This window comes from Clostridium weizhouense, assembly GCF_019431045.1.
GTDB lineage: Bacteria > Bacillota > Clostridia > Clostridiales > Clostridiaceae > Clostridium > Clostridium weizhouense.
The window spans coordinates 288,358-346,028 of the sequence record NZ_JAHXPT010000001.1 but is presented as its reverse complement, the minus strand read 5'-3'; the positions used below and the strand labels follow the sequence as shown (position 1 = coordinate 346,028).

Genomic DNA, 57,671 nt, shown 5'->3' with positions numbered 1-57,671 from the left:
ATATTATACCATTTTAAAAAATTTCCATAGAATTTTTTTTCTGCTTCTTTTCTTGCCTTTACAGCATCTTCTTTATTTTTATGTGAACCTAAATTATAACGTTTCCTTTTAAAATTGATATAAGCTATCCATTTATTGGTTTTCTTGTGGAGATATACACCCCGCACACCACTTGTATTATGACTAAATATTTTATTACTTTTAATTATACCTATATTGGTGTTTTTTATAAAAACTTTAGTATTTCCACCATTATCTTTCCACTTACAAAGATTACAATGAGTAACACCATGATTTAATAAAAAATCTGATGGAACATAATATTCTTTATTACCACACTTACACTCACATAGCCATACAATTCCTCTTTTGTAGCGCTTATCTGTTTTTGCTATGACTGTAAGTTTTCCAAATTGCATTCCTTTTAAATCTAACATATTAACCTCTTATTGTTCTAAGTATTTTTGTTCTTTTATATTTTAATTATATCGTAAAGTAATAGTTTTTTAAAATTGTAAACATATAAATATTATTCAGAAAATGTATAGGAAATAAATTAAATGGAAATAATTTTAATAGGGGAAAATATTAAAAGGGGATAAATTTTATTTATGGTAGAAAGGGTGTATTAGAAAATGAGATTTAATTTAGAAACATCAAAATTATTGTATGAAGTGAGATATAGAAATTTAACTTCAAAAGAAAATTATACATATCAGCAACTATATAAAGATATAGATGGAAAGTATTTTATACATTTTATAGGTGGTAAATATAATGAATCTAATATTGGAAATTCTTATACGGGATTTGTTGGAAGAGAGGGAAACTACTTCATAAATGATAAAGAAATTAATTTATGGAAAAGGATTGCAAAACATATAAAAGAAGAGTGTCAAGATGAATGTTCAATAATAGATTGGGAAAAGGAAGAAAAAGAAGCTATAGAATGGGAGGAATATATACCATTAGAAGAATTACCATTCTAATAGAGAAATAAGGGCCATTAGAGCAAGAACTCTTAATGGTCCAATTAGCTAAATTATAAAATTATCACAATACTTTAAGAAAATAAATAAAACTTAAGGACAACCTCAGATCATATAATAATTCACATAAAATATACATTTTCTTAAAAGTGCGCAAAAAAATCGCAAATTCAATCTTTTGAGTAATGCTATTTTATAATCTGTTATTTGTTTTTATTGATTTATAATATAAGAAAATAATATCTTAAGATTTTATGTAATTTATAGTTAATGCACTAATGTTTGCAAAATCCTCATGCCAACCATCATCTTGAGCACCACAACAAAATGTATATTCTCCATTAGAAAGTTCTGATTTATGAAGATTAAAATCAACTTTATAATCATCATGCCAAAGATATTCTTTAACTTCAGCAACTTTTGGTTTTGTAATAATCGTATCACAATCATGCTTTAAATCGTCTTCAGATGTTCCAGTAAAAAGAATTTGTATTTTATCAAACGACTCATCTTCATATATATCCATAGTATCACATTTGAAAAACATTCTATCATTTCCTCTAGTACACTTAGCTATTCTTTCAATAATTTGAGTGGCATCTGTTGTATCAGCTTTACCTTCTGACTCTTTATTTTTGTTCTTTATAAAATCTAATACTATGTCAGTTCCAGGACAATTCCAATGTGTTACTAACTTAAATTCTTTTTTAGAATCTTCAATAATATTATTATTTTTTAATTTCTGTACTATAAAATTTGTAACCATATTACTCACTATCCTTTTAGATATATTTTTAATAAATTAAAATATTTATATCTTATAAGTATTTTACATACTTAATGTAATTATTCCTTTGCTTTATAATTACATTAAGATTTATTATTGTAATTATCGTATTATTCAATTTTCAAAGGATATTTTTCTAATTTATTATGTTAAATTTACAAATTATGAACATAAAAATACTGTACTAGTCTTATAGAACAGTACAGTATTTTGAATTTTTATCTAATTTTTAATAAATACAATCTTTATACAAATGATTTTCTTCTATATCTGGAATATTCCAATAAGCTCTACATTCTGGAATATGTACCATCCAATTCTTACCTATTTTTTTTGTATTAAGTAATCGTTCCTGTTGACAAGCTTGTTTAACTGCACTTTCTGTTAAACCTAAATTTTCTACTATATATTTTATTCCAACCATTTCATTAATCATAAAAAATGTTCTTTTAAGTTTATAATCATCTAATTCTTTTTCTTCTTCTGTAAACTTCTTTTGTGGCTCAAGTCCAAATCTTAAATCTTTAATAGTACTTTCTTTAATAGCAATTTCTAATTGCAATACTTCTTTATTTAAATAATCATTATTACAATACTTTATAATAGTAGATTTAAGATTATTTATTGCAATTAGGTAAGTACATGTTAATTTATTAGATGTAAGTATTCTTTCCATATCTCTATGTGTAGAACATTGCAAATTAGTATTTCTTTCTATCCAACGCATTGTTAGTATTTGCAATTTTACTAATTGTTTTATAATTTCTTTTTTATTCATAAAAACCACTCCTTTTAGTCGGTAACGACTATATATTTATATTATAGCCTATACCGACTAAAAATAAACATATAGAATTGATTATTTATAAAAAAATTTCTATATATAAACTATAGAATTACCACAATACTTTAACCAAATAAATAAAACTTAAGGACAAGCCTAAAGGCATGATTTTGGTTACCACTTGTGCATAACCTAAAATAAAAATATTCAAACTACTAGAGAGCTTTGACCTCTTGAATATTTATATTTTTAGGTGATATAATAGCTCACCAAAAGTATGCATTTTACTAAGTTATATTATATAATATTTAAAATATAAAAAAGACGCAAATTCGTTTTAGTATCATACTGTATTTCAAATTATTATAATAAAGTTTATTTTAGCAGTAATAATACGATTAATGTTAGAGGCATAAGAATATCAGGTATAATTATTATTACATTGCCAGGATTAAAGTTTCTTGATTTAAAAATTTCTTTAATATATAAAATAGCTGCTCCAAATAAAAAAGTGGCAAATGGAATAACTGTAGCTATCCAAAATCCATCTCTAATCCAATAACATAATATACCGGATAAGCCTATTCCTAATGAAACAATTCCAAGTTCAACTTGAAATCCATTTGAAACCCAACCTATTGTTTTAGCGACCTTTTCTCTTATAATAACATGTCCAACAAAATTAAATATACCAAAAAATCCTACTGTAAATACTAAGTGAATTAAACACGCATTGTAAATGAAACCTTGTGATGGATTCAACAGAGTATATATAATACTTAATAACCATCCTATTGCATAACTAATAATATAAATCATATTTCCTCCTATAGTTCTATATAGATACTAATTAGTTAATTATGTCCTAATTATATTACTTTTTAAATACCGCATTATTTATGTTTTAAATCTAAATTTCTTAATATTAATAAAATAGAAAATACTGTTAATAATATAAAACCTATAAATGATAATATACTACTTAAATAATACATTAATGCTCCTAATAGTGTACCACCATTAAATATTGCAGATCTAGAATAGGCAAATATATCATTGTTTAATAAAGCAAGTATAATACTTCCCAAAATACAATAAAGTAATTTAATATTTTTATCCACTATTATATCAACTCCTTATAATAATATAAATTTATTATAACATATATTGGAAAAAATATTATAAATCTAAAATCAAATGGGTGGGTAATAGCTCCTTATTTTGTCCTGTATCTATAAAATTTTCTTTTAGAAATGAAGTGCTAAAGGTAAATTTTATAGATTAAAGGGTAAATAAGGAGCGTTGGAACATCTAAGACATTCTTTAATCCTTAAAACTTTTATAGATTTCTTATTGGATGAAAGTCAATAGGTACTCTATGAAAGTTGAAGGATTAAGAATGGAGTAATTGTAGTAAATCTATACCTATTCTAAATATATAATCAAATTAAATAGGGTGGGAAAGCCATCTATATTTAAACTTCACAAAGTGAATGTTTTTAGATGAGTGTACATAAATTAAGAACATCTAATTTACTCTGAAATTAATATATTAAAACAAGATCCATATATTAGAGCATGTGACCCATCGGGTACCCTAATATAGGACTAGATTAATCCTTGTTAATTTCTTAGTAGATATGAGGTTGAAGCTTGCCGGAAAACTCATAGCTGCTTAGAAATGACAGGTAATATCCTGTACTATTTTGGGTGATGGATAAGGCACCAAAAGAAATAAAATTAAGTGCTAGAAACAGGAGTGTATTATAGATAATAGCAGATATAAAAGTAATACTTTATAAAATAATAATATAATTTTAAACAAAAAGTAAAATAAATAATAGATAGAATGTAAAAAGAGTAGATGTAGTAATAGTAGGTATAGCAGTAATAAATGTAAGTTTAATAGATCATTTAGGCTGATATAAAAATTTATAATTTAAAGAAAAAGATCTAAATACATGAGTGAAAAAGAGAACATTTGCTTGGGTGGGTAATAGCTCCTTATTTTGTCCTGTATATATAAAATTTTCTTTTAGAAAAGTGCTAAAGGTAAATTTTATAGATTAAAGGGTAAATAAGGAGCGTAGGAACATCTAAGTCATTCTTTAATCCTTAAAACTTTCATAGATTTCTTATTGGTTGTAAAGAAATAGGTACTCTATGAAATGTTGAAGGATTGAGAATGGCGTAATTGTAAAGACATCTATGCCTCTTCTAAATATATAATCAAACTACATAGGGTGGGCATTACATCTATAATAAACAATAAAATGATTAAAGATTCTAAATTTATATAATAAAAAAATAAAAGCAATAAACATTACCAATTTAATGTTTATTGCTTTTAATTATGCAACATTATTTTTATCATTAGATTTAGTATCAATAGCAACTCCAAGTTTAGCACTTATTATAGTGTTTAATTTATTAATTGAATTTGATAGATTATTTATTTGCTTTTCTAATCTTATAAGTAAATATGCACTTAATGCTACAGGAAAACCAACATTACCTATAAGACTTATTAATTCATTAATATCCATTAAAAGATCACCTCCTACATAAAGAATATATGTTTATAAGGTGATTATTATATTTATATTATGAATAATAATCTAAATATAAGAAAAAAACTTATTAAAATCATACATAAATTTAAATTACTAAATATATTACATACTTTTAATTCTTTATCTGTTTTATAATTAAGCTTACTATAGAGATAATATAATAAAATTCCTGGAATTATAAGCATAATGATTAAAGAAAATATTGAGTTATTATTTATTCCTAATAATGATGAATACTTAATATCATAAAATTTAATTTTAGCAATGATAAAGTTAAAAATAACAATTGATATATAGGATATATACATAAGCCTGTATTTTAGTTTTATATTAGATAAATCGCAACTTTTTATAAATGATTTCATATGCTCACCTCAGTTTAATTCTTGACATTGTCAAGCAATTTTAAACATAAATTATTGAAAGCCACCTTTATTTAATATGTGATTATGATAATAAGATATAGCAATATCAACGAGTGTGCTTACACATATATTTATATCTGGGTGTATGCTTTTAAGTTCATTTATTTTTCTAACAGTAGAATTGCGAAGAGTATAACTTCTTTTTATATTAGCATCTTCTCCATCAATTGGAGGGGCAGCTCCATTAGCTATAGGAGTTTTTCTATTATCAAATAAATTATTAATAGATGTATTATTATTTGAGTCACTAAAAAGCATTTTATTATTAATGTTTTCATTACTATTATCATTATTTAATAGTAGATTATCAGAACTATTATTAGATTTTGTTTGAGGTTCTGAATGTTTATTAGAATTATTATTAGCAGCTAAATTTGCTAAAGTATCATCAGTTTTATTAGAAGTATTATTGAGAGCTAAATCTACTGTGTTATTATCTTCTTCATTAGAATCAGATCCTGGATCATTATTAAATGAAAATAAAGTTATACAATCTTCACTAGGTGGTACATAGTCAGTAAAACAACATTCCTCTTCATCTTCTTGATATGCTAAATCATTTTTATCTATAATAAATTCCTTTTCTTTTTTTCTTTCCATAAATTCTCACCTCTTAATCAATTTTAAAAGATATATATGTTTGAGCTTCTAAAAATCTAAAATTCTAAAAAATAAAAGAATAAAAAAAGAAAAAAACTTTAGAAGTTTAGAATTTAAGAATTTGCTTGTATAATGCGATTTAACAAGATTTTTAATTTATAATTTCACTATTTTTTATGTAATTTTAAAAATAAAAACATATATCTTATTTGACAATTAAAAATAAAATTGTTAAATAAAATTTTAGGAGTGGATAGAAAAATGGTTAGTGATAAAATTAAAGTTTGTTCAGAAAATAGTGAGTGCTATGATAAAAAGCAAATAGCATTAGCAATAAGAAATGCAACATTTGAAGATAGCTTAAGTTGTTCTTTGCTTGAAGAACGTGTTATAAGAGATTGTGAAGGCTGTTCATTAAAATTTATATGTGATGGAATTGATGAGCTATCAAAAGATTATATTGATCATACTACTACAGTAGTAACTACATTTAAATTTGATTAGTTATCTTTAAATGTTATTAAGGTAGTATAAGGTTAGCATAAGTTAATTGGATAAAGATAAAATTTAAAGCAATTGGAAATCGAATATTTTATAAGATATAAAAAGGATTTTAAATATGATACTGAAATTTTGTATTGTATTTAAAATCCTTTTTTATTATAGAAAATAAATATTTTTATAAAAATTAATAGAGTAGTAAGTGTTAGTTTAAAGTGGGTAAATTATTTAGATGAAGTTTTATTTAAGGTTACTTTAGAGGTTTTAGTAAATGCAATTAAATAGGCAGTATAAATAAGCAAGTATATTATAAACAAATTATGAAATATAAAAAAAAGATAGTATAATAAATGTATATTTTAAAATTAATAGACAGAGGAGAAAATTATGGGAATAAGTTCTAATATAAATGAAAAAGCTAGTCTTATATGGGCTATAGCAGATAAATTAACAGGAGTATATAAGCCACATGAATATGGCGAAGTAATATTACCTTTGACAGTTATAAGACGTTTTGACTGTGTTTTAGCTGATACTAAGGAAGCAGTTTTAAAGAAAAATGAACAAGTAGGAAAGCTTCCAATGAAAGATGTTTTTCTATGTAAAGAATCAGGATATGATTTCTACAATGTAAGTAAATTTGATTTTCAAAAATTATTAAGTGATCCAGATGGAATAGAGGCTAATTTTAGAGCATATCTAAATGGATTTTCAGAGAATGTAAGAAATATAATAGAAAAGTTTAATTTTGATAATCAGATAACAAGACTAGCTGAAAAGAACCTTCTATATATAGTTATTCAAGAATTTGTAACACCTAATGCAGACTTACATCCAAGCAAGATATCTAACCTTGAAATGGGTTACATATTTGAAGAAATAATAAGAAAATTTTCAGAAGCACATAATGAAGATGCAGGACAACATTATACACCAAGAGAAGTTATAGAACTTATGGTAAACATATTATTTTATAATGATAGTGAACTACTAACAGGAGATATAGCAAAAACAATATATGACCCAGCTTGTGGAACTGGAGGTATGTTATCAGTAGCAGAAGATTATTTGAAAAAATTAAATAATAATGCAGAACTTATAGCTTTTGGACAGGAAATCAATGACCAGACTTATGCTATCTGTAAGGCAGATATGCTTATAAAAGGTGCTAATGCTAATAATATAAGGAATGGTAATACATTATCTGATGATAAGTTTACAGAAGATAAATTTGATTACATTTTATCAAATCCACCATTTGGACGTGAATGGAAAAATGATAAAAAAGCAGTTGAAAAAGAAGCAAAACTTGGATTTGCAGGACGTTTTGGAGCAGGAGTACCAGCAGTGGGTGATGGTCAAATGCTATTTTTAGAAACAGCTATAGCTAAAATGAAACCTCAAGGTTCAAGAATAGCAATAATACACAATGGTTCACCATTATTTACAGGAGATGCAGGAAGTGGTCCATCTGAAATAAGAAAATATATATTGGAACATGATTTATTAGAAGCGATAATAGCTCTTCCTAATGATATTTTTTATAATACGGGAATTGCTACTTATATATGGGTTTTATCAAATAAGAAGCCTGAATTAAGAAAAGGTAAGGTGCAGCTTATTAATGCTAATAACTTATATGAAAAAAGAAGAAAATCACTTGGTAATAAAAGAAATGACATTCCCAAAGAATATATAGATGAAATCACTAAATTATATGGTGAATTTAAGGAAAGTGAAATAAGTAAAATATTTGATAATAAAGATTTTGGATATTCAAAAATAGTAGTTGAAAGACCTAAGTTAAATGAAGAGGGTATACCTGAATTAAAGAAAGGTAAACCAGTTGCAGATACTTCACTTAGAGATACTGAAAATGTTCCATTAAAAGAGAATATACAAGAATATTTCAAAAGAGAAGTATTACCTTTTGCTCCTGATGCATGGATAGATGAAAAGAAAACTAAAGTAGGATATGAAATTCCATTTACAAGATATTTTTATAAATATGTATCACCAAAGCCAGCAAAAGAACTTGAGATGGAAATAAGAGAAATAGAAATGGAACTAGATGGTGTATTGGAGGAAATATTCAATGACTAGAAAAATGAAAGATAGTGGAGTTGAATGGATTGGAGAGATACCTGAGGGGTGGAGCATAAGGCGTTTAAGGTTTTTATGTTCAATAAATACAGGGAACAAAGATACTGTAAATGCAAAAACTGATGGGCAATATCCATTTTATGTACGCTCACCTAAAATAGAAAAAATAGATACATATACTTTTGATGGAGAGGCAGTATTGACAGCAGGAGATGGTGTTGGAGCAGGAAAAGTATTTCATTATATTAATGGAAAGTTTGACTATCATCAAAGGGTTTATAATTTACATTCTTTTGAAAATATTAAAGGAAAATATGTGTATTATTATTTAAAAGAAAATTTTATTAAAGAGATAGAAAAAAGTAATGCTAAATCAACAGTAGACTCTGTAAGATTACCTATGTTGTTAAATTTTCCAATTGTATTACCTAGTATAGATGAGCAGAGTAAAATAATAAGTTATTTAGATAACAAATGTAATAAAATAGACCAAACAATAGAAAAAGAAAAGCAAGTAATAGAAAAGCTAAAAGAATATAAACAAAGCATTATAACAGAAGCAGTTACTAAAGGATTAAATCATGATGTAAAGATCAAATATAGTGGAGTTGAGTGGATTGGAAAAATTCCTGAACATTGGGAAAATAGAAAATTAAAAAGTATTTTATCTGAAACTATGCAATATGGAGCTAACGAAAGTGGAGAACTATATAATAATAATGACCCAAGATATATAAGAATAACAGATATTACTTTAGATAATAAATTAAAAGATAATGGAAAATTATCATTACCAATTGATATAGCTAAACCATATTTATTGGATGAAGGAGATATTTTATTTGCTAGGAGTGGAGCAACTGTTGGAAAATCATTTATTTTCAAAGAAGAATTTGGTTTGTCTGCTTTTGCTGGGTATTTAATAAAAGCTAAGATAAATAAAAATAATGCAATTCCATTGTTTGTTTATTATTATACTTTAAGCAATAGTTATAATGAATGGAAAAATAGAATATTCATACAAGCCACAATTCAAAATATAGGTGCAGATAAATATTCTAATATGAATATAGCCATTCCACCTATAGTTGAACAACAAGAAATAGTAGATTATCTTGATAAGAAATGCTCAGCAATAGATAAATTAATCACAAATAAAGAAAAGGTAATAGAAAAACTAACAGAATACAAGAAGTCATTAATATATGAATGTGTAACTGGTAAGAGGGAGGTGTAATATATGGCTGAAGATATGGTAGTAGAAATAATGAATGAAGGAATTATGGAAGCTATTAAAAGCAAAGTAAAAGATAAAAATAAAGATATTGATATAGAAGAATTTTTTAAGAGTATTGATTATGATGGTTACTTCAGACATACATTAGATACTATAAGCAATCATACACTTGATTATTTTGAAAAGACAATGTATGAGATAGTTATGGAAAAAAGAAATGAAACAAATGAATTTTTAGCAAGGCAGGAACAAAAATGGGGTAAGTGTTTTGTAGTATCAGATGCGATGTATATAATGACATTAGAAGCTAGTGAAAAATATTGTGAATATGTTTCAGAGCTAGATAAGCAAGAAACGCAAAATAAAGATTATTTATTCCTATCATTAAGAGAGATTCATGCACGTGCATTACAACAATTTTTAGAAATAACTTGTTTAATGAAAAATGGATTTGCAGATGGTGCTTATGCAAGATGGCGTTCAATGTATGAATTGAGTATTATAGCAGATTTTATAAATCAGAATGGAGAAAATGTTGCTAAAGCATATTTTGAGGCAACAAATACTAATGATAGATATGATTGGGCTAAGACAGCACAATGCTTAAAAAATATAGATAGACACATAACATTTGCAGACATTCAAAGACAGTGTCATTTCGCAACTAGAGATTGGAAGAGACAATATAATTTAGCTAATAAAGTGGTTCATGCATCACCACAAGGCACATTTGGTAGAATGTCTAGATATAGTGAAAATGATAATTTAATAATAGCTGGGAGATCAGATTATGGTATTACTACACCAGCAGAACATTCAGCAATTTCACTTGTAATAATATCAAGCCTATTCTTCACATTGTTTCCTAATGGGGATTCGCTAGTGACATTAAAATGTTTAAATGAATGGATATATATAATAAGAAAATATTACTTCACAGCGCATAATGAAATATTTGATGATGACAAAATTGAATTTGAAGAGGGTGAGAGGGATGAATGAAGAAGAATTAAAGGAAAAAGCCTTTGAAGAATCTATAGAAGAGTATCTTATAACTGAAGGTGGATATATAAAAGGCAATCCAAAGAATTTTAATAGAGAATTAGCTTTAGATAATGATAGTCTTATTAAGTTTATTAAAAAGACTCAACCTAAGAAGTGGGAACGTTATGTGACTATTTATGGCTCAGCTAGTGAGGAAAGTTTTATTAAGCGTTTCAATAAAGAAGTTAAGACTAATGGTTTATTAGCTATATTAAGACGTGGATTTAAGGATAGAGGTATTAAGTTTGATGTAGCATATTTTAAACCTGCAAATACTGATAATACTGAAAGAGTTAAATTATACGATGATAATATATTACACTGCACAAGACAGCTACATTATTCAATATTTAATGAAAACAGTATTGATATAGTTTTATTCTTAAATGGTATTCCAGTAGTATCTATGGAGCTTAAATGCCAATTTACAGGGCAGACTATACACAATGCTATCAATCAGTACAAATTTGATAGGGCAAGCAAGGATACTATCTTTGATTTTAGAAACAGGGTATTAGTTCATTTTGCAGTAGATTTATTTGAAGTTCATATGACAACTAGATTGAATGGAGAGAATACATACTTCCTTCCATTTAATCAGGGGTCTAATGGTAGTGGTAATGTTGGTGGTGCAGGTAATCCATTAAATCCAGATGGATACCAAACATCTTACCTTTGGGAAAAAGTGTTGTGCAAGGATAGGTTAATGGAAATTATTCATAAATATATGCATCTTAAAAAAGAAGATAAGAAAGATGAAGATGGCAAGGTTATAGAGACTACAGAAACTCTAATCTTTCCAAGATACCATCAATTAGATGTAGTAACTAAACTTCTTGAAGATGTAAAGAAGAATGGAGCAGGAAAAAACTATTTAATTCAGCATAGTGCAGGAAGTGGTAAATCTAACTCTATTGCATGGTTAGCTCATAGATTATCAGGATTACATGATGATAACAATAATCCTATATATAAATCAATAATAGTAGTTACAGACAGAAGAGTTCTTGACAGTCAGTTGCAGGATACAATTTATCAGTTTGACCATGTTTTAGGTGTTGTTGAATGTATTGATAAGAAAAAGCACGCAGTAGACTTAAGAGATGCTATAAATGCAGGTAAAAGAATAATAATTACTACGCTTCAAAAATTTCCTGTAATTTATAAAGAAGTACAGACAGATGGCAATTTTGCAATTATTGTAGATGAAGCTCATTCAAGCCAGACTGGTGAAGCTTCTAAAAAGTTAAAGAAAGCACTTGCCAACACTGAGGACATATTAGAAGAATACAGAGTTATGGAAGATGAAGCAGAAGAAAATGTAAAAGATGATGAAGACAAGATGCTTGATGAACTTGCATCACATGGAATAATAGACAATTTATCATTCTTTGCATTTACTGCTACACCAAAGGAAAAAACATTACAGATGTTTGGAGATAAACAGACTGATAGAACATATAGAGCTTTCCATATTTATTCTATGAGACAAGCTATAGAAGAACATTTTATATTAGATATATTAAAAAATTATACTACTTATAAAATGTATTATAAAATAGCTAAAAAAGTAGCTGATGACCCTGATGTTGATGCTTCAAAGGGAGCTAAAGAAATAGCAAGATATGAAAGTCTTCATCCACATAACTTAGCTCAAAAGACAGCTATAATGATAGAACACTTTAGAAATATTACTAAAAATAAAATTGGTGGTAAAGCTAAGGCAATGGTAGTTACAGCATCAAGACTTCATGCTGTAAGATACTTGTTTGAATTTAGAAGATATATAAAAGAAAAAGGTTATACTGATTTAGATGTACTTGTAGCTTTTTCAGGTACTGTAAATGACCCTGATATTCCTGATACAGATTTTACAGAAGAAGGATTAAATAAAGATAAAAAAGGCAATACAATTAAGGAAGATTCACTAAAAGAAGAATTTCATGGTGATGCTTTTAATATGCTTATTGTTGCAGAAAAATATCAGACAGGATTTGATGAACCATTACTTCATACTATGTTTGTAGATAAGAAGCTAAGTGGAGTTAAGGCAGTACAGACATTATCTCGTCTTAACAGAACAATGAAAGGTAAGGAAGATACTTTTGTACTTGATTTTGTAAATAGTGCAGAAGAAATGCAGAAATCATTTCAACCTTATTATGAAGCTACAGTATTAGAACAAGAAACAGATCCAAATGTTATTTATGATTTAAAAAATGGACTTGATTCTTTTCAAATTTATCAACCTATGGAAGTAGAACATTTTGCACAAATATTCTATGGTAAAGATAATAGAGATGCACAGGCTCTTTTAACTGGATGCATTAAACCAGCTCTTGATAGATATAATGCAAAAGAAGATAAAGAAAGGGAAGAATTTAAATCATCTCTTGCTACTTTTGTTAGAATATATTCATTCATTATACAGGTGTGCCGAATGTATGATAAAGATATGCAGAAGTTCTTTGTATATGCTAGATTCTTAAATAAATGCTTGCCTAAGGGTGAAAATGTTAAAATCGATTTATCGGACAAGCTAATATTAGAATACTATAGACTTGATAAAACTTTTTCAGGAGATATACTTTTAGAAAAGAGTGAGGGTTATGTAGCTAATATTAAAGGTGGCATTGGTGGTAAAGAGAAAAAGGAAGACTCATTATCTGTTATCATTGATAAAATGAATGATAGATTTGGAACTGCATTTACTGAACAGGATAAAGTATTAGAACAGATGAAATCAGATTTTGCCAAAGATGAAAAGATTGTCAATGCTGTTAAAGCAGATGATAAATCATTATTTAAGTATTTATATGAACAGAAGTTTAAAGATGTTGCTGTAAATAGGTATGAAGAAAATGATAAATTCTTTATGAGTTTATTCAGCGATGAAGAAAAGATGAACTTTATTATGAATATGATGTCTGAAGTTATATTTAATGAGTTAAAAAAATAAAAGGGTTAAACTTAAAATTATAATAAAATTTAGATAATATTTAATTGTTTAAATGTAGGAAAAGGAGAGGTTAATTAAATTGGCAGAAAAAATAACTGGAAATTCTCCAGTTAATAGTCAGGATGCTAAAATTACATTATCTAAATGTGATCCACCAATATTTTATAAACCGTTAAATGAATGGTTAGATAATGGACAAGGTTTTTTTGAAACCTTTTGTAAGAGGCTTCATCCACAGGGTTCACATCCTGGACTTTCAGATGAGCATGATTCAATATTCAGATTAAATCTTGTTCAAATCACTACACTTGAAATTTTAAGAAGATATGATGAAAATTATCTAATATATTAGATAATAATTATTATTAATATAAAAGTACTTATAAAATAAATAATATCCTAAGGCAATTTTTTACCTTAGGATATTTAATTAATTATTTGAAGTTAATTGTTAAGAGTACTAACATATCTACCAATTTTTCTTAAAGCACTAGTCTTTCTATTAACAGCAGTGGAGTAGCACATAGCTTTTAAATCAGAGTAAAGTTTAATTGTATTATTTTTAAAGAAAACAAAATCTATAAGTTCTTTTTCCTCTTCACTTAAATTATTAATGGCCAATCTTAAAATTTCAAAATTACATTTATCACAAAGTATCTCTTCTAAGTTAGGATTATCAGATGGTAATGTATGTTCTAAATTATCACATAAGGTAAGAGCTTCATATCCTTCAGCAGAGCTTCTATTTTTAGATCTTTTTATAAGATCATTTATATTATTTTTTATTCCATTGGTAGCATAAGCAACAAATCTATGTTTTTCTAAGTTATATGAGTTTAAGCATTTAAGTAGATTTTTATAACATTCATTCTGTATATCATATAGATCATATCCATCTATAAAGGTTCTTTTTGAAAGATTTAATATAAAAGGTCTAAACTCTTCAATAAGTTTTTCTTTAGATAATTTATCTCCATCTTTAGATTTTCTAACTAAAATCTCAATATATTTATAATCCATATAACCCTCCTTGAAATTATTAAAAGATACATTTGATATCTATATATAGTGTTTTAATAAAAAATATTTCTATATATAGTATATATGTATTTAAAACCATATATCTTAGTTGGAGGTGTATAAAAATGGAAAAATTAAATACTTTAGCTATTGATATAGGTCATAATGTTAATTTTGATACTGGAGCAATAGGGATTAGAAAGGAAGATGAACTTAATATGGAGGTTGGAAAGGAATTAATTGATAAATTTAAAGCTACAAATATTAATGTTATTAACTGTACTCCATATAATGCAATAAGCTTACATGATTCGTTAAACCAAAGAGTAGTTGCAGCAAATAAAGGAAAAGCAGATTTCTTCTTATCAATTCATCATAATTCATGTCCAGGAGGAAGAGGGGCAGAGGGGTTATGTCTTACCGGAGGAATAGCTGAACAGGTAGGCATATCAATATTAAATGAAATTGAAGAGTTAGGATTATACAATAGAGGGATTAAAAATAGAAGAGATTTATTTGTAATTAACCAAACTATTATGCCAGCCTTACTAATAGAGTGTGCTTTTTGTGATAGTGAAAGTGATATGAACGGTTATAATCCTGAAAGAGTTGCAGGAGCTATATTTAATGGTATATGTAATGTATTTGATATTGAAAAAGATTTATCAGGTTCATTTAATGAAAATCAAGTTTATTATAATGTGGTTAAAGGAGATACTCTATATAAAATTGCTCAAAAGTTTAATACTACAGTTGAAAGTTTAGTAGAACTTAATGGAATTAAAGATGAAAATTTAATTTATGTTGGAGAGGATCTTAGAATAAAATAAAATTTATTTTAATAAAAATAAATTTAGCAAAAATCATTTTCTTGTAATTAAGAAAATGATTTTTGTTTACAAGTTGAGATACTAATTATAGTGTATATCATATAATTTTTTAATTTAACTAATCATCATTATTAGGTATTTCAGATTCTTCACGATATTCATTGTAAGCATCTTCTATTTCAGTTGCTAAAAGATCATAATCAAAATCTTTTTTAGTAATTTTATTATCAACTTGTTCTTTAACTTTTTCTAATATAAAATATTCTTGTGATTTTTTAAATTCTTTATTTTTTACTTCATAGAAAGGATTATATAAAGTTTCTCCATATTCATTCATTTCAATTGAAATTTCTTTTGTACTATTTTTATAATAAATTTCAAAATATTGTTCATCTCTAAATGCCATAAATATTCGCCTACTTTCAATAAAATATAATTGAATTATATCATATAATATAGCATTTAAATATAATTGTTAAAAAGATTAATTCTAGATTTAATTAATACTATAAAATATTGATATTACTTAAATTACATTAAATATGGTCGGAAGAATTAAAATTTCCGACATTCTTCCGACCATCAGTAAGTTATAATATATTACTTTAAAATATAATATGTATTGATTTAATATTTTTAGTCTAAAGTTTGAAGTAATTTCAATTATAGATAGATACAATAAAATATATTAAGTTATAACTTGGTATATTTATTCAAGATACCCCTCACGCGGAAGTTGTTATTAAATTAACCAAATAATAACATTGGAATAAAAATTAATATAAATAAAAATAGCAAGTCAATATACAATGTATTTTTGACTTGCTATTTTAGATTAATTAATCGCAATAAATTCCCACTTTTGAGCCCCTGTACCATTGTCGGTAAAAATATCTACATTGGTATAGTTTTCAGTCCCGGCAGCATATACATCAAGAGCTTTATTGCTACCAACATTAATTAATTTATACGTTCCATCATTGTTATATAATATTCTCCATTTTTGAGCATCTGTATCATTATCATCATAGATATTTACATTGGCGTAATCAGAAAGTCCTCTACTATATACATCAAGAACTCTTCCGCTATTAATATTAATTAACTTACATAGTTTATCAGAGTCTACAATTACTTTCCACTTCTGAGCTCCTGTACCGTTATCAGAATAAACATCAACATTAGTAAAATTATCTCGTCCAGCAGCATATACGTCTAAGGCTTTTCCACTATTAACATTAATAATCTTATAAGTTTGTCCAGAAATAATAGCATCTGAAGCAAAAGCAGGTATACTAGAATTTGTAGTAATAAATAATAATGTTGCTGTACAAAGAGTAAAAATCATTTTTGATAATATATTTTTCTTCATTATCTAATCACATCCTTATGCTTTTTATCAATTGAAAATTTTAATTGTTTAAAATTTAAATATAGTTCAAATTTTATTATACCAAATAAGTTAAATATTGTGAATAAATAATAAAAATTTACAGATAAAGTTGTAGTGGACGCAATTCATATGAAAGTAGGTGAAAAACTAATTCTTAGTATTAAAAAACTAGCTATAGCAAAAATAGAATCCTAAATTTACTTATTTATACTTAAATTTGATAAAAAAGGGCCGATATATATGTGTAAGCAATAAACTAAATTTAGAAAATAAATCTATTTAGGAGGGAAATATGTCAAAGATAAAAAAACAAAAGATTAACTTTAATCATTTTTCTGTTAAGATTTTTATTATACTTTTAGCTACAACAATATTTTCAGTAGGTATATTTGGTGGAATAACATATCTTAGTACTAAGAAATCAATAGAAAAAGAATTTAACCAGAATGTAACAAGTCTTTCTTATTCAATAAATCAAAATATGGATAGCATATTAGGAGGGATAGAGACTCAAATAAATAATTTAGCTGTAAATGTAGATTTTACTGATCTAGAAGAAAAACCTCATTACAAAGAATTTACTCAATTATTTTTAAATGATGTTAAGAGTAATAATGATTCATTTTTAAATGTTTATTATGCTACAAAGTCTAATATTTTTGTAATGGCACCTTCATCAGAAATTAGTTCAGATATTAACTGGTCAGAAACGGAGTGGTATAAAGGAGCAGCTGAAAGTAAAAAGTTTAATGTAAGTGAAATATACACAGATACAGTTACAGGGAAAAAGACAATATCTGTAGCTAAGGCTGTTGTTAAAAATAATGAACTAGTAGGGGTTATAGGTATAGATATAGATTTAGAAAAGCTTTCAAGTAAACTTTCTAATTTTAAAGTTGGAGAGAATGGAACAGTATCTATATTTGATAAAAAAGGAATAGGAATTGCAACTCAAACTAAGTCATTACTAGGAACTGATTATTTTTCAAAATTATCTGCATGGAAGGAGATAGATTCCAATAAGAGTGGTAATGTTAAATATGAAGTTAATGGAGTTAAGAGAATAGCTTTTTATGAAACTAATGAAATTACAGGCTGGAAAATAGTTTCATCAATACCATTAGTAGAACTTACAAACAAAACAACAAGAATAGCAGTTATAACTGGGATATTAATAATAGTATTTGCTATTTTAGCAATTATTATAGCTACTTATATATATAATAAGTTTAATAACAGTGTTAGAGATTTAAAGAATGGATTTAAATTAGCGTCACAAGGAGATTTTTCTAAAAGATTAGAAGTAAAATCAAAGGATGAGTTTGGTGAATTATCAGAGAGCTTTAACATTATGGTTAATAATGTAGCAACATTACTTGAAGGCGTAGATAGTTCAACAGATAAGGTTTTTCAAAATTCATCAGATATTGAAGGCATGGCACAAGATGCATCTGCATTTGTGGAAGAAGTTTCTGCGACTATGGATGATATAGCTACAGGTGCCACATCTCAAACAACAAATATAGAAAATATATTAAATGAGGTTGTGAGTTTATCTTCAAAGATAGATGGTATAAATAATAATGCAAGAGCAATAGAAACTATATCAGAAGAAGCTAAAAATAATAGTAAGAGAGGTAGAGATGCAGTTGAAACACTAAATAATGCTACTGAGCACTCTAAGGCTTCTTATGAAAATATAAACAAACAAATTATAGATCTTCATAATAGTATGCAAAATATAGGTAATATAATAGCATCAATAACAGCAGTAACAGAGCAAACAAATCTTTTAGCTTTAAATGCAGCTATAGAAGCAGCAAGAGCAGGAGAAAGTGGACGTGGCTTTGCAGTTGTTGCAGATGAAATAAGAAAGCTTGCTGAACAATCAAATAATTCAACAGCAGATATAGAGAAAATATTAGAGGGTATGTACCATAGTTCGAAACAAACATTAGAAGCTATGGATGGTGTTTCTGTAAACTTTAAAGAGCAAGGAAAAGCATCAGAGCAAGTTGATAATGTTCTTAAAGATATAGTGAAATCTATATTTAATTTAAATGAAAATATAGATTTAATAAGCAAAAGTATTACAGATGTTTATAACAATAAGAATACACTTGAAGAAAATGTAACAAGCATAGCAAGTATATCAGAAGAGACTACAGCATCTACAGAGCAAGTAACAGCTGCAATACAAGAACTTTCAAGTAATATTCAAAACTTTACTAATTGTGCTACTGACTTAAAAGATCTTGCAGATAACCTAACAACAGAAGTAAGTAAGTTTAAAATAAAATAGTATAAAGTTAAGATAACATGATCGAGTTAGTTATACTTTTTTAACTATTTATTAAAAAAAGGCAGTAATGCCTTTTTTTATTATATTTGAGCTATGAAATAAGTAAGCAATTAAAAAATAAAACTTAAAGAATAAATAATTTTTTATGAATTGAACAAAATAAATTTAAGATTAATTTTAAAAAAATATCAAATTTCTATTGTCAATTAATAATTATTATTATATAATAATATACATAGAATAGGTAAAAGATAAAGGAGAGAAGTAATATGAGTAATAAAAATCTAAATAAACAAAATGAATGTAATTGTACAGAAAAATATGAAGTGAGTTTTGAAGAGAAAAAAGCTAAAGTAGATCCATCAAAACCATGTGATCCAACTAATCCAGATTATCCATGGGTATCATGTGGTATAGATAAAAAAACTAAAGATAATGAAGAAAAATAATTTGATTTTTTAAAGCTTTATAATATATAGTTATAATTCTAATTCATATATTACAAAATTGTTATATAAATGTAATAAAGAGCAATGGATGAAGGATTACTACCAATATATACTAATAAATATCAAGCATATTAAAATTTCTTATATGCTAAGAAGCTAAAAAGAAAAAATAATCTTTTTAGAAATATATTTATTAGGGGTTGAAGTTATGGAAGCTAGAGAAGAAATATTAATAAAAAGTGGACTTAATGGTACTCAGTTAAAAATGTTGGCAATTATATGTATGGTTATAGATCATATAGCATGGACATTTTTGCCATCAGAAGTTTATCCAGTAAGTAGCGGTATATTACATTTTATAGGAAGATTAACATTTCCTATTTTATGCTTCTTTATAGGAGAAGGATATAGAAAATCATCTAATGTACCTAAGTATATGTTAAGATTATTTATTTTAGGATTAGTAAGCACAGTACCATTTTGTATGTTGTTTTTTAGTGGATGTGGGTATTTGCTAACAACTATATTTACATTATTTTTTGGACTTTGTGCATTATATTTAGCAAATAAGACTAAAAATAAGTTTTTAAAAGGTGTCATAGTTATATTCTTTATGATTATAAGTGTAGTTTCAGATGCAGGTGTATCAGGTGTTTTGTTGATTTATATGTTTGGAACTATAGATAATAAAAAGAAAGCTTTAATATACGGACTTACAGCAATGAATTCACTTGATCTTTTATTAACATTTTTAATAAGTGGTTCAATTAATATGGATATTATAGTTTCTATAATAGGAGTTTTTGTTAGTTATCCACTATTAATGAAGTATAATGAACAACGAGGAAAGAGTATAAAATATTTTTTCTATATTTTCTATCCACTCCATATAATAGTTCTTCTAGCAGCTAAAATGCTTATCAGATAATTTTATAAAAATAAATTACAAGAATGTAGTTAATAGATATTTTATTTATTGACTACATTTTTTTACTTTAAAGGAAGTTTGTAATAAAATTAAAAGCATAATGAGTATAAACAATATTATATAATTATAAAAAATGCTATGTTTTAAGGAATGTTGATATTGTAGAGTTCTTAAAGTAAATTCTTCTGTCTATGAGCTTTATAGTACAATATCAACAATATTTTAAAATATAGCAAATAAAAAAGATTGGTGGGTAGAATTATGAATGAGAAGATATTTATTGTAGAAGATGAAGAAAAAATAAGAAATGAATTAAGTATTTTTTTTAATAGATATGGATATGAAACTAAATATTCATTGAATTTTGGAAACATGGTAGAGGAGATTTTAAAGGAAAATCCACATATAGTTTTATTAGACATTAATTTACCACAATATGATGGTTTTTATATTTGCAGAGAACTTAGAAAAAAATCTGATGTTCCAATCATAGTTGTAACAAGTAGAGATAGTGAAATTGATGAACTTATGAGCATGAATATAGGAGCTGATGATTTTGTTACAAAACCTTACAACACTCAAATTCTTTTAGCTAGAATTTCATCAATTATAAGAAGAACATATAATAATAATGAAATGGAGATTTTTGAATATAGAAATCTTAAATATAATTTATCTACAAGTGAATTAGAATTTAATGAAAATAAAGTTGAATTAACCAAAAATGAAAGTAGAATTATATATACTTTAATAAAAAGTAAAGGAAAGATAGTATCAAGAGATGAACTTATAAATGCATTATGGCAAAGTGATGAGTTTGTGGATGATAATGCTCTAACTGTTAATATTAATAGGCTCAGAAGAAAAATTGAAACAATAGGGGCTAAGTCATACTTACAAACAAAGAGAGGTCAAGGATATATTTTGATATGAAATTTTTTGATTATTTTAAGGAAAGAGCAATTTTTATTTTAATAAATATAGCAATACTTGTAGCAAGTTCAGGCTTATTAAGAGTGCTAAGAGTTGATACATATGCTATTTTCTTTATATTTATTTTAAATTTAATAGGAAGTTTAATATTTCATGTTTATGACTATTTTAATAAAAATGTATACTATAAAAATATTTTAGAAGATTTACAACTTTTAGATAAGAAATATTTAATTTCTGAAGTTATAAATAAGCCTACATTTGTAGATGGAAAGATTTTATATGAAATAATAAAACATACAAATAAATCTATGAAAGATGAAATATCTAAAGTTAAAAGAGATACAGTAGAATATAGAGAATATATAGAGTTATGGGTACATGAAATAAAAACTCCTATAGCTTCATGTAAATTATTGTTAGAAAATAATGAATCAGAAGTTACAAGAAGTATAAACGAGGAAGTTGAAAAGGTTGAAGGCTATATTGAACAAGCTCTATTTTATGCAAGAAGCAATAATTTAGAAAAAGATTATATTATTAGAGAACTTAATCTAAGAAAATGCATTAATTCAACTATAAAAAGGAATGCAAATACTTTAATAAAAAAGAAAATTAAAATTGAATTAAGTAATGTTGATAAAATAGTATATTCAGATAGCAAGTGGATAGAATTTATTTTACATCAAATCATATCAAATAGTATAAAGTATATGGACAAAAAAGAAAGTATTATTAGATTATATTGTGAAGAGAAGAAGGAAAATGTAGTTCTTTATATATGTGATAATGGAATTGGAATGAGTGAAAAATGTATAAGGAAAGCATTTGAAAAAGGATATACAGGTGAAAATGGTAGGTTATATTCAAAATCTACAGGTATAGGTCTTTATCTGTGCAAAAAGTTATGTAAAAAACTTGGATTGTGGATAAACTTATTATCCAAAGAAGGGGAGGGAACTACAGTTTCAATTATGTTCCCTATAAATAAAATGATGAAGATTTAAAAATTGAGTGTTTTATTCCCCTAAACTAACAAAATTGTAATATTAGTGTTACATTATTCGATGGATGATGCCTTTAGTAAATAGTAACATAAACTTATAAGATAACTTATGGAGGAAAATTATGAGTAAAGAAGTTTTAAAAGTAGTAAATATAGAAAAATATTATGGGAATAAAGGAAATGTTACTAAGGCTATTAATAATATCAGTTTTGAAGTAGAAGAGGGAGAATTTGTTGGAGTTATGGGTACTTCAGGTAGTGGAAAGACAACCTTATTAAATTGTATTTCAACAATAGATAGTGTAACTAGTGGTCATATTTTTATTAATGATAATGATATAACTGAGCTTAATTCAAAAAAATTAGCTAAATTTAGACGGGAACAGCTGGGTTTTATATTTCAGGATTTTAATCTTTTAGATACTTTAACAGCGTATGAAAATATAGCATTAGCATTAACAATTTGTAAAGTTAATCATAAAGAGATTGATAGAAGGATTAGAAAGATTGCAGAAAAGTTAAATATAAATGATGTGTTAGAAAAGTATCCATATGAAATGTCTGGTGGTCAAAAGCAAAGGATAGCATCAGCAAGAGCTATTATAACAAATCCATCTTTAATATTAGCCGATGAACCAACAGGAGCATTAGATTCAAATTCAGCTAAAATGCTTCTTGAAAGTTTAAATGATTTAAACAAAAATTTAAATGCAACAATAATGATGGTAACGCATGATGCATTTACAGCAAGTTATGCAAGTAAAATTTTATTTATAAAGGATGGTAAGATATTTAATGAAATTATTCGTGGCAATGATTCAAGAAAAGTATTCTTTGATAGGATAATTGAAGTAGTAACTCTTCTTGGAGGTGACGCAAGAGATGTATTTTAAACTAGCTATTAAAAACTTAAAGAGGAGTTTTAAAGATTATACAATTTATTTTTTAACTTTGATATTTGGGGTATGTATATTTTATAGCTTTAATTCTATAGAATCACAGAAATTAATGATGAAAATAAGTGAAGATTATGAAAATGCCTTTGATTTAGTAAATACAGTTATGAATATAGTGTCTATATTTATTTCTTTTATTCTAGGATTTTTAATTATTTATGCCAATAATTATTTAATAAGAAGAAGAAAAAAAGAATTTGGTATTTACATGATATTAGGTATGGAAAGTAAAAGTTTATCAAGAATAATATTTCTAGAAACTCTATTAGTTGGAATATTATCACTAGGTATAGGATTAATAATTGGAGTGTTTTTATCTCAAGGTTTATCTGTTTTAACAGCAGAGATGTTTAATGTTAATCTTATACAGTTTAAATTTATTTTTTCTATAAGTGCATGTGTTAAAACAATAATATGTTTTGGATTAATATATTTAATTATATTAATATTTAACTCATTTTCAATTAGAAAAGTAAAGCTTATAAATTTATTAACAGTTGCTAAGAAAAATGAGACACTTAAAATTAGAAATAAAAAAAGATCAATTCTATTTTTTATTATAAGTATTTTAATGATAATATCTGCTTACTATATAATATTAAGTGATGGAATGGCAGTACTAGGCAAAAATATTACTATTTCATTTATATTAGGAGCAGTGGGAACATTTTTATTTTTCTTCTCATTATCAGGATTGTTAATAAAATTAGCTCAAAGTAATAAAAAACAGTATTTTAAGAATTTAAACATGTTTGTATTAAAACAAATAAATAGTAAAATAAATACAACATTTATATCTATGGCTTTTATATGTCTAATGCTATTTTTAGCTACAAGTATGTTATCAGGTGGGCTTGGACTTAATAAAGGTTTAAATGAAAATATCAGAGATTTAACTCAGTTTGATGCAACTTTTTGTAATTTAAAAGGGCAAGATATTAAGAAAATATTAAGTGATAAAGGCATAAATTTAAATGAATATGTAGATAAGTATGTTAGTTATAATATATATGATAATAAATTTGGATATAGAGATTTATTGAATAAGTATTTAACAGAAAAAGAAAATTCTTATTATAAAATTTATGTAAATGAAGATATACCAATAATGAAACTTTCAGAGTTTAATAAGATAATGAAAATGTTAAATAAACAACCCATTAAGCTTGAAGAAAATGAGTACATAATATTTACAGATGATCATGAAAATAAAGATTTATTAGAAAAAAGTTTACAAGATAAAACTAAAATTAATATAAATAATCATAATTTAGTACCATCTAATATGAAAGTTTTAGACGTCGTTATTTACAATGATATAATAAAACATAATTTAGCAACTATAATAGTAAATGATTCAGTACTTGAAGGCATAGTTCCAGTTAGATCATTTTTAAATTTAAATTATAAACTTGATGGTAATAATATAGAAAATAATTTAAATAAAGCTATAGATAACTTTGATAATGAAACAAAAAGTGATATTGGTTATAAGACTAAAAATCAAGTATTAGCACAATCAGCAGGAATAGCTGTTACATTATCTTATTTATCAATATATATAGGAATAATATTTTTAATAACATCAGCGGCTGTTTTAGCTCTTCAACAATTATCTGAATGTGATAATAATATAGAAAGATATAAACTTCTTACTAAAATAGGTGTAGATGAGAATATGATAAATAAATCTTTATTAATTCAGATAGGAATATATTTTATGGTACCTTTATCACTTGCAATTGTCCATTCTATTGTAGGTATAAAATTAGCTTCTCAAATGGTAACAATACTAGTGGGTGTAGGTATTGTTAATAACGTAATATTTACAGCTATATTATTAGTAGTTATATATGGTGGATATTTTATATCTACATATTTAGGAACCAAGAAAATGATAAAACAATATATTTAATTTTAACAGATATATTAAATATCTCTAAATAATTATATGTCGCACCATTATTTCTGCACTACATTTGTCAGAAAGGGTGTATGGCTAAAAAAAATCTAATGTTATGGAGATGTTTTTGAATTGACAATTGACCATGGATAATTGACAATGTAGGATGAAATCACTCGGTGATTTCTAAATAATATATATTGAAGAAAGCCAAAGGCTTTCAACCATAATTGTGCATTGTCAACTGTCAATTCTCCATTGAAACGTGGCGCAGTCACTTTTGTTATTTAATTTATCAAAATAAGAAAATAATATATTAATACTGTATTAGGAATTTTACATATAAACAAAAAAACAGTATTTATCACTAAAATTTAATAAAATAATAATTTTTAATAGCAATATTATACGTTTTTTATAAAAATACAATTTATCATATGATTATTTTAATTAAAATGTAATTTGTTTAAAAAAAATACATATGTATAGTGAGAGGAGTGAATAAAATAAGATAGGGGGAATCAAAAAAATGAAAGTCATAAGACTAAAAAAACTTTTAGCAGGATTAGTTGTAACTACAATGTCATTATCATTTTTAGGAGCACCAGTACATGCAAAAACAATCACAAATAAAGATCAAAAAAAAGTGGTAAGGCAAAGTAGTAAGAAAGATTTAAAGAGAAAGATAATAGGATATTTTCCGGAGTGGGCTTATAAAAGTGAAGTTCAGGGATATTTTAATGCAACTAATTTACAATGGGATTCATTAACCCATATTCAATACTCATTTGGATTAGTAGATCCATCTACCAATAAAATTAAATTAGGTGATAAACATGCAGCATTAGAAGAAGATTTTGCTGATTATGATTTATCTTATAAAGGAAAAAAAATAGAGCTTGATCCTACACTACCGTATAAAGGTCATTTTAATGTATTACAAACTATGAAAAAAAATTATCCTAATGTTAAATTGTTAATGTCTGTAGGCGGATGGGCAGGATCACGTGGATTTTATACTATGTTAGATACAGACGAAGGAATAGATACTTTTGCAGATTCATGTGTTGATTTCATAAGAAAATATAATTTTGATGGAATAGATATTGACTTTGAATATCCATCATCTACAAGTCAATCAGGAAACCCAGCAGATTTTGATTTATCAGAACCAAGAAGAGGTAAATTAAATGAAAGATATAATATATTAATGAAAACATTAAGAGAAAAAATAGATGAAGCATCTGAAAAATATAATAAAGATTATATTTTATCAGCAGCTGTTACTGCATCTCCTTGGGTTCTTGGAGGAGTTAATGATAACACATATGCTCAATATTTAGATTTTCTAAGTGTAATGTCTTATGATTATCATGGTGGATGGAATGAATATGTTGAAAATTTAGCAGGTATTTATCCAGATGAAGCAGATAGAGAGACAGCATCACAAATAATGCCTACACTTTGTATGGATTGGGCATATAGATTTTATAGAGGAGTATTACCATCTGAAAAAATAATAATGGGTATTCCATATTATACAAGAGGATGGGAAAACGTTCAAGGTGGAGAAAATGGACTTCATGGTTCAAGCAGAACACCGGCATCAGGAAAATATAATATTTGGGGTGATGATTTAGACAATGACGGAAAGTTAGAACCAGCAGGTGCTAATCCATTATGGCATGTATTGAATCTTATGGAACAAGATCCTAATTTAAAATTATATTGGGATGATGTTGAAAAGGTACCACATGTTTGGCAAAGTAAAGAAAGAGTTTTTTTATCTTTTGAAAATGAAAAATCTATTGATGAAAGAGTTAAGTATATAAAAAATAAAAATCTTGGTGGAGCTTTAATTTGGGTAATGAATGGTGATTATGGATTAAATCCTAATTATGTAGAAGGATCTGATAAGATAAATGAAGGCAAATATACATTTGGAGATACATTAACTAAAAAGCTAAGTAATGGATTAAAAAATATAGGCAATTGCAAAGAGACAAATGATGATAGCACTAGTTCATTAGAACCAGTAAACGTTGAAGTAAGTTTGGGTGGAATATATGATCATCCTAACTATACTTATAATATAAAAATAAAAAATTGTACTGATAAAAAAATAGATGGCGGATGGAATGTATCATTTGATTTACCTAAATCAGCATTATATAAATCTTCATGGGGAGGAACATATTCTTTAAAGAATAATGGAGATTTTAAAACAGTTACAATAAAATCAGGTAATTGGCAAAGTATTGAACCAGGCGCAAGTGTTACAATTCAAGGAATGATTGGATTATGCTTCTCAGGAGTTAGAAACATAACATTTAATGGTATGAATCCAATAGGACCTAGTACCGATAAAGTAAAAGAAGTAGAACTTGATGAATTAAGAGATATAATTGAAGAAGTGCCAAAAGAAATAAAAGAAGAAGGAGTACAGGAAATAACTGAAGAATCAGCAAAAGAAATAAAATCAGATGAGTCAACAATAAAAGAAGAAGTAAAAGAAATGGAAGATGATAAATCAAAAGAAAAAATAATAAATAATACAGAGGAATTGCAAAAAGAGACAACTGTGGATGAAGAGTCAATAAAAGAGGATCTAAAAGATGAATTAATAAATGATTCTGAAGAAGAAATAAACAATAATTCAAAAGAAATAATAGAAAATAATTAAATTTTAAATTAAGATTTTGCCAACATTTTGCTAATAATAGTTCAAAATGTTGGCATTTTTTATAAGTAAAAATACTAAAAAATTACATGTATAAAAATCGACGGCTAGTGACAGTAGTTATCAAAATATTTGTTTGATTTATCATTTTAATAAATGAAATAATAGAGAGTACGCTGTAAATAGTATATTAAAAATAAAACCAAGCATTATCAAAATGAGAAAAAAAGTTATCAAAGTGATAATGAATAGAATTTTATTTATATATAAAATGAGTTTAATTAATATAAAGTTAAAAAATCAGAAAAAACAAAGTTTTTAATTGGCATAACTATTGCTTAAGAATAGTTATAAGAATTACTGTAAACGTATAAATGTGATTCTGGTATAAGGGGGAATTTTTTATGGAGTTAAATGGGAAGTCGTTACTTTTTCAATTTGAAGGTAAGCCAGAGTTAAAAGAGATAGTTCCGTTAGGACTACAACATGTTGTAGCTATGATTATTGGATGTGTTACGCCAGCTATAATAGTGGCAGGGGTATCAGGTTTAAGTCCAGAAGATAAAATATTACTTGTTCAATCATCATTGTTTTTTGCAGGGATAGCAACTTTAATTCAACTTTTTCCTATATTTAGAGTAATAGGATCAAGATTGCCTATAATTGTAGGGACAAGTTTTGCATATGTACCGACATTAATAGCCATAGCTGATGAGTTTAATATTGCAACAATTTTGGGAGCGCAAGTAATTGGAGGAATAGTAGCTGTTATTTTTGGAATATTTGTTAAAAAGTTAGTTAGATTTTTTCCATTAATAGTAACTGGGACTGTTATATTTTCAATAGGTTTATCATTATATTCAGTTGCAATTAGATATATAGCAGGTGGAGCTGGAAGTCCAACTTTTGGTTCTCCTAAAAACTGGGGGGTTGCACTTATAACTTTAAGTGTAGTAATATTTTTGAATTATTTTACTAAAGGATCAGTAAAACTTGCATCTATATTAATAGGTATTATTGTGGGTTATATAGTTGCACTATGCTTTGGAATGGTTTCTTTTACAGATGTTCAATCAGCAGGATGGATGCAAACACCAAAATTTATGCATTTCGGAATGAGTTTTAATACTACAGCGATTATATCTATGGTTATAATGCATATAGTAAATTCTGTTCAAGCAATAGGTGATTTTTCTGCTACTACTGGAGGAGGAATGAATAGAGTTCCTACAGATCAAGAACTTTCAGGTGGAATAATTGGTAATGGTATTAGTAGTATTATTGGAGCATTTTTTGGAGGTATGCCCACTGCAACATTTAGTCAAAATGTTGGAATAGTAACAATGAACAAGGTTATAAATAGAAGTGTATTTGTATTTGCTTCAATAGTTATTATAATATCAGGTATAGTACCTAAATTTGCATCAATACTAACAAGTATTCCTCAATGTGTACTTGGAGGAGCTACACTATCAGTATTTGCAACTATTACAATGACTGGAATTAAAATGATTTCATCAATTAAACTTACAGCTAGAAATACTGCTATTGTAGGTTTATCAATTGCTTTAGGTGTAGGTATAGTTCAAGTTCCAGACGCATTAGCATTATTCCCTGGCTGGTTTATATCAATCTTTGGAAAATCTTCAATAGTTGTAACTACAATAGTAGCAATAACTTTAAATTTAATTTTACCTAAAGATGAGATAAATGAAAAAATTGTTAATGAATAATAGAATATAAATAATAAATTATAAAGATAGTGGGAAAGAGCTAATAGATTTTAAATATAATTTTAAAAATCTATTAGCTCTTTTTTTATGTGTAGGAACGTATAGAATTTTTTAAGTCTTAAAGGATGATAAAATCTAAGGTAAATAATATATTTTGCAGAAAGCCTATGGCTTTCAAGCACAATTGTTCATTGTAAACTGTCAATTTTCCATTGAAATGTAGCGTATACATTTTATTATTGTATAAAAGATTATAAATTTAATAGCTTAATTAGAACATAAATATTAAAGATAAAAAAACAAATTGATATGCTTAGAGTTATCATGGTACTATATGGTATAATAGTAAAGTATTTAAAATTAAAAACGATAAGAAAAACAACAAATTAAAAACAAATATTAGAATATAATAGGTGGGTTCAGAAATGAAGATAAATTTAATAGATATAAAAGATATAATAAACAAATATTCTATATTACTATCAAATCTATTAACAATAGATGTTGAGATAGTTGATGATAAATTAATAAGAGTTGCTGCAACAGGAATATATGAAAATAGAATTGGAGAAAATATAAGAGATCAAGGATATGTATATAGTAAAGCTTTAGATACAGGCAAAACGCTAGTGATAGAAAAACCAGGAAAAGAAAAATTATGTAATGAATGTAAGAAAAAGAACAATTGTAATGAATTTATGGAAATATGTGTACCTATTAAGTATGAAGAAAGTACATTTGGAGTAATCGGTTTAGTATGTTCTAATCAAGATCAAAAAGATAAATTAAAAAGTAATTTAAGTATTATGATTAAATTTTTAGAGCAGATAGCTGAATTTATTTCAATTAAAGTAATAGAACAAAATCAAATACTAGAAAATGAAAACAATATCAAATTTTTTAAAGAAATAATAAATTCTGTAGATGATGGAATTATAACTGTAGATATAAAAGATGAAATAATAACAGCAAATAATAATGCATTAAAGATATTAAAAGTTAGGCCAAATATCATAGGTAAAAAAATAACAATAGAAGAAACTGATGAATATACCCCTAAAGGAGGTATCTATAATTTTAATATTGAAAATGGAAAATTTAAAATTATAGGGAAAGTGGTAAACAATTATATAAACAATAAAGATTGTAATAAAATAATTGTTTTTAAAGAATTAATTGCTATTGAAGAAGAAATAAAGAAAAATAGTATAAATTGTGATTCAATAGTTGGACAAGCAAATAATATAGTAGAACTTAAAAAGAAAATAAAAAAAGTTTCATATACTGATGCTACAATATTAATTACAGGAGAAAGTGGTACAGGAAAAGAATTGGTAGCTAGGGCAGTACATTCAGAAGGTAATAGAAAAAATATGCCATTTATAGCGATAAATTGTGGTGCTATTCCAGAAAATTTATTAGAAAGTGAACTTTTTGGATATGTTAAAGGTGCATTTTCAGGAGCAAGTTCTTCAGGCAGAATAGGTAAATTTGAGCTTGCTAATAATGGAACAATTTTTCTAGATGAAATAGGCGATATGCCATTATATCTTCAAGTAAAAATTTTAAGAGTATTACAAGAAAAAACAATTGTAAAGATAGGTTCAAATAAATTAATAAAATTAAATATAAGAGTAATAGCAGCTACAAATAAAAATTTAAAAAAATTAGTTGATGAAGGTAAATTTAGAGCGGATTTGTATTATAGATTAAATATAATTCCTATTGAAATACCAAGTCTAAGGGATAGAGAAGATGATGTTTTATTAATAACAAAAATGTTAATTGAAAAATATAATTTAAGATGTAATAAGTATATACATACTATTGATAAAGAAATAATAAAAATATTTAAGGATTATAGTTGGCCAGGTAATATAAGAGAATTAGAAAATATAGTAGAATTTATGGTGAGTTTATCCGGAGAAAATGGAATACTTGAAAAGTCAATGTTACCAACATCATTTGTACAAAGTTATAATGAAGAACTTAAAAAAAGAAATGACGAAATTTGTATAGATGATGACATAATAAAATTAAAAGATATTGAAAAAATATATATTAAAAAAGCTTTAGATAAGTATGGTAATTCAACTAAAAGTAAAATGAAAGTAGCAAAAAAATTAGGTATAGGAATAGCTACTCTTTATAGAAAATTAGAGGAATAAAACATGATTTATCATTATGATAAATTATATTTTAATATGTTAAATTTAGTAGAATAAAGTAAGTTTTAAATTAGTAATATAAGAGAAAATAACAGACTAAATATATAAGTATATTAGTCTGTTATTTTTTTAGTTATCTTATTATTTTGATAAAAATAATTATCAAAATGATAATTATTTACTTTGAAATCCAAATAAGTACTTAAAATAATGTGATTAAGTAAGGTATAATGGAGATTTTCTATAAAAAATAAAGAAAACATTCATGAATTTTGGCAAGGTAATTGCTATGGTAATAGTTAGTGGTGATACATAAATAAAATCACTACAAAAATAGTGACATAGAATAATATTTTTTATAAAAGGCGGGGGAATAAATATGGATTTTGAAAACATTAAGTTAAAAGCAACAGCTTACGAAGCAGATATGACAAAATTTTTAAGGGATTTAATTGCTATCCCAGGAGAAAGTGCTAATGAAGAGTTAGTGATAAAGAGAATATCACAAGAAATGGAAAAGCTTGGCTTTGATAAAGTTGAAATCGATAATATGGGAAATGTTTTAGGATATATGGGAACTGGTAAAACTTTAATTGCTTATGATGCTCATATAGATACAGTTGGAATAGGCGAAATAAGTAATTGGAAATTTGATCCTTATAAAGGGTATGAAAATGAAGAAGAAATAGGTGGTCGTGGAGCTTCAGATCAATTAGGTGGAATAGTTTCTGCAACTTATGGAGCAAAAATAATGAAAGATTTAAATCTTTTATCTGACAAGTATACAGTATTAGTAACTGGTACAGTACAAGAAGAAGATTGCGATGGATTATGTTGGCAATATATCCATAATGAAGATAAAGTAAAACCAGAATTTGTTGTAATAACTGAGCCAACTAATGGAAATATTTATAGAGGTCAACGTGGACGTATGGAAATAAGAGTTGAAGTTAAGGGTATATCTTGTCATGGATCTGCTCCAGAACGTGGAGATAATGCAATTTACAAAATGGCTGATATATTACAAGAAGTTAGAGTATTAAATGATAACTTACATTATGATGAATTTTTAGGAAAAGGAACTGTAACAGTTTCAGAAATATTCTTTAATTCACCATCACGTTGTGCAGTAGCAGATATGTGTGCAGTTTCTTTAGACCGTAGATTAACTGATGGAGAAACTTTTGAATCAGCATTAGAAGAAGTAAGAAATCTTCCTTTTGTTAAAAAATATAATGCAGAAGTAACTATGTATAAATATGAAAGACCAAGTTGGACAAACCTTGTATATCCAACAGACTGTTATTTCCCAACTTGGGTAATACCTGAAGATGCACCAGCAACTAAAGCTATGGTTGAAGCTTATGAAGGAATGTATGGAAAACCATTAGTAGATAAATGGACATTCTCAACTAATGGAGTATCAATAATGGGTAGATATGGAATCCCATGTATAGGATTTGGACCAGGAAAAGAAGAAGAAGCACATGCGCCAAATGAAAAAACTTGGAAAGCTGATTTAGTAAGATGCGCTGCTGTTTATGCTGCAGTACCAACAATTTATTGTAGCAATAAATAAAGATAAATAAGACTATGTTTTTAAGTAAATGTTGATATTGTAGTATTAACACTATTAAAAATATAAGAATTAATAAATAAAGAAAAAATATTGGAGGAATTACGATGAGTATAATAGATAAATATATTGAAAAATTAAATACATTAGATTTTAAGGACATGTACAATAATGATTTTATGTTAACTTGGGATAAAACTGATGATGAGCTTCAAGCTGTTTTTACGATAGCAGAAACTTTAAGAAAGTTAAGAGAGAATAATATATCTCCAAAGATATTTGATAGTGGACTTGGAATTTCATTATTTAGAGATAATTCAACAAGGACAAGATTTAGTTTTGCATCTGCATGTAATCTTTTAGGTCTTGAAGTACAAGATTTAGATGAAGGTAAATCACAAGTGGCTCATGGAGAAACAGTAAAAGAAACTGCTAATATGATTTCATTCATGGCTGATGTTATTGGTATTCGTGATGATATGTTTATTGGAAAAGGACATACTTACATGAAAAATGTTTCAGAATATGTTCAAGAAGGTAATGAAAATGGAACATTAGAACAAAGACCAACTCTTGTTAATTTGCAATGTGATATAGATCATCCAACACAAGTAATGGCAGATACACTTCATTTAATAAATGAACTTGGTGGTGTTGAAAATCTAAAAGGTAAAAAGGTTGCTATGACTTGGGCATATTCACCATCATATGGTAAACCACTTTCAGTTCCACAAGGTGTTATTGGATTATTAACTAGATTTGGAATGGATGTAGTATTAGCTCACCCAGAAGGTTATGAAGTTATGGGTGAAGTTGAAGAAGTTGCAAAGAAAAATGCAGAAAAATCAGGCGGATCATTTACAAAAACAAATTCTATGGAAGAAGCATTTAAAGATGCTGATATAGTATATCCAAAGAGTTGGGCTCCTTATATTGCAATGGAAAAAAGAACAGATTTATATGCAAAAGGAGACCAAGCTGGTATTGATGAACTAGAAAAAGAATTATTAAAACAAAATGAAGAGCATATTGATTGGCAATGTACTGAAGAATTAATGAAGCTTACTAAAGATGGTAAGGCTATCTACATGCATTGTTTACCAGCTGATATTACAGGAGTAAGCTGTAAAACAGGAGAAGTTGATGCTAGTGTATTTGATAGATATAGAAAATCTTTATATAAAGAAGCAAGCTTTAAACCATACATTATAGCAGCTATGATTTTCTTAAGTAAAGTTAAAAATCCACAAGAGACTTTAAATAAATTAGTTGAAAAAAATAAATCACGTCATTTTGAATAAGCTCACAATTTTATATTTGTTTAAATAAAATTATTTATGGAAACGTATTGGATTAGGAGTTTCTTTTTAGAAATAAATTGATTTATTATTTGTTTCTAAATTATTAAGGCTCTTTTGGAAAACCCATAAGAGCCTGCATTTAGCTCTAAATATTAGGATTTTAAAACATAAATAATGAGGTGGAAAATATGAAAAAAAAGGTTGTAATTGCATTAGGTGGAAATGCATTAGGTAATACATTAGAAGAACAGATGAATGCTGTAAGAACTACTGCTAAAGCAATAGTTGATTTGATTGAAGATGGAAATGAAGTTGTTATTTCTCATGGAAATGGTCCTCAAGTTGGAATGATAAATGTAGCTATGAGTGAACTTCATAAATTAGATCATAGATATTCTCTTTGTCCTATGTCAGTCTGTGTTGCTATGAGTCAAGGTTATATAGGATATGATTTACAAAATCAAATTAGAGAAGAATTATTAAATAGAAATATAAATAAGGATGTTTCAACTATTATTACACAAGTTGAAGTAGATCCAGAAGATGAGGCTTTTAAAAATCCAACTAAGCCAATTGGTAGTTTCATGACAAAGGAAGAAGCAGAAATTGCTATAAAAAAAGGAGATAAAGTAATTGAAGATGCTGGTAGAGGATATAGAAGAGTTGTTGCATCACCAAAGCCAGTAGGTATTGTAGAGATAAAAACAATTAAAAATTTAATTAAAGATGGTCAAGTTGTGATTGCTTGTGGTGGAGGTGGAATTCCTGTTATAAAGGAAGGAAATCATTTAAAAGGCGTAGGAGCTGTAATTGATAAAGATTTTGCTAGTTGTACACTTGCAAAAGAACTTGATGCAGATTGTTTAATTATTTTAACTGCCGTTGAAAAAGCTGCTATAAATTTTGGTAAAGAAAATGAACAATGGTTAGCTGATGTCAATGTAACTGATATGAAAAAGTATGTAGAAGAAGGACATTTTGCACCAGGTTCAATGAAACCAAAGGTAGAAGCGGGAATAGACTTTGCTTCATCAAAAGAAGGTAGATATTCATTAATTACTCTTCTTGAGAAAGCAAAGGATGGAATAAATGGTAAGACTGGTACTAGAATAAAGGGTTAGGAAGTTTTAACTATAACGCTAATTGGAGGCGAGATTATGGAAAGTATATTATGGAAAAAAAATACACTACCTAAAATTAATAATGAGAACTTATTAGATTTTTTAAGTAAAGAGGAAATAACTAAATCTAGAGATTTTCATAAAAGTTTTCCTCAATATGAAGAAACACCATTAGTTAATTTAGAAAATTTAAGTAAGGACATAGGATTAGGTGGTATTTATATAAAAGATGAGTCATATAGATTTGGATTAAATGCATTTAAGGTATTAGGTGGATCTTTTGCTATGGCAAAGTATATGGCACAAAAATTAAATAAAGATATATCTGAATTACCTTATGAAAAGTTAATTTCACCAGAGCTAAGAGAGGAACTTGGAGAAATTACATTTGTAACAGCTACAGATGGTAATCATGGAAGAGGTGTTGCTTGGACTGCAAATAAGTTAAAGCAAAAATCTGTAGTTTATATGCCAAAGGGATCATCAAAAACAAGATTAGAAAATATAAGAAAAGAAGGCGCAGAAGCTTCTATAACTGATATGAATTATGATGATGCAGTAAGACTTGCAGCAAAATATGCAAGTGAAAATAATGGGGTAGTTATACAAGATACTGCATGGGAAGGTTATGAAGAAATTCCAGCATGGATAATGCAAGGTTATGGAACTATGGGACTTGAAGCATTAAATCAATTAGTTGAATATGGAGTTGAAAGACCAACTCATATATTTATACAAGCTGGTGTAGGTTCTTTAGCAGGTGCAATTCAAGGATTCTTTGCTTCTGTATTTAATGTAAATTGTCCAAAGACAGTAATAGTAGAATCAAATTTAGCAGATTGTTTATATAAATCAGCAATGGCTAATGATGGATCCCTAAGAGCAGTAGGCGGAGACATGCAAACAATAATGGCTGGTTTAGCTTGTGGAGAAGCAAATACAATTGGTTGGAAAGTTTTAAAGAAATATTCTGATACATTTGTTTCAGCTCCAGATTATGTTGCAGCAAATGGTATGAGAATACTTGGTAATCCATTAAGAGGAGATAAAAAGGTTACTTCAGGTGAATCAGGTGCTGTTACTTTAGGATTACTTTATGAGATAATGAAAAATGATAAATATAAAGATTTAAAAGAGTCATTAGAATTAGATGAAAATTCAAAAGTATTATTATTTAGTACAGAGGGAGATACAGATCCAAATAAGTATAAAGATATAGTTTGGAAAGGTGAACATAACAAATAAAAATTATAGTTAAAGAGGGTGGCATGATGCTATTAGTTGGAAATGGAAGGGTAATAACTCAAGATTATAAAAAGCCCTATTTAGAAGATGGTTGTATTGCAATAGAAGATAATATTATTCTAGAAGTTGGCAATACAGATGAGCTTAAAAGAAAGTATAAAGATTATGAGTTTATAGATGCAGAAGGAAAAGTTATAATGCCTGGATTAATAAATACTCATCATCATATATATAGCGCATTTGCAAGGGGATTAATATTAAATAATCCTCCATCAAAAAATCTAATTGATATTCTTGAAAATGTTTGGTGGAAAATAGATAAGAAATTAACTTTAGAAGATGTTAAATACAGTGCTTATACAACTTTAATTGATTGTGTAAAAAATGGAGTTACTACAGTATTTGATCATCATGCTAGCCCTATGTCAGCAAGTAGAAGTTTGTTTACTATAGCAGATGCAGCTACTCATTTAGGTATTAGAGGGGTTTATGCTTATGAAGTTTCCGATAGAGATGGCGAAGAAATTTTAAATGACGGTATAGAAGAAAACGTTAACTTTATTAAAGCTTCAAATAAAAGAGCTGATGATATGGTAAAAGGTATGTTTGGAATGCATGCATCATTTACCCTTAGTGATGAAAGTTTAAAAAAATGTGTAGATAGCATGAAAGGTCTTGATGCAGGATATCATATTCATGCAGCAGAAGGAATTGAAGATTTAAATAATTGCTTAAAAAATAACAGTAAGAGAGTAATTGAAAGATTAAATGATTTTGGAATTTTAGGAGAAAAAACAATAGCAGCTCATTGTATTCACATAAATAAAAAAGAGATTGATATTTTAAAAGAAACCAATACTAATGTAGTTAATAGTCCAGAGTCTAATATGGGGAATGCTGTGGGGTGTGCACCAGTAATAGAAATGATTGAAAATAAAGTAGTAGTTGGTCTTGGAACTGATGGATATACATCAGATATGCTTGAATCAATGAAGGTTGAAAATATAATTCATAAACATAACTTATGTGATTCTAATGTAGGATTTTTAGAAAGCAGCAAAATGTTATTTGAAAATAATAGAGATATAGCATCTAAATATTTTAATAAACCACTTGGAATATTAAAAGAAGGTTCATATGCAGATGTAATAATTGTTGATTATAACCCATTAACACCAATGAGTGAACAAAACTTAAATGGACATATATTATTTGGAATGAGTGGAAGATGTGTAGATACAACAATTATTAATGGTAAAGTTATAATGCAAAATAGAAATATTATTACTTTAGATGAGAAGAATGTATTTAAAGAGTCAAGAGAAGTAGCACAAAGATTGTGGGAAAAATTAAAACAATAGATTAATTTTATATAAGGTTTTATAGGGGGAACAGTATTATGGCAAATTTAAAAGTTAATATACTTGGAATGGAATTTAATAATCCAATATTTACAGCAGCAGGCCCAGGTGCAAAAGATGGAGAACTATGTGTTTCAGCGGTCAAGGGAGGTGCTGGTGGATTAGTTACAAAAACAATATCTGAAAAGCCAGCAGATGTACCAAGACCTTGTATGGCAAAAACTAATGCAGGTTTTTTAAATACAGAACTTTGGTCAGAGCTTCCAAAGGAACAATGGGTAGAAAAAGAATATAAAAGAGCAAAGGAAGCAGGAGTACCAATGATAGTAAGCATGGGATACACTGCAGATCAAATAAAAAAAGTTGCACCTTTAGTAAAACCATATGCAGATGCAGTTGAATTATCAACTCATTATGTTGGAACTGATATTGCTCCAATAGTTGAAGCAATGAAAGCTGCTAAAGCAGCACTTGATTGTCCTGTATTTATGAAAATGAGTCCTCATACAGATATTCAAAAAATAGCTAAAGCATTAGAAGAAGCGGGAGCAGACGGACTTGTAATGATAAATTCAGTAGGACCATGTATGGCTATTGATATAGAAACAGGATATCCAATCATGGGAAGTGAAAAGGGATATGGATGGTTATCAGGATCAGCAGTAAAGCCGGTAGCTATTAGAAATATTTATGATGCTTCTAAGGTGATAAAGATACCAATAATAGGTGTTGGAGGAATTACTTCTGGTAAGGATGCAGCAGAAATGTTAATGGCAGGTGCACAATCTGTTCAAGTTTGTACAGAAGCTATTTTAAAAGGACCAAGTGTTTATGGAAAAATTGCTAAGGAATTAAATGATTTCTTAGATAGTCATGGATACAAGGATGTAAATGAAATAATAGGACTTGCTCATAAAAAATCTGAAGAAAGAAAGTTTAGAGCAGAATCAATACCACCTACTGTAAAACAAGATCTTTGTATAAAATGTGGAACTTGTAAAACAAGCTGTGTATATGAAGCAATAGAAGTTGGAGAAGAATTAATCATCGATAGTAATAAATGTTTTGGATGTGGATTATGTGTAACTAGATGTCCAAAGAATGCATTATCAATGCAATATAATTAAAATGAAAATAAATATATTTAAATGACGTTAAAATAAACAAATCCTAAGAATGCAGAAGAGTAATTTGAAAGTGGAGTTTATTATCTCATGTGCCTAACATCCACTAAAAATACATTTTATAAAATTATAAAAAACCGGAAAGTAAAAGGAAAAGGAGAATTTATTATGAAGAAAATAATTAATACACCAAATGCACCAGAAGCAATAGGACCATATTCACAAGGAGTAATTATAGATAAGTTAGTATATACATCTGGACAATTACCTATAAATCCAAATACAAAGGTTATGGCAACAGAGATAAAAGAAGCAACTAAGCAAAGTATAGAAAATTGTAAGGCTATTTTAGAAAATGCAGGTACAACTCTTGAAAATGTAATTAAAACTACAGTTTTTGTAAAAGATTTAAATGATTTTTCAGCAGTAAATGAAGTATATGCACAATATTTCACACAAAATTTCCCTGCAAGAAGTTGTGTACAAGTAGCTAAATTACCAATGGATGCCTCAGTAGAAGTAGAGGTTATTGCTACATTAGTATAAGTAAAATACATGAAAGAAATAACAAGTTAAAGATACAATGTATACTGACTTGTTATTTTTTTATAGTATGATTATAAAGGAAAGTTAATTATGTATAAAAATATATTTATTACAGGTAAAATACAATGTGGAAAAAGTACATTAATAAATAAAGTGCTTGATGAATTAAAGATCGCCTATTCAGGCTACAGAACATTACCTTATTATATAAATGGAGAAAAAGGTGGTTATTATATAGAAACTATCAATTTAAAGCATAAATTAAAAGATAAAATTTCAATAAATATATCATCACAAAAATGTACTGCTCTTATTAAAGGGTTTGATATTACTGGTGTAGAGATTTTAAGGAATAGTATGGAAGATAAAGTTTCAAAAATAATTTTATTAGATGAGATTGGGATTTTGGAAAAATGTTCTTCACAATTTATTAAAGAAATAAATAACTGCTTAAATAATGAAAAGTTAGTAATTGGAGTTTTAAAGAGGAAAGATGATGAGTTCTTAAATGGAATAAGTGAGAGAAGTGATAGTTTAGTAATAAACATAGAACAAAGCACATATGAAGAAAGAGAAAATATAAAAAAACAAATTATTAAATATATAGAAAATGTATTTAGATAAAGTAAAATTTTATAATAACTAAATTGATAGGAAATTGAAAATAAATTTTGGGGAATCTATACATATAAAATAATGAAGAGATTAAAAATTATTAGGTACATAAAATGAGAAGTGGTCAAAGCTAATAGAAAGGACTAATTTTATCTTTTATGTGCCTTAATTGTTGTATAAAAATTATGAATATAGAAATTTAATTTTATAATTTTTATACAAAAATTTATTTATAAAGCTCTGATTATCAAAATGATAAATAAAATTCTCTTTTTGATAATTTTAATAAATAGATTATAGAATAATATGCAATTTAATTATTTTAAATTACCAAAATGATAAAAAATATAGAAGTTTAAAATTAAAATTTTAAGCAAAAATGTAAACAATTACTTAGTTTTAAAAAAATTTTATTATATAAGAGAAATATATTTATATTAATTAATAAATAATAGAAATTTAGTACAAAAATTCGAAAAAACTCAGATTTTATTTTGGCATGAAATATGCTAGTTACTAGTAATAGAATATTATATGCTACACAAGAAAAAATAGTTTATGAGATATACTTACTAAATACAAAAAATTTAATAAGATGTTATAGGATTGAATTGATGAGGGGATTTGAGAATTATGAGAGAAAAAAATGGGGATAATTTAATACCTGAGGTTGACGAAAAAATACCTTTCTCAAAGTTATGGATATTTTCACTTCAACATGTTATGTCAATGTGCGCAGGTGCTGTAGCTGTTCCAATTATGATTGGAGGTGCAGCTGGTCTAGAGCATTTAGAAATAGTTTTTCTTATAAGTGCAGGACTGTTTATGGCTGGAATAGGTACTTTAATTCAAGGATATGGAATGAAAAATATTGCAGGAGCTAAAATTCCAGTTATAGAAGGTACAAGCTTTGCAGCAGTATCTGGAATCCTTGCAATTATTGCAGGAGCTCATGGTGATAAGCATTTAGCAATGACAACTGTTTTTGGATCAGTAATTATATCAGGATTATTCTGTTTTATTATAGCACCTGTATTTGGAAAACTAATAAAATTTTTTCCAAAGATAGTTACAGGAACAATTGTGTTAGTAATAGGTATTTCTATAATGCCAGTAGGTATAAAGTGGATAACTGGAGGAGTAGCAAAACCAGCAAGTGTACAAGAAGTAGAATTATCATTAACAGTTTTAGTAATAACATTACTATTATTCAAGTATATAAAAGGAATTTGGAATAGTGCAGCAATCCTTTTCTCTATTGTAATAGGAACTGTATTATCTATGGCTTTAGGTATGGCTGATTTTAGCCAAGTTAAAGATGTAGGATGGTTTAGTTTAAATGTACCATTAAAATTTGGAATGCCTACATTTAATGTTTCAGCCATAATTTCTATGATTTTAATAATGCTTGTTTTAATGACTGAATCAGTTGGAAATATGATAGCAATACATGAAATAACAGATAAAGATATTACTGAACAAAATATAAGAAGAGGTTTAGCTGGAGATGGTATTTCAACATTTTTAGCAGGTATATTTAATACTTTTCCAATTACACCATTTGCTCAAAATACAGGGCTTATTGGATTAATAAATATAAAGTCAAGATTTGTAGGTATTTATGCAGGAATAATTCTTTTAGTTTTAAGTTTTATACCTAAATTTGCAGCGGTAATGGGTGCTATACCAAAGCCAGTACTTGGTGGTGTTGGGTTTGCAATGTTTGGAATGGTGTTGGTTGGAGGAATTAAAACATTATCAAAAGTTAAATTTGATGGTACTAAAAATTCAGTAATAGTTGCTGTAAGTATAGGACTCTCAATGATACCATTAGCTAATTTAACATTTTATGAAAATTTTCCAGCATGGGTGCAAACTATTTTCCATAGTGGAATAACTACAGGAAGTATATCAGCAGTTTTATTAAATATATTTTTTAATGTTTTAGGAAATAAGAATATAGAGGAAAAGTCATCAAGTAATGAAATTGAAGAAATTTATATAAGTAATGAGTCTTTAGAAATAAATAATTAAAGATTAATGTAGTATAAGTAAAGATTGAATATTAAAAGGTAGTATTTTTACATGACAAGCAATTTGTAAATTTATGTAATTATAAGATAAAAGTAAAAGGGAAATATCTAAAAAAGACAAAAGTGAGATTATGAGGAGTGATAAGATTTGTTTAAATTCATTCTTAATGGACAAGAAAAAAACGTTAGTGAAAATAAAAAGCTTTTAAAATATCTAAGAGAAGATTGTGGTATTACTTCGGTAAAAAATGGATGTTCAGAAGGTGCATGTGGAACATGCATGGTTATAATTGATGGAAAAGCTCAAAAATCATGTATTCTTACTATTGAAAAAGTAAATGGTAAAGAAATAACAACAATAGAAGGGTTTACAGAGAGAGAAAGAGATGTATTTGCTTATGCTTTTACTGAAGCTGGTGCAGTTCAATGTGGATTTTGTATACCAGGAATGGTTATTAGTGCAAAGGCATTATTTAATAGAACTTTAAAACCAACAAGTGAAGAGGTTAAAAAAGCTTTAATTGGTAATATATGTAGATGTACAGGGTATGTAAAAATAGAAAAAGCTATTATGATGGCTGCTGAAATATTTAGAGAAAATAAAGAGGTTCCAAAAGTTGCATGTAAAGGTTTAGTAGGAGAACCTATGGCAAGAGTTGATGCTAAAGATAAAGCTTTAGGAATAGGAGAATATGCAGATGATATAAGAATTGAAGGAATGCTTTATGGTGTAGCTTTAAGAAGTAAATATCCTAGGGCATTAGTAGAGAGTATAGATATATCTGAAGCAGAAAAAATTGAAGGGGTAATTAAAATTGTAACAGCAGAAGATATTCCAGGAAAAAGGTATTTAGGACACCTTAAAAAAGATACTCCAGCTTTAGTAAAGGTTGGAGAAGAAACAAGATATCTTGGAGATGCAATAGCTTTAGTTGCAGCAGAAACTGAGGAAATTGCAAGAGAAGCATTAAAACATATAAAAGTAGATTTTGAAGAATTAAAACCTATATCATCTCCAGAAGAAGCAATGAAATCTAATGCTCCTAAAATACATGAAGGTGGAAATATTCTAGTTCATGAACATTTAGTAAGGGGAAATGCTGATGAGGCTATAAAGAATTCTAAATATGTTGTTACAAATAAATTTAAGGTTCCATTTACTGAACATGCCTTTTTAGAACCAGAGGCATCAGTTGCAGTTCCAGATGGAGAAGATGGATTAATAGTTTATACAGGAACTCAAAGTATATATGATGATTTTAGGGAAATAGGTTCATTATTAAATTTAGAAGAAGATAAGTTAAGGATTATTTCAAAATATGTAGGTGGAGGATTTGGTGGTAAGGAAGATATGAGCTGTCAACATCATACTGCATTACTTGCATATCTTACTAAAAAACCAGTAAAGATGTGTCTTACAAGACAAGAAAGTATCATAGTTGATACTAAAAGACATGCCATGGATATGGAATTTACAACAGCATGTGATGAAAATGGAAAATTAACTGCAATGAAAGCAGAAATAATAGCAGATACAGGAGCATATGCATCACTTGGAGGACCAGTTCTTCAAAGAGCATGTACTCATGCAGCAGGACCATATAATTATCAAAATATGGTTGTTGATGGAATAGCAGTTTATACAAACAATACTCCAGGAGGCGCATTTAGAGGATTTGGAGTAACTCAGTCAGCATTTGCAACAGAATGTAATTTAAATCAATTAGCAGAAATGGTTGGGATAGATCCATTTGAAATGAGAATGTTAAATGCAATAAGACCAGGTGAGGTTCTTCCAAATGGTCAGATTGCTGATGAAGGTACTGCTTTAGTTGAAACTTTAGAAGCTGTTAAAGATTTTTATTATAGCAATAAATATGCTGGAATAGCATGTGCATTTAAAAATGCAGGTATTGGTGTTGGATTACCAGACACAGGAAGATGTAAAGTTGGAGTAATAGATGGAAAAGTTCATATAAGGACTTCAGCAGCTTGTATGGGTCAAGGTGTAGGAACGGTAGTAGTACAAGTTGTTGGTGAAGTTTTAGGAATTCCAGCTTCACAAATAGTTTATGAGACTCCTGATACAAAAATAACTCCAGATTCAGGAACATCAACAGCTTCAAGACAAACAGTATTCACAGGAGAAGCCACAAGAATTGCAGCATTAAAATTAAAAGAAGCATTAAAAGGAAAAACATTAAAAGAATTAGAGGGAATAGAATTTTTTGGAGAATATTTAGGGGTTACCGATAAAATGGGTAGTCCTAAAGAAAATCCAGTAAGCCATGTTGCTTATGGATATGCAACTCAAGTTGTTGTTATTGATGAACAAGGAAAACTTAAAAAAGTAGTTGCAGCTCATGATGTAGGAAAAGCAATAAATCCTAAAAATGTAGAAGGACAAATTGAAGGTGGAGTTGTAATGGGATTGGGTTATGGATTAACAGAGGATTATATAATAGAAAATTCAGTTCCTAAGGTTAAATTTGGAACATTGGGACTTTTAAGAGCAACTCAAGTGCCAGAAATTACACCTATTATAATAGAAAAAAATACACAAGAGTTATCTTTTGGAGCAAAAGGAGTTGGAGAAATTACTTGTATTCCAACAGCACCAGCAGCTCAAGGAGCTTATTATAAATTAGATGGAATATTTAGAACAGAACTACCACTAAAAAATACATTTTATAAGAAAGCAAAAAAGTAATAAAGATGAGTTGCACCGCTTAAAGTTTTTTATGATAACTCATATGTTTTAGGTATGATAATAAGCATTGTAATTTACACTGTATATTTAATGAGAGCAAAGAAATATAATTGATATAGAGAGAAAAATTAAGTGAGGTGATTAATATGTCTTTATTAATAAAAAATGGAACTATAGCAACTGCTAGTGATATTTATAACGGGGATATTTATATTGAAGATGGCGTTATAAAAGAAATTGGCATTGATATAAAAAAAGAAGCAGATGAAATAATAGATGCTAAAGGGAAGTATGTTATTCCAGGAGGAGTAGATGTTCATACTCATTTAGATTTAGATGTTGGAATAGCTATTGCAAATGATGATTTTTATACTGGAACAGTAGCAGCAGCTTGTGGTGGAACAACAACTATCGTAGATCATATGGGTTTTGGACCTAAAGGGTGTAATTTAAAACATCAAGTTGATGTTTATCATGGATATGCTGATGATAAAAGTGTAATAGATTATAGTTTTCATGGGGTTGTTCAACATGTAGATGATAATATAATTGATGAAATGAAAGAAATAGTTGAAGAGGAAGGAATACCTAGTTTTAAACTTTATTTAACTTATGATTATATGATTGATGATGAAGGTGTACTTAGAGTATTAAATAGGTTAAAAGAATTGCAAGGTATTGCAACTATTCATTGTGAAAATCATGGAAGTATAAAACTTTTAAGAGAGAAGTACGTTAGTAATGGACTTAAGAGTGTTAAGTATCACCCTTTAACTAGACCAGCTGAAAGTGAAGCAGAAGCTATTAATAGAATGATAAATATGGCCTCAATAGTAGAAGATGCACCACTTTATATAGTTCATCTTTCATCAGGATTAGGACTAGATTATATAAAAATGGCAAGAGAAAGAGGAGAAAAAGTATATGCAGAAACATGTCCTCAATACTTACTATTAGATGAAAGCAAATATGAACTTCCAAACGAGGAGGCATTAAAATATACAATTAGTCCTCCATTAAGATCTAAAAGTGATATAGAAAAATTATGGAAAGGAATTAATGACGGATATATACAAACAATAGCAACAGATCATTGTCCATTTTCTCTTAGTAAAGATAAGCAAAAAGGAAAAGATGATTTTACGAAGTGTCCTAATGGGGCTCCGGGAATAGAAGAAAGAATTCCACTTATGTTTTCAGAAGGAGTTATGAAAGGGAGAATTAGCTTAAATAAATTTGTAGAGTTATGCTGTACAAATCCAGCTAAAATGTTTGGATTATATCCTAAAAAAGGAACTATACAGGCAGGTTCAGATGGAGATATAGTAATAATTGATCCAGAAAAGGAAGTTACCTTAACAAATTCTAAATTACATTCTAATGTAGATTACTCTGCATATGAGGGCATAAAGGTAAAAGGATATCCAATAATAACTATTTCACGTGGTAAAATAATAGTTAAAGATAATAAATTTATAGGGGAAAAGGGATACGGTAAGTTTATTAAAAGGTCAAAAGTAGATTTAAATAATATTGGATTATCTTGAATTTATAGATGCAAAGTCAAAGGAGGGTATGAAAATGCTAGCAGAAAAGAATGAAAATATAAAAACAGCATATGAAATACTTGAAAGAGCAAGTAAAAGTAAAGAAGCTCGAATGGCATATGAAGCAAGACAAGCGGAAATAATGGACCAAATGACTAGAGAAAAAACTGCAAGAGAAGAAGGCAGAAAAGAAGAAAAAATAGAGAATGCTAGAAGTTTCTTGTTATTAGGAGTAGATATAGAAAAAGTAGCAAAAGGCACTGGGTTAAGTATAGATTTTGTAAAAAAATTAAAAGATGAAATGAATTAAAATATTAACAGTAAAAGACTTAAAATTAACTTATTTTAGGGGATGTAGTGAGATTTGTGTAAAAGCAAATTTACTACATCCTTTTTTGATACAATATATAAATAAAAATTCTGAACAATCTTTTTATTTGCAACCATATTGTGTAAGCTTTTCTTTAAATAAATCACAGAATTCTGAAAAACAATCTGGTAAAAAGTCAGGATTAGTTAAGCTTAAATTTTTAGCATAATCTTTCATTTTATCTATAAATGGCAAGAAACTATTAGGGTTGCTTCCATCTGTAACAAAAGATGGAACTGATATTCCCTCATTTTCCATAATAGAAAGCATTCTATTATAATACAAGCTCATATCTCCCCCATTACCACCTAAAGTTTCTACATATCCAAATTCTGAACAAGCATCTTTAAAAGCATCATGGGCTTTTTTAGTATTAATTACATTTTCATTTTTCTGATTAATTTCTATACCATCGCTAGAACTTGAAGTTTTATTGATTGAATCTTTATTATCAGTTTTATCTGATACTCTATATAAGATTGTTTGTTTAACAAGATCATTCTCCGTTATATTAAGCCTTTTATGATAGTTGTTGTCATGTATTTTATACATAAAATCTCCTCATTTATTTGCAACCATATTGTGTAAGCTTTTCTTTAAATGAATCACAAAAATCTAAAAAGTCATTAGTAAGTGGCATCGCTCCATATTGATGAAAATCAGGATCAGTCATTAAGTTTTTAGCATAATCCTTCATTTTATCAATAAACGGAAGAAATTTAGTGCTATTTTCAGGAGTAAAGTCAGGAACTTGTATTCCATCCTGTTCCATCATATGTTTTATTATAATATATTGTCCTGAGAAATCTCCAAAATCCATTTTTTTAGCATCTTTAAAAGCATCAAAAGCTTTTTTAGTATTAATTACATTTTCATTTTTTTCTTTTATTTCTATTGAATCAGTAGAAATGTTTTCACTAACATTTTTTTTATTTATATTTAGTAATTGATTTTTAGAAAAATCAGAATGAACTATATTTTTATAATTTAGATTATTATATATTTCCATAAAATCACTCCTTTAATTAAATTATCCTTCTTATTATCGTTATAGGAATAAATAACCTTAATAGTAAAAAATAATAACATATGTTTATAGTTGTGAATGAGATTATGATTTTATAAAAAGTTCAAAATTAATAATGAGTTTTTATGAATAGAATGTTGATAAATATAGATTATAATAAATTAAAGAAATATATAGTTATAAATATTATAGATTTTGAGTGTATACTAGTAAATAAGATTCATACGACATATCATATAATAGAAGATGAAACAGGATATAAATTAACAGACGTATTAGAAGTACATTTTTTAGAGACACCAAAACTTAAGAGAGCACAAGAGTTAAAAGATATAAACGATTCTATATTAGATTGGTTAGAATTTATAGATGCAAAGTCAAAGGAGGGTATGAAAATGCTAGCAGAAAAGAATGAAAATATAAAAACAGCATATGAAATACTTGAAAGAGCAAGTAAAAGTAAAGAAGCTCGAATGGCATATGAAGCAAGACAAGCGGAAATAATGGACCAAATGACTAGAGAAAAAACTGCAAGAGAAGAAGGATTAAGAAAAGGAATTGAACAGGGTATAGAAAAAGGAAAAATAGAAAATGCTAGAAGCTTCCTGTTATTAGGAGTAGATATAGAAAAAGTAGCAAAAGGTACTGGGTTAAGTATAGATTTTGTAAAAAAATTAAAAGATGAAATGAATTAAAATATTAACAGTAAAATACTTAAAATTAACTTATTTAAGGGGATGTAGTGAGATTTGTGTAAAAGCAAATTTACTACATCCTTTTTTGATACAATATATAAATAAAAATTCTGAACAATCTTTTTATTTGCAACCATATTGTGTAAGTTTTTCTTTATATAAATCACAGAATTCTGAAAAACAATCTGGTAAAAAGTCAGGATTAGTTAAGCTTAAATCTTTAGCATAATCTTTCATTTTATCTATAAATGGCAAGAAACTATTAGGGTTGCTTCCATCCGTAACAAAAGATGGAACTGATATTCCTTCACGTTCCATTACACGAATCATTGTATTATAGTATAGGCTCATATCACCACCATTACCACCTAAAGTTCCTACATATCCGAATTCGGAACAAGCATCTTTAAAAGCATCATGGGCTTTTTTAGTATTAATTACATTTTCATTTTTCTGATTAATTTCTATACCATCGCTAGAACTTGAAGTTTTATTGATTGAATCTTTATTATCAGTTTTATCTGATACTCTATATAAGATTGTTTGTTTAACAAGATCAATCTCCGTTATATTAAGCCTTTTATGATAGTTATTGTCATATATTTTATACATAAAAATTCTCCTTTATTTGCAACCATATTGTGTAAGTTTTTCTTTAAATAAATCGCAGAATTCTGAAAAACAGTCTGGTAAAAAGTCAGGATTAGTTAAGCTTAAATCTTTAGCAAAATCTTTTATTTTATCTATAAATGGTAAGAAACCACTAGGATTGCTTCCATCCGCAACAAAAGATGGAACTGATATTCCTTCATCTTTCATTATATCGACAACTGTATTATAATATAAGCTCATATCTCCCCCATTGCCACCTAAAGTTCCTATATATCCAAATTCGGAACAAGCATCTTTAAAAGCATCATAAGCTTTTCTAGTATTAATTATATTTTCATTTTTCTGATTAATTTCAATATCATCACTAGAAATTAAATCTTTATTGATTGAATTTTTATTATCAGTTTTATCTGATACTCTATATAAGATTGTTTGTTTAACAAGATCATTTTCGGTTAAATTAAGTCTTTTATGATAGTTGTTGTCATGTATTTTATACATAAAAATTCTCCTTTATTTGCAACCATATTGTGTAAGTTTTTCTTTAAATGAATCACAAAAATCTAAAAAGTCATTAGTAAGTGGCATCGCTCCATATTGATGAAAATCAGGATCAGTCATTAAGTTTTTAGCATAATCCTTCATTTTATCAATAAACGGAAGAAATTTAGTGCTATTTTCAGGAGTAAAGTTAGGAACCTGAATTCCATCTCTTGACATCATATCTTTTATTATAAGATATTGAAGAGACATATCGCTAAGTTCTTCGTTATTAGTATCTTTAAAGGCATCATAAGCTTTTTTGTTATTGATAGTATTAGAATTTGTTTCATTTATTTCTATTGAATCAATAGAAATATTTTCACTAACATTTTTTTTATCTATAGTTGGTAATTGATTTTTAGAAAAATCAGAATGAACTATATTTTTATAATTTAGATTATTATATATTTCCATAGAAATTCTCCTTTAATTAAATTATCCTTATTATTATCGTTATAGGAATAAATAACCTTAATAGTAAAAAATAATAACATATGTTTATGAATAGAACTGTTGATAAATTTATAATAAATTAAAGGAATATATAGTTATAAATATTATATATTTTAAATATGAAATGAGGATATACAAAAAATGTATACCCTCATTTTTAATGTTGATATTGAGTTTAATGGCAAAGTAGCATTATCAACTTTATATATAAATTTTTAAGGAGATCTTAATAACGTGTTTTATTTTGACTGTTTGTCCACATTTCAAATGCAGTCATGCAATTTGTTTTATCTATTTGTTCTAAGTCTAAGACTTTTTTATCAGTACAGTCACTTTTTAAGAAATTTAATATATGTTCATCTCTAAATCCTATATCTGCTGCATCTTTAACAGTACAACCATAGTAAACTTTTGATATATTAGACCATATTATTGCTGACATACACATTGGACAAGGTTCAGATGTTGTATATAATTCACATCCACTCAAATCAAATGTAGAAAGTTTTTTACAAGCTTGTCTTATTGCATTCATTTCACCATGAGCTGTAGGATCATTATCTTTAATTACTGTATTATTAGCAAGGGCTACAATTTCTCCATCTTTTACAATAGCAGCACCAAAAGGCCCACCTTCTAAATTTGACATACCTTCTTTACATTGTTTAACACATAAATCCATTATATCTTTTTGTTGCATTTTAACATCCTCCATAATATTATCTAGTCCTTATATAAACTCTTTTATTGATTGTGTTTTAATACAAAATTCATTAATATTAATAATAATTGTAATAGCAATTTTTATGCCATAAATGTTTAAAAATGGTAAAATAAATTTTGATCTAATTTATATTTATCTTACTTAGAACTTATATATTTCGTTATTTTAAAAATTAAAAATCAATATAAAGTTTAAATTTATCACTTAAAATAAATTTATAAAAGTTATATTATCAAAATGATAAAACAATTATCACTTTGATAATACCAATAAACAGCTTATAACTAATAATATGTAATTTAACAATATTTAATTACCAAAATGATAAAGAATTAAAGGTTAAAAGTTATAAAAAATAATCAACATGTAAATGATTACCTGGATTATTGAAAAAGTGTTATTATAACAGTTAAATTAATTAATAAAGAATATAAAAATATATAAGATCCAATAAAGTTTGTTCGTTAATATAAATCTTAAAATATTTATAAATCATATGACTTACCAGTATAGTGGCAACTTAGATAGAAAATCTATGATATATATGCTTCTAACTAGATATTATTTTTCATAAAAATTATATAAAAGATTATAAATGTAATAACTTAATTAGAATATATATATTAAAAAAAGAAAGAAAAATCTTATAAATTTAATTCTGGCATAAAATATGCTAAATATTAGTATTAATATGGAATATTACAAAAAAGATATTATGGTATTGAAATATATAATAAGTACAACTTTTTTGTATTCATGTTAAAATATAACAGTATAATATGTGGCATGTCCGCACTTATTCTATTTTATGTGAATTTTATGGAGGTGTAATATGACAAATAATATAGTGGGAAGTAGTGTAGCGAGATTTGATGCTACAGCTAAAGTTACTGGTAAAGCAAAATATGTAGATGATTTTTTTGTAAACGATATGTTAGTAGGTAAAGTTTTAAGAAGCCCTTATGCTCATGCTATAGTAAAAAATATAGATACTAGTAAGGCAAAGGCATTAGAAGGTGTAGAAGCAGTTATTACGTATAAAGATCTACCTAATATTAAATTTGGGACTGCTGGGCATCCATGGTCATTAGATCCAGCACATAGAGATATAGAGGATAGATTAATTCTTACTAATAAAGCTAGATTTGTTGGAGATGCTATTGCTGCTGTTGTAGCAGTAGATGAAATAGTTGCATCAAAAGCTTTAGAACTTATAGATGTTGAATATGAAGTTTTAGAACCTATAGTAAAGAGTGAAGATGCTTTAAAAGAGAATGCACCAATAATCCATGAAGAAAGACCAAATAATATTTTAAGTTCCTTTGGATCAGAAATTGGAAATGTAGAAGAAGATTTTAAAAATGCTGATACAATATTTGAAGATAGTTTTGAAACAAGTATAGTTCAGCATTGTCATATGGAAAATCATAGTACTTATGCTTATGTAGATAGTGAAGATCGTATTGTTATAGTTTCTTCAACTCAAATTCCTCACATTGTAAGAAGAGTTGTAGGACAAGCGCTTGGAATAGCCTGGGGAAAAATAAAAGTTATTAAACCTTATGTTGGCGGTGGTTTTGGAAACAAACAAGATGTAGTTATTGAACCATTAACTGCTGCTATGTCACTTGCAGTTGATGGAAGACCAGTAAAATATACATTAGATAGAGAAGAGTGTTTTATTGATACCAGAACTAGGCATTCTATGAAAATTAAATTTAGAACAGCAGTATCAAAGGATGGAAAATTATTATCATTGGATATAAAAAATCTTGTGAATAATGGGGCTTATGCTTCTCATGGTCATTCTGTTGCTATGAGTGCAGGAGGAAAATTTAGAGGAGTATATGATTTTAATTCAATAAAATATAGTCCTACAACAGTATATACAAATTTACCAGCAGCAGGGGCAATGCGGGGATATGGAGCTCCACAAATGTGTTATGCGTTGGAAAGTCACATAGAGGATATTTGTAGAAAACTTAATATGGATTCTTTAGAGTTTAGGATTAAAAATTTTGTTACTGAAGGTTATGTTGAACCGCTTAGCAAAAATGTAGTTCGTGCATTTGCATTGCCAGAATGTATTGAAAAAGGAAAAGAATTAATTAAGTGGGATGAGAAAAAGAGAGAATATAAGCAATATAATGCTAAAAATAAAGATAAAAAAAGAGGCGTAGGGATGGCTTGTTTTAGCTATTTTACTGGAACTCATCCTGTAGCATTAGAACCAGCTGGAGCAAGAATAGTAATGAATCAAGATGGTTCAGTGCAATTACAAATTGGAGCAACCGAAATAGGACAAGGTAGTGATACAGTTTTTGGACAAATGGTAGCTGAAATTCTTGGATTAAAAATAGATATGGTGCATGTGATTTCTATGCAAGATACAGATGTAACTCCTTTTGATACTGGTTCTTATGCATCAAGACAAACATTTGTAAGTGGTGCTGCTGTTAAGAAATGCGCTTTAGAAGTTAAAGACAAAGTGCTAGCATTTGCAAGTAGTAAATGTGGATTAAATTCTAGTGAGTTAGATATTGTTGATTGTCAGGTTGTAGAAAAAAGATTAGGCAGAGTAATATGTCCACTTGAAGAAATTGCTATGGAATCATACTATGATAGAATTAAATGTTGTCCTATAACTAGTGATACATCAGTCAATGTTAGAATCAATTCAATTGCATATGGTGCTACATTTGCAGCAGTAGAAGTTGATATTGCGACAGGTAAAATAGAAGTTTTAGAGATATATAATATTCATGATTCAGGTATGATTATGAACCCTATGTTAGCAGAAGGGCAAGTACACGGTGGAGTGAGTATGGGACTTGGATATGCTTTATCTGAGCAAATGTTATTTGATGAAAAAACTGGTAAGCCACTAAATAATAATCTTTTAGATTATAAATTACAAACTATAATGGATACTCCAACTATTGGATCAGCTTTTGTAGAAAAATATGAACCAGCAGGTGGATTTGGTCAAAAATCTATGGGAGAAAATACAACAGTTTCACCAGCACCAGCAGTTCGTAATGCTGTTTTAGATGCTACAGGAGTAGCATTTAATAAGATACCTATGAATCCACAATCTGTTTTTGAAAAATTTAAGGAAGTTGGATTAGTGTAATTTAAGGAGGACTTAGAATGTTTGATATTAAAGATATATTAGAACCAGAAACTTTAGAGGAAGCATTGGAATTATTGAATCAAAATTCTCAACTTAAAATAATAGCAGGAGGAACTGATGTTTTAATAAGATTACATCATAGGAATATTAAGGACATTGAACTATTAAGCATTAGAAAAATAAAAGGACTTGATGAAATTAAAATGTTAGAAGATGGCTCAATAGAAATAGGTGCAATGGCAACATTTGCACAAATATTTAGAAGTGATATTATTGAAAAAAATATAAAAGTTTTAGGTGAAGGTGCGGTTTCTATGGGGGGACCACAGGTTAGGAATATGGCGACAATAGGTGGAAACGTTTGTAATGGAGCTGTATCAGCAGACAGTGCACCAGCATTATTTGCTCTTAACGCTAAATTAAAATTAAGAAGTAAAGATAATGAAAGAATTGTTCCAATACAGGAATTTTATTTAGGACCAGGAAGAGTAGATATAAAAAGTGATGAAATATTGCTTAGTTTAATAATTGAAAAGCAAAATTACGAGAATACAAGAGGTCATTATATAAAATTTAGTAACAGAAAAGCTATGGATATAGCAATGGTTAGTGTAGCTGTTGTATCTTCAATTGAAAATAACAAGTTTAAGGATTTAAGGATTGCACTAGGAGTATCAGCTCCAACTCCAATAAGATGTAGTGAAGCTGAAACTTATGCTAAAGGTATTGAAATAACTGATGAAAACATAAATAAAATTGCTGAACTTGCAGTAGGGTCATCGAAGTCAAGAAATTCATGGCGTGCATCTAAGGATTTTAGAGAGCATTTAATTAAAGAATTAACTAAAAGAGGAATAAAAAAGACTATAGAAATAGAAGGTGGAGAAGACAATGAGTAATGCAAAAATGAAAAAAATATCAATGACAGTAAATGATAAACCTTATACATTAGAAGTTGATATAAGAGAATCTTTGCTTGATGTTTTAAGAAATAAATTACATCTTACAGGAGTAAAGTGTGGATGTCATGTTGGAGAATGTGGAGCGTGTACTGTATTAATTGACGGAACACCTACTGATTCATGTATATATATGGCTGCCTGGGCAGATGGTAAAACTATTTTAACTATTGAAGGTGTTAAGAAAAATGGTAAATTATCAAAAGTCCAACAAGCATTTATTGATGAAGGTGCTGTTCAATGTGGTTTTTGTACTCCAGGATTAGTATTAACATCCACAGCTCTTGTTAATAGTGGAAAGAAATATACTGATGAAGAAATAAGAAGAGAAATTTCAGGGCATTTATGTCGTTGTACAGGATATCAAAAAATATTTAATGCAACTAAAAAGGCTTTAGAAAAATAATTATTTTTGAATGAAGAGATTTAAGTAAAATTAATAATAAAATATACTGCTATAAAGAAATAATAGAAGTTAAAGATATCTAAGTTCCAATAAATTTTGTTCATTAATATAAATATCAGAATATTTATAAATGTTATGACACTCAAGTATATTTAGGAAATTATATAGAAAATTTATATAGAGCAAAATATATTCTAAAGGCAAAATTATATTCTGAGGTAAAAATTATCTAATCAAGGATAATAGCTGGAAAATTAAATAGTTAAGGTTTAGGGGGAAGGTAAAAAATGAAGTCAAAGCAAGAATCAAAAAAAGATTCTCAATTTAACACTAAAACCGATGAAACGCCAAGCATAAAATTAATGTATGGAGTTAATGATAAACCAAGTTTTCCAACACAAATTTTACTAGGATTACAGCATATATTTGCTGCTTTTGGTGGAATTATAGTTGTACCATTAGTAATTTCAAGTGCTTTAGGTTTTGATGTTAAGACATCAACAACTTTAATTAGTACTTCAATTTTAGCAGCTGGCATTGTAACAATTATTCAAGCAAGAGGTGTTGGGCCAGTTGGAGCTAGAGTTGCTTGTATAATGGGAACAGATTTTACATTTGTAACACCATCAATAGCAGTTGGATCAGTAGCTGGACTTCCAGGAATAATAGGAGCCACTATTTTAGGAGCTTTTGTAGAAATTATTTCAAGTTTTTTTATTAAACCACTTATGAAATTATTTCCTCCATTAGTTACTGGAACAGTAATTTGTTTAATCGGATTAACACTACTTCCGGTATCAATAGATTGGGCAGCAGGAGGGGTAGGATCACCAACATATGGAAGCATACAAAACATTTTAATTGCAATGTTTATAATGGCCATTACTTTATTATTAAATCATTATGGAAAAGGTATGTTAAGTACAGCATCTATTTTAATTGGTATGGTTGTTGGCTATATTATTTGTATACCATTTAGAATGGTTGATTTTTCTATAGTTAGTCAAGCTAGTTGGTTATCACTTCCAAGAATATTTCAATATAGTGTAGACTTTGATATTAAAAATGTTATATCATTTGTACCTGCTTATTTTGTTACAACAATTGAAACAGTAGGATGTTTAAAAGCTATTGGACAAGTATCTGGAATAAAGGATGAGGATAATAGGATTGGACAAGGTATTTTAGCTGATGGTGTAGGTAGTATGTTAGCAGGTGCATTAGGTACATTCCCTAATACTTCATTTAGTCAAAATGTAGGATTAAT

Annotated in this window: 51 protein-coding genes (2 of these 51 only partly in view); 35 read left to right on the top strand and 16 right to left on the bottom strand. The window is 27.3% G+C overall.

Features of this window, described 5'->3' with window-relative positions; genetic code table 11:
- Positions 1–437, bottom strand: the 5' portion of a protein-coding gene (locus KYD98_RS01610; protein ID WP_219777841.1) for an AP2/ERF family transcription factor. It extends 25 nt beyond the left edge of the window; the window shows 437 of its 462 coding nt (coding positions 1–437); it begins with the start codon at positions 435–437; its stop codon lies beyond the left edge, outside the window.
- A gap of 198 nt (positions 438–635) precedes the next feature.
- On the opposite strand from KYD98_RS01610, the gene KYD98_RS01605 reads away from it, so the two are divergent.
- Positions 636–989 (top strand): hypothetical protein, encoded by a 354-nt coding sequence (locus KYD98_RS01605; protein ID WP_219777840.1) that lies wholly within the window; start codon positions 636–638, stop codon positions 987–989.
- 244 nt (positions 990–1,233) lie between these two features.
- On the opposite strand, the gene KYD98_RS01600 is transcribed toward KYD98_RS01605, so the two are convergent.
- The 6 genes from KYD98_RS01600 to KYD98_RS01575 all read right to left on the bottom strand — a co-directional run bounded on the left by KYD98_RS01600 (position 1,234) and on the right by KYD98_RS01575 (position 6,158).
- A complete protein-coding gene (locus tag KYD98_RS01600) occupies positions 1,234–1,755 on the bottom strand; it encodes a hypothetical protein (RefSeq protein WP_219777839.1) in 522 nt (173 codons plus the stop codon).
- Positions 1,756–2,005: 250 nt separating this feature from the next.
- Positions 2,006–2,554, bottom strand: a complete 549-nt coding sequence (locus KYD98_RS01595; protein ID WP_219777838.1) for a hypothetical protein — start codon at positions 2,552–2,554, stop codon at positions 2,006–2,008.
- A gap of 381 nt (positions 2,555–2,935) precedes the next feature.
- On the bottom strand, positions 2,936–3,379 hold the full coding sequence (locus KYD98_RS01590; RefSeq protein WP_219777837.1) for a DUF6790 family protein: 444 nt from the start codon (positions 3,377–3,379) through the stop codon (positions 2,936–2,938).
- Positions 3,380–3,453: 74 nt separating this feature from the next.
- On the bottom strand, positions 3,454–3,681 hold the full coding sequence (locus KYD98_RS01585; RefSeq protein ID WP_219777836.1) for a hypothetical protein: 228 nt from the start codon (positions 3,679–3,681) through the stop codon (positions 3,454–3,456).
- A gap of 1,230 nt (positions 3,682–4,911) precedes the next feature.
- The gene (locus tag KYD98_RS01580) at positions 4,912–5,106 is read right to left on the bottom strand and encodes a YvrJ family protein (protein WP_219777835.1); all 195 of its coding nucleotides are present in this window, start codon (positions 5,104–5,106) and stop codon (positions 4,912–4,914) included.
- 443 nt (positions 5,107–5,549) lie between these two features.
- Entirely contained in the window at positions 5,550–6,158 is a 609-nt protein-coding gene (locus KYD98_RS01575; RefSeq protein ID WP_219777834.1) for a hypothetical protein, read from the bottom strand.
- A 261-nt stretch (positions 6,159–6,419) separates the two neighbouring features.
- Between KYD98_RS01575 and KYD98_RS01570 the strand changes: the two genes are divergently transcribed.
- The 6 genes from KYD98_RS01570 (at position 6,420) to KYD98_RS01545 (ending at position 14,354) form a co-directional block, all read left to right on the top strand.
- A complete protein-coding gene (locus KYD98_RS01570; protein WP_219777833.1) occupies positions 6,420–6,662 on the top strand; it encodes a hypothetical protein in 243 nt (80 codons plus the stop codon).
- Between the two features lie 384 nt (positions 6,663–7,046).
- A complete protein-coding gene (locus KYD98_RS01565; RefSeq protein ID WP_219777832.1) occupies positions 7,047–8,762 on the top strand; it encodes a type I restriction-modification system subunit M in 1,716 nt (571 codons plus the stop codon).
- Positions 8,755–9,999, top strand: a complete 1,245-nt coding sequence (locus KYD98_RS01560) for a restriction endonuclease subunit S (protein ID WP_219777831.1) — start codon at positions 8,755–8,757, stop codon at positions 9,997–9,999. Before KYD98_RS01565 ends, KYD98_RS01560 begins: the two co-directional genes overlap by 8 nt.
- A gap of 3 nt (positions 10,000–10,002) precedes the next feature.
- Entirely contained in the window at positions 10,003–11,001 is a 999-nt protein-coding gene (locus KYD98_RS01555) for a DUF5677 domain-containing protein (protein WP_219777830.1), read from the top strand.
- On the top strand, positions 10,994–14,002 hold the full coding sequence (locus KYD98_RS01550; RefSeq protein WP_219777829.1) for a type I restriction endonuclease subunit R: 3,009 nt from the start codon (positions 10,994–10,996) through the stop codon (positions 14,000–14,002). Before KYD98_RS01555 ends, KYD98_RS01550 begins: the two co-directional genes overlap by 8 nt.
- A gap of 79 nt (positions 14,003–14,081) precedes the next feature.
- The gene (locus KYD98_RS01545) at positions 14,082–14,354 is read left to right on the top strand and encodes a hypothetical protein (protein WP_219777828.1); all 273 of its coding nucleotides are present in this window, start codon (positions 14,082–14,084) and stop codon (positions 14,352–14,354) included.
- A 92-nt stretch (positions 14,355–14,446) separates the two neighbouring features.
- Here KYD98_RS01545 and KYD98_RS01540 read toward each other — a convergent pair whose 3' ends face one another.
- The gene (locus KYD98_RS01540; RefSeq protein WP_219777827.1) at positions 14,447–15,022 is read right to left on the bottom strand and encodes a sigma-70 family RNA polymerase sigma factor; all 576 of its coding nucleotides are present in this window, start codon (positions 15,020–15,022) and stop codon (positions 14,447–14,449) included.
- Positions 15,023–15,147: 125 nt separating this feature from the next.
- Here KYD98_RS01540 and KYD98_RS01535 point away from each other — a divergent pair, with 125 nt between their 5' ends.
- Positions 15,148–15,852 (top strand): N-acetylmuramoyl-L-alanine amidase, encoded by a 705-nt coding sequence (locus tag KYD98_RS01535; RefSeq protein ID WP_219777826.1) that lies wholly within the window; start codon positions 15,148–15,150, stop codon positions 15,850–15,852.
- Between the two features lie 118 nt (positions 15,853–15,970).
- On the opposite strand, the gene KYD98_RS01530 is transcribed toward KYD98_RS01535, so the two are convergent.
- Both KYD98_RS01530 and KYD98_RS01525 read right to left on the bottom strand, forming a co-directional pair.
- The gene (locus KYD98_RS01530) at positions 15,971–16,258 is read right to left on the bottom strand and encodes a hypothetical protein (protein WP_219777825.1); all 288 of its coding nucleotides are present in this window, start codon (positions 16,256–16,258) and stop codon (positions 15,971–15,973) included.
- Positions 16,259–16,687: 429 nt separating this feature from the next.
- Positions 16,688–17,224, bottom strand: a complete 537-nt coding sequence (locus tag KYD98_RS01525) for an RICIN domain-containing protein (protein ID WP_219777824.1) — start codon at positions 17,222–17,224, stop codon at positions 16,688–16,690.
- A 313-nt stretch (positions 17,225–17,537) separates the two neighbouring features.
- Here KYD98_RS01525 and KYD98_RS01520 point away from each other — a divergent pair, with 313 nt between their 5' ends.
- From KYD98_RS01520 to KYD98_RS01415, 22 genes are all read left to right on the top strand, one after another.
- Positions 17,538–19,547 carry a methyl-accepting chemotaxis protein gene (locus KYD98_RS01520; protein WP_219777823.1) on the top strand — a complete coding sequence of 670 codons (2,010 nt, stop codon included), beginning with the start codon at positions 17,538–17,540 and terminating at the stop codon, positions 19,545–19,547.
- Between the two features lie 269 nt (positions 19,548–19,816).
- Positions 19,817–19,996, top strand: coding sequence for a hypothetical protein (locus KYD98_RS01515; protein ID WP_219777822.1), 180 nt, complete (start codon positions 19,817–19,819; stop codon positions 19,994–19,996).
- Positions 19,997–20,204: 208 nt separating this feature from the next.
- Positions 20,205–20,924, top strand: a complete 720-nt coding sequence (locus KYD98_RS01510; RefSeq protein ID WP_219777821.1) for a TraX family protein — start codon at positions 20,205–20,207, stop codon at positions 20,922–20,924.
- Positions 20,925–21,182: 258 nt separating this feature from the next.
- Positions 21,183–21,857, top strand: a complete 675-nt coding sequence (locus KYD98_RS01505) for a response regulator transcription factor (protein ID WP_219778006.1) — start codon at positions 21,183–21,185, stop codon at positions 21,855–21,857.
- Positions 21,854–22,864, top strand: a complete 1,011-nt coding sequence (locus tag KYD98_RS01500) for a sensor histidine kinase (RefSeq protein WP_219777820.1) — start codon at positions 21,854–21,856, stop codon at positions 22,862–22,864. Before KYD98_RS01505 ends, KYD98_RS01500 begins: the two co-directional genes overlap by 4 nt.
- A 121-nt stretch (positions 22,865–22,985) precedes the next feature.
- A complete protein-coding gene (locus KYD98_RS01495) occupies positions 22,986–23,756 on the top strand; it encodes an ABC transporter ATP-binding protein (protein WP_219777819.1) in 771 nt (256 codons plus the stop codon).
- Entirely contained in the window at positions 23,746–25,734 is a 1,989-nt protein-coding gene (locus KYD98_RS01490; protein WP_219777818.1) for an ABC transporter permease, read from the top strand. The genes KYD98_RS01495 and KYD98_RS01490 overlap by 11 nt, the downstream gene beginning before the upstream one ends.
- Before the next feature lie 517 nt (positions 25,735–26,251).
- Entirely contained in the window at positions 26,252–28,405 is a 2,154-nt protein-coding gene (locus KYD98_RS01485; RefSeq protein WP_219777817.1) for a glycosyl hydrolase family 18 protein, read from the top strand.
- A gap of 401 nt (positions 28,406–28,806) precedes the next feature.
- Positions 28,807–30,135 carry a uracil-xanthine permease family protein gene (locus KYD98_RS01480; protein WP_219777816.1) on the top strand — a complete coding sequence of 443 codons (1,329 nt, stop codon included), beginning with the start codon at positions 28,807–28,809 and terminating at the stop codon, positions 30,133–30,135.
- Between the two features lie 425 nt (positions 30,136–30,560).
- On the top strand, positions 30,561–32,303 hold the full coding sequence (locus KYD98_RS01475; RefSeq protein ID WP_219777815.1) for a sigma-54 interaction domain-containing protein: 1,743 nt from the start codon (positions 30,561–30,563) through the stop codon (positions 32,301–32,303).
- A gap of 379 nt (positions 32,304–32,682) precedes the next feature.
- Positions 32,683–33,882 carry a YgeY family selenium metabolism-linked hydrolase gene (locus KYD98_RS01470; RefSeq protein ID WP_219777814.1) on the top strand — a complete coding sequence of 400 codons (1,200 nt, stop codon included), beginning with the start codon at positions 32,683–32,685 and terminating at the stop codon, positions 33,880–33,882.
- 104 nt (positions 33,883–33,986) lie between these two features.
- Entirely contained in the window at positions 33,987–35,180 is a 1,194-nt protein-coding gene (gene ygeW / locus KYD98_RS01465) for a knotted carbamoyltransferase YgeW (RefSeq protein WP_219777813.1), read from the top strand.
- Between the two features lie 188 nt (positions 35,181–35,368).
- Positions 35,369–36,301: a carbamate kinase gene (gene arcC / locus KYD98_RS01460; protein ID WP_219777812.1), complete on the top strand. Its 933-nt coding sequence runs from the start codon at positions 35,369–35,371 to the stop codon at positions 36,299–36,301.
- Positions 36,302–36,337: 36 nt separating this feature from the next.
- Positions 36,338–37,546, top strand: a complete 1,209-nt coding sequence (gene dpaL / locus KYD98_RS01455; RefSeq protein ID WP_219777811.1) for a diaminopropionate ammonia-lyase — start codon at positions 36,338–36,340, stop codon at positions 37,544–37,546.
- Positions 37,547–37,572: 26 nt separating this feature from the next.
- Positions 37,573–38,907 (top strand): putative aminohydrolase SsnA, encoded by a 1,335-nt coding sequence (gene ssnA / locus KYD98_RS01450; RefSeq protein WP_219778005.1) that lies wholly within the window; start codon positions 37,573–37,575, stop codon positions 38,905–38,907.
- A gap of 38 nt (positions 38,908–38,945) precedes the next feature.
- Positions 38,946–40,034 carry a 4Fe-4S binding protein gene (locus KYD98_RS01445; protein WP_219777810.1) on the top strand — a complete coding sequence of 363 codons (1,089 nt, stop codon included), beginning with the start codon at positions 38,946–38,948 and terminating at the stop codon, positions 40,032–40,034.
- Between the two features lie 165 nt (positions 40,035–40,199).
- On the top strand, positions 40,200–40,577 hold the full coding sequence (locus KYD98_RS01440; RefSeq protein ID WP_219777809.1) for a RidA family protein: 378 nt from the start codon (positions 40,200–40,202) through the stop codon (positions 40,575–40,577).
- 90 nt (positions 40,578–40,667) lie between these two features.
- The gene (locus KYD98_RS01435; protein ID WP_219777808.1) at positions 40,668–41,201 is read left to right on the top strand and encodes a nucleoside-triphosphatase; all 534 of its coding nucleotides are present in this window, start codon (positions 40,668–40,670) and stop codon (positions 41,199–41,201) included.
- 624 nt (positions 41,202–41,825) lie between these two features.
- Positions 41,826–43,226 carry a nucleobase:cation symporter-2 family protein gene (locus KYD98_RS01430; protein WP_219777807.1) on the top strand — a complete coding sequence of 467 codons (1,401 nt, stop codon included), beginning with the start codon at positions 41,826–41,828 and terminating at the stop codon, positions 43,224–43,226.
- 147 nt (positions 43,227–43,373) lie between these two features.
- Positions 43,374–45,935 (top strand): selenium-dependent xanthine dehydrogenase, encoded by a 2,562-nt coding sequence (gene xdh / locus KYD98_RS01425; RefSeq protein ID WP_219777806.1) that lies wholly within the window; start codon positions 43,374–43,376, stop codon positions 45,933–45,935.
- A gap of 146 nt (positions 45,936–46,081) precedes the next feature.
- On the top strand, positions 46,082–47,482 hold the full coding sequence (gene hydA, locus KYD98_RS01420; protein ID WP_219777805.1) for a dihydropyrimidinase: 1,401 nt from the start codon (positions 46,082–46,084) through the stop codon (positions 47,480–47,482).
- A 34-nt stretch (positions 47,483–47,516) separates the two neighbouring features.
- A complete protein-coding gene (locus KYD98_RS01415) occupies positions 47,517–47,792 on the top strand; it encodes a hypothetical protein (RefSeq protein WP_219777804.1) in 276 nt (91 codons plus the stop codon).
- Between the two features lie 123 nt (positions 47,793–47,915).
- Here KYD98_RS01415 and KYD98_RS01410 read toward each other — a convergent pair whose 3' ends face one another.
- Entirely contained in the window at positions 47,916–48,404 is a 489-nt protein-coding gene (locus tag KYD98_RS01410) for a hypothetical protein (protein WP_219777803.1), read from the bottom strand.
- Positions 48,405–48,417: 13 nt separating this feature from the next.
- Positions 48,418–48,861 carry a hypothetical protein gene (locus KYD98_RS01405; protein WP_219777802.1) on the bottom strand — a complete coding sequence of 148 codons (444 nt, stop codon included), beginning with the start codon at positions 48,859–48,861 and terminating at the stop codon, positions 48,418–48,420.
- Positions 48,862–49,004: 143 nt separating this feature from the next.
- On the opposite strand from KYD98_RS01405, the gene KYD98_RS01400 reads away from it, so the two are divergent.
- Entirely contained in the window at positions 49,005–49,574 is a 570-nt protein-coding gene (locus KYD98_RS01400) for an Rpn family recombination-promoting nuclease/putative transposase (protein WP_219777801.1), read from the top strand.
- 123 nt (positions 49,575–49,697) lie between these two features.
- On the opposite strand, the gene KYD98_RS01395 is transcribed toward KYD98_RS01400, so the two are convergent.
- From KYD98_RS01395 to KYD98_RS01380, 4 genes are all read right to left on the bottom strand, one after another.
- Entirely contained in the window at positions 49,698–50,186 is a 489-nt protein-coding gene (locus KYD98_RS01395) for a hypothetical protein (protein ID WP_219777800.1), read from the bottom strand.
- A 12-nt stretch (positions 50,187–50,198) separates the two neighbouring features.
- Positions 50,199–50,687 carry a hypothetical protein gene (locus KYD98_RS01390; RefSeq protein ID WP_219777799.1) on the bottom strand — a complete coding sequence of 163 codons (489 nt, stop codon included), beginning with the start codon at positions 50,685–50,687 and terminating at the stop codon, positions 50,199–50,201.
- A 12-nt stretch (positions 50,688–50,699) separates the two neighbouring features.
- Positions 50,700–51,143, bottom strand: coding sequence for a hypothetical protein (locus KYD98_RS01385; RefSeq protein ID WP_219777798.1), 444 nt, complete (start codon positions 51,141–51,143; stop codon positions 50,700–50,702).
- A gap of 265 nt (positions 51,144–51,408) precedes the next feature.
- Positions 51,409–51,882 (bottom strand): nucleoside deaminase, encoded by a 474-nt coding sequence (locus KYD98_RS01380; RefSeq protein WP_219777797.1) that lies wholly within the window; start codon positions 51,880–51,882, stop codon positions 51,409–51,411.
- Positions 51,883–52,738: 856 nt separating this feature from the next.
- On the opposite strand from KYD98_RS01380, the gene xdhA reads away from it, so the two are divergent.
- The 4 genes from xdhA to KYD98_RS01360 all read left to right on the top strand — a co-directional run.
- Positions 52,739–55,039, top strand: a complete 2,301-nt coding sequence (xdhA, locus tag KYD98_RS01375; protein WP_219777796.1) for a xanthine dehydrogenase molybdenum-binding subunit XdhA — start codon at positions 52,739–52,741, stop codon at positions 55,037–55,039.
- A gap of 17 nt (positions 55,040–55,056) precedes the next feature.
- Positions 55,057–55,938 carry a xanthine dehydrogenase FAD-binding subunit XdhB gene (xdhB, locus tag KYD98_RS01370; protein WP_219777795.1) on the top strand — a complete coding sequence of 294 codons (882 nt, stop codon included), beginning with the start codon at positions 55,057–55,059 and terminating at the stop codon, positions 55,936–55,938.
- On the top strand, positions 55,931–56,404 hold the full coding sequence (gene xdhC, locus KYD98_RS01365) for a xanthine dehydrogenase subunit XdhC (RefSeq protein WP_219777794.1): 474 nt from the start codon (positions 55,931–55,933) through the stop codon (positions 56,402–56,404). The genes xdhB and xdhC overlap by 8 nt, the downstream gene beginning before the upstream one ends.
- Positions 56,405–56,766: 362 nt before the next feature.
- Positions 56,767–57,671: the 5' portion of a nucleobase:cation symporter-2 family protein gene (locus tag KYD98_RS01360; protein ID WP_258049582.1), read on the top strand. It continues 370 nt past the right edge of the window; only the first 905 of its 1,275 coding nucleotides appear in the window; its start codon is at positions 56,767–56,769; the stop codon falls past the right edge of the window.

Excerpts from the sequence above, each read along its gene's own strand:
- KYD98_RS01395 (WP_219777800.1), bottom strand. The coding sequence starts at position 50,186 with ATGTATAAAATATATGACAATAACTATCATAAAAGGCTTAATATAACG.
- KYD98_RS01515 (WP_219777822.1), top strand. The coding sequence starts at position 19,817 with ATGAGTAATAAAAATCTAAATAAACAAAATGAATGTAATTGTACAGAA.
- KYD98_RS01440 (WP_219777809.1), top strand. The coding sequence starts at position 40,200 with ATGAAGAAAATAATTAATACACCAAATGCACCAGAAGCAATAGGACCA.
- KYD98_RS01530 (WP_219777825.1), bottom strand. The coding sequence starts at position 16,258 with ATGGCATTTAGAGATGAACAATATTTTGAAATTTATTATAAAAATAGT.
- arcC (WP_219777812.1), top strand. The coding sequence starts at position 35,369 with ATGAAAAAAAAGGTTGTAATTGCATTAGGTGGAAATGCATTAGGTAAT.
- KYD98_RS01470 (WP_219777814.1), top strand. The coding sequence starts at position 32,683 with ATGGATTTTGAAAACATTAAGTTAAAAGCAACAGCTTACGAAGCAGAT.
- KYD98_RS01480 (WP_219777816.1), top strand. The coding sequence starts at position 28,807 with ATGGAGTTAAATGGGAAGTCGTTACTTTTTCAATTTGAAGGTAAGCCA.
- KYD98_RS01590 (WP_219777837.1), bottom strand. The coding sequence starts at position 3,379 with ATGATTTATATTATTAGTTATGCAATAGGATGGTTATTAAGTATTATA.
- KYD98_RS01445 (WP_219777810.1), top strand. The coding sequence starts at position 38,946 with ATGGCAAATTTAAAAGTTAATATACTTGGAATGGAATTTAATAATCCA.
- KYD98_RS01385 (WP_219777798.1), bottom strand. The coding sequence starts at position 51,143 with ATGGAAATATATAATAATCTAAATTATAAAAATATAGTTCATTCTGAT.
- KYD98_RS01520 (WP_219777823.1), top strand. The coding sequence starts at position 17,538 with ATGTCAAAGATAAAAAAACAAAAGATTAACTTTAATCATTTTTCTGTT.
- KYD98_RS01490 (WP_219777818.1), top strand. The coding sequence starts at position 23,746 with ATGTATTTTAAACTAGCTATTAAAAACTTAAAGAGGAGTTTTAAAGAT.
- KYD98_RS01605 (WP_219777840.1), top strand. The coding sequence starts at position 636 with ATGAGATTTAATTTAGAAACATCAAAATTATTGTATGAAGTGAGATAT.
- KYD98_RS01550 (WP_219777829.1), top strand. The coding sequence starts at position 10,994 with ATGAATGAAGAAGAATTAAAGGAAAAAGCCTTTGAAGAATCTATAGAA.
- KYD98_RS01575 (WP_219777834.1), bottom strand. The coding sequence starts at position 6,158 with ATGGAAAGAAAAAAAGAAAAGGAATTTATTATAGATAAAAATGATTTA.
- KYD98_RS01525 (WP_219777824.1), bottom strand. The coding sequence starts at position 17,224 with ATGAAGAAAAATATATTATCAAAAATGATTTTTACTCTTTGTACAGCA.
- KYD98_RS01435 (WP_219777808.1), top strand. The coding sequence starts at position 40,668 with ATGTATAAAAATATATTTATTACAGGTAAAATACAATGTGGAAAAAGT.
- xdhA (WP_219777796.1), top strand. The coding sequence starts at position 52,739 with ATGACAAATAATATAGTGGGAAGTAGTGTAGCGAGATTTGATGCTACA.
- KYD98_RS01600 (WP_219777839.1), bottom strand. The coding sequence starts at position 1,755 with ATGGTTACAAATTTTATAGTACAGAAATTAAAAAATAATAATATTATT.
- KYD98_RS01485 (WP_219777817.1), top strand. The coding sequence starts at position 26,252 with ATGAAAGTCATAAGACTAAAAAAACTTTTAGCAGGATTAGTTGTAACT.
- KYD98_RS01595 (WP_219777838.1), bottom strand. The coding sequence starts at position 2,554 with ATGAATAAAAAAGAAATTATAAAACAATTAGTAAAATTGCAAATACTA.
- KYD98_RS01510 (WP_219777821.1), top strand. The coding sequence starts at position 20,205 with ATGGAAGCTAGAGAAGAAATATTAATAAAAAGTGGACTTAATGGTACT.
- KYD98_RS01570 (WP_219777833.1), top strand. The coding sequence starts at position 6,420 with ATGGTTAGTGATAAAATTAAAGTTTGTTCAGAAAATAGTGAGTGCTAT.
- KYD98_RS01560 (WP_219777831.1), top strand. The coding sequence starts at position 8,755 with ATGACTAGAAAAATGAAAGATAGTGGAGTTGAATGGATTGGAGAGATA.
- ssnA (WP_219778005.1), top strand. The coding sequence starts at position 37,573 with ATGCTATTAGTTGGAAATGGAAGGGTAATAACTCAAGATTATAAAAAG.
- KYD98_RS01405 (WP_219777802.1), bottom strand. The coding sequence starts at position 48,861 with ATGGAAATATATAATAATCTAAATTATAAAAATATAGTTCATTCTGAT.
- xdhB (WP_219777795.1), top strand. The coding sequence starts at position 55,057 with ATGTTTGATATTAAAGATATATTAGAACCAGAAACTTTAGAGGAAGCA.
- KYD98_RS01400 (WP_219777801.1), top strand. The coding sequence starts at position 49,005 with ATGAATAGAATGTTGATAAATATAGATTATAATAAATTAAAGAAATAT.
- KYD98_RS01475 (WP_219777815.1), top strand. The coding sequence starts at position 30,561 with ATGAAGATAAATTTAATAGATATAAAAGATATAATAAACAAATATTCT.
- KYD98_RS01380 (WP_219777797.1), bottom strand. The coding sequence starts at position 51,882 with ATGCAACAAAAAGATATAATGGATTTATGTGTTAAACAATGTAAAGAA.
- KYD98_RS01535 (WP_219777826.1), top strand. The coding sequence starts at position 15,148 with ATGGAAAAATTAAATACTTTAGCTATTGATATAGGTCATAATGTTAAT.
- KYD98_RS01580 (WP_219777835.1), bottom strand. The coding sequence starts at position 5,106 with ATGGATATTAATGAATTAATAAGTCTTATAGGTAATGTTGGTTTTCCT.
- KYD98_RS01540 (WP_219777827.1), bottom strand. The coding sequence starts at position 15,022 with ATGGATTATAAATATATTGAGATTTTAGTTAGAAAATCTAAAGATGGA.
- KYD98_RS01390 (WP_219777799.1), bottom strand. The coding sequence starts at position 50,687 with ATGTATAAAATACATGACAACAACTATCATAAAAGACTTAATTTAACC.
- KYD98_RS01495 (WP_219777819.1), top strand. The coding sequence starts at position 22,986 with ATGAGTAAAGAAGTTTTAAAAGTAGTAAATATAGAAAAATATTATGGG.
- KYD98_RS01410 (WP_219777803.1), bottom strand. The coding sequence starts at position 48,404 with ATGTATAAAATACATGACAACAACTATCATAAAAGGCTTAATATAACG.
- KYD98_RS01430 (WP_219777807.1), top strand. The coding sequence starts at position 41,826 with ATGAGAGAAAAAAATGGGGATAATTTAATACCTGAGGTTGACGAAAAA.
- KYD98_RS01555 (WP_219777830.1), top strand. The coding sequence starts at position 10,003 with ATGGCTGAAGATATGGTAGTAGAAATAATGAATGAAGGAATTATGGAA.
- KYD98_RS01415 (WP_219777804.1), top strand. The coding sequence starts at position 47,517 with ATGCTAGCAGAAAAGAATGAAAATATAAAAACAGCATATGAAATACTT.
- hydA (WP_219777805.1), top strand. The coding sequence starts at position 46,082 with ATGTCTTTATTAATAAAAAATGGAACTATAGCAACTGCTAGTGATATT.
- xdhC (WP_219777794.1), top strand. The coding sequence starts at position 55,931 with ATGAGTAATGCAAAAATGAAAAAAATATCAATGACAGTAAATGATAAA.
- dpaL (WP_219777811.1), top strand. The coding sequence starts at position 36,338 with ATGGAAAGTATATTATGGAAAAAAAATACACTACCTAAAATTAATAAT.
- KYD98_RS01500 (WP_219777820.1), top strand. The coding sequence starts at position 21,854 with ATGAAATTTTTTGATTATTTTAAGGAAAGAGCAATTTTTATTTTAATA.
- KYD98_RS01565 (WP_219777832.1), top strand. The coding sequence starts at position 7,047 with ATGGGAATAAGTTCTAATATAAATGAAAAAGCTAGTCTTATATGGGCT.
- ygeW (WP_219777813.1), top strand. The coding sequence starts at position 33,987 with ATGAGTATAATAGATAAATATATTGAAAAATTAAATACATTAGATTTT.